General features: G+C 67.2%; 56 protein-coding genes (2 of these 56 running past the window's edge). 24 read left to right on the top strand and 32 right to left on the bottom strand.

Annotation, left to right across the window (positions count from 1 at the left end; translation table 11 throughout):
- The 4 genes from metF to DD559_RS20235 all read left to right on the top strand — a co-directional run.
- Positions 1-810: the 3' portion of a methylenetetrahydrofolate reductase gene (gene metF, locus DD559_RS01080; RefSeq protein WP_116467568.1), read on the top strand. The gene continues 90 nt to the left of window position 1, outside the view; the window shows 810 of its 900 coding nt (coding positions 91-900); its start codon lies beyond the left edge, outside the window; the stop codon is at positions 808-810.
- Between the two features lie 135 nt (positions 811-945).
- A complete protein-coding gene (locus DD559_RS01075) occupies positions 946-1,992 on the top strand; it encodes a homocysteine S-methyltransferase family protein (RefSeq protein ID WP_116467567.1) in 1,047 nt (348 codons plus the stop codon).
- A gap of 129 nt (positions 1,993-2,121) precedes the next feature.
- Positions 2,122-4,722 carry a methionine synthase gene (metH, locus tag DD559_RS01070; RefSeq protein ID WP_116467566.1) on the top strand — a complete coding sequence of 867 codons (2,601 nt, stop codon included), beginning with the start codon at positions 2,122-2,124 and terminating at the stop codon, positions 4,720-4,722.
- A 137-nt stretch (positions 4,723-4,859) separates the two neighbouring features.
- A complete protein-coding gene (locus DD559_RS20235) occupies positions 4,860-4,994 on the top strand; it encodes a hypothetical protein (protein ID WP_276308170.1) in 135 nt (44 codons plus the stop codon).
- A 169-nt stretch (positions 4,995-5,163) separates the two neighbouring features.
- Here DD559_RS20235 and DD559_RS01060 read toward each other — a convergent pair whose 3' ends face one another.
- The 5 genes from DD559_RS01060 to DD559_RS01040 all read right to left on the bottom strand — a co-directional run bounded on the left by DD559_RS01060 (position 5,164) and on the right by DD559_RS01040 (position 7,611).
- Complete coding sequence (locus tag DD559_RS01060) at positions 5,164-5,571, bottom strand: NUDIX hydrolase (RefSeq protein WP_116467564.1); 408 nt, start codon at positions 5,569-5,571, stop codon at positions 5,164-5,166.
- Positions 5,572-5,675: 104 nt separating this feature from the next.
- Entirely contained in the window at positions 5,676-6,728 is a 1,053-nt protein-coding gene (locus tag DD559_RS01055) for a ribonucleotide-diphosphate reductase subunit beta (RefSeq protein WP_116467563.1), read from the bottom strand.
- Positions 6,729-6,743: 15 nt separating this feature from the next.
- Complete coding sequence (locus DD559_RS01050; protein ID WP_116467562.1) at positions 6,744-7,061, bottom strand: hypothetical protein; 318 nt, start codon at positions 7,059-7,061, stop codon at positions 6,744-6,746.
- Positions 7,058-7,279, bottom strand: coding sequence for a hypothetical protein (locus DD559_RS01045; RefSeq protein WP_116467561.1), 222 nt, complete (start codon positions 7,277-7,279; stop codon positions 7,058-7,060). The genes DD559_RS01050 and DD559_RS01045 overlap by 4 nt, the downstream gene beginning before the upstream one ends.
- Complete coding sequence (locus DD559_RS01040) at positions 7,276-7,611, bottom strand: hypothetical protein (protein WP_116467560.1); 336 nt, start codon at positions 7,609-7,611, stop codon at positions 7,276-7,278. Before DD559_RS01040 ends, DD559_RS01045 begins: the two co-directional genes overlap by 4 nt.
- A 98-nt stretch (positions 7,612-7,709) precedes the next feature.
- Between DD559_RS01040 and DD559_RS01035 the strand changes: the two genes are divergently transcribed.
- Entirely contained in the window at positions 7,710-7,973 is a 264-nt protein-coding gene (locus DD559_RS01035) for a DUF2171 domain-containing protein (RefSeq protein ID WP_116467559.1), read from the top strand.
- A gap of 143 nt (positions 7,974-8,116) precedes the next feature.
- Here the strand turns inward: DD559_RS01035 and DD559_RS01030 are convergent, their stop codons facing one another.
- The 6 genes from DD559_RS01030 to DD559_RS01005 all read right to left on the bottom strand — a co-directional run bounded on the left by DD559_RS01030 (position 8,117) and on the right by DD559_RS01005 (position 13,853).
- Positions 8,117-8,530 (bottom strand): DUF559 domain-containing protein, encoded by a 414-nt coding sequence (locus DD559_RS01030; RefSeq protein ID WP_240610069.1) that lies wholly within the window; start codon positions 8,528-8,530, stop codon positions 8,117-8,119.
- A gap of 90 nt (positions 8,531-8,620) precedes the next feature.
- Complete coding sequence (locus tag DD559_RS01025) at positions 8,621-10,510, bottom strand: ribonucleoside-diphosphate reductase subunit alpha (protein ID WP_116467557.1); 1,890 nt, start codon at positions 10,508-10,510, stop codon at positions 8,621-8,623.
- A gap of 416 nt (positions 10,511-10,926) precedes the next feature.
- Positions 10,927-11,808 (bottom strand): AraC family transcriptional regulator, encoded by an 882-nt coding sequence (locus DD559_RS01020; protein ID WP_116467556.1) that lies wholly within the window; start codon positions 11,806-11,808, stop codon positions 10,927-10,929.
- A 126-nt stretch (positions 11,809-11,934) separates the two neighbouring features.
- A complete protein-coding gene (locus tag DD559_RS01015; protein ID WP_116467555.1) occupies positions 11,935-12,390 on the bottom strand; it encodes a DUF2721 domain-containing protein in 456 nt (151 codons plus the stop codon).
- Positions 12,391-12,399: 9 nt separating this feature from the next.
- Entirely contained in the window at positions 12,400-13,053 is a 654-nt protein-coding gene (locus tag DD559_RS01010) for an NUDIX domain-containing protein (protein ID WP_116467554.1), read from the bottom strand.
- A gap of 56 nt (positions 13,054-13,109) precedes the next feature.
- A complete protein-coding gene (locus DD559_RS01005; protein WP_116467553.1) occupies positions 13,110-13,853 on the bottom strand; it encodes a dienelactone hydrolase family protein in 744 nt (247 codons plus the stop codon).
- A 128-nt stretch (positions 13,854-13,981) separates the two neighbouring features.
- On the opposite strand from DD559_RS01005, the gene DD559_RS01000 reads away from it, so the two are divergent.
- The gene (locus tag DD559_RS01000) at positions 13,982-16,993 is read left to right on the top strand and encodes a sensor histidine kinase (protein WP_116467552.1); all 3,012 of its coding nucleotides are present in this window, start codon (positions 13,982-13,984) and stop codon (positions 16,991-16,993) included.
- A gap of 22 nt (positions 16,994-17,015) precedes the next feature.
- Entirely contained in the window at positions 17,016-17,957 is a 942-nt protein-coding gene (locus DD559_RS00995; protein WP_240610068.1) for an alpha/beta hydrolase, read from the top strand.
- On the opposite strand, the gene msrA is transcribed toward DD559_RS00995, so the two are convergent.
- The 3 genes from msrA to pabB are packed head-to-tail and all read right to left on the bottom strand — an operon-like array spanning position 17,954 to position 21,706.
- Positions 17,954-18,625 (bottom strand): peptide-methionine (S)-S-oxide reductase MsrA, encoded by a 672-nt coding sequence (gene msrA / locus DD559_RS00990; protein WP_116467550.1) that lies wholly within the window; start codon positions 18,623-18,625, stop codon positions 17,954-17,956. The two genes, DD559_RS00995 and msrA, sit on opposite strands and share 4 nt — an antisense overlap.
- 50 nt (positions 18,626-18,675) lie before the next feature.
- The gene (locus tag DD559_RS00985) at positions 18,676-19,875 is read right to left on the bottom strand and encodes a pyridoxal phosphate-dependent aminotransferase (protein ID WP_116467549.1); all 1,200 of its coding nucleotides are present in this window, start codon (positions 19,873-19,875) and stop codon (positions 18,676-18,678) included.
- A gap of 34 nt (positions 19,876-19,909) precedes the next feature.
- Positions 19,910-21,706, bottom strand: coding sequence for an aminodeoxychorismate synthase component I (pabB, locus tag DD559_RS00980; protein ID WP_116470629.1), 1,797 nt, complete (start codon positions 21,704-21,706; stop codon positions 19,910-19,912).
- An 80-nt stretch (positions 21,707-21,786) separates the two neighbouring features.
- Between pabB and DD559_RS00975 the strand changes: the two genes are divergently transcribed.
- A complete protein-coding gene (locus DD559_RS00975) occupies positions 21,787-22,470 on the top strand; it encodes an MBL fold metallo-hydrolase (protein WP_116467548.1) in 684 nt (227 codons plus the stop codon).
- A 9-nt stretch (positions 22,471-22,479) separates the two neighbouring features.
- On the opposite strand, the gene DD559_RS00970 is transcribed toward DD559_RS00975, so the two are convergent.
- Positions 22,480-22,881, bottom strand: coding sequence for an MAPEG family protein (locus tag DD559_RS00970; RefSeq protein ID WP_116467547.1), 402 nt, complete (start codon positions 22,879-22,881; stop codon positions 22,480-22,482).
- Between the two features lie 202 nt (positions 22,882-23,083).
- Here DD559_RS00970 and rpmF point away from each other — a divergent pair, with 202 nt between their 5' ends.
- From rpmF to DD559_RS00945, 5 genes are all read left to right on the top strand, one after another.
- Entirely contained in the window at positions 23,084-23,263 is a 180-nt protein-coding gene (gene rpmF, locus DD559_RS00965; protein ID WP_116467546.1) for a 50S ribosomal protein L32, read from the top strand.
- A gap of 29 nt (positions 23,264-23,292) precedes the next feature.
- Positions 23,293-24,324 (top strand): phosphate acyltransferase PlsX, encoded by a 1,032-nt coding sequence (plsX, locus tag DD559_RS00960; RefSeq protein WP_116467545.1) that lies wholly within the window; start codon positions 23,293-23,295, stop codon positions 24,322-24,324.
- A gap of 22 nt (positions 24,325-24,346) precedes the next feature.
- Complete coding sequence (locus DD559_RS00955) at positions 24,347-25,318, top strand: beta-ketoacyl-ACP synthase III (RefSeq protein WP_116467544.1); 972 nt, start codon at positions 24,347-24,349, stop codon at positions 25,316-25,318.
- Positions 25,319-25,455: 137 nt separating this feature from the next.
- Positions 25,456-25,755 carry an integration host factor subunit alpha gene (locus tag DD559_RS00950; protein WP_116467543.1) on the top strand — a complete coding sequence of 100 codons (300 nt, stop codon included), beginning with the start codon at positions 25,456-25,458 and terminating at the stop codon, positions 25,753-25,755.
- Between the two features lie 8 nt (positions 25,756-25,763).
- A complete protein-coding gene (locus DD559_RS00945) occupies positions 25,764-26,093 on the top strand; it encodes a MerR family transcriptional regulator (RefSeq protein ID WP_116467542.1) in 330 nt (109 codons plus the stop codon).
- 4 nt (positions 26,094-26,097) lie between these two features.
- Here the strand turns inward: DD559_RS00945 and DD559_RS00940 are convergent, their stop codons facing one another.
- The 3 genes from DD559_RS00940 to DD559_RS00930 form a co-directional block, all read right to left on the bottom strand.
- Complete coding sequence (locus DD559_RS00940; protein WP_116467541.1) at positions 26,098-26,631, bottom strand: SixA phosphatase family protein; 534 nt, start codon at positions 26,629-26,631, stop codon at positions 26,098-26,100.
- On the bottom strand, positions 26,628-29,354 hold the full coding sequence (locus tag DD559_RS00935) for an ATP-dependent DNA helicase (RefSeq protein ID WP_116467540.1): 2,727 nt from the start codon (positions 29,352-29,354) through the stop codon (positions 26,628-26,630). Before DD559_RS00935 ends, DD559_RS00940 begins: the two co-directional genes overlap by 4 nt.
- 63 nt (positions 29,355-29,417) lie before the next feature.
- Entirely contained in the window at positions 29,418-29,603 is a 186-nt protein-coding gene (locus DD559_RS00930) for a DUF4169 family protein (RefSeq protein WP_116467539.1), read from the bottom strand.
- Between the two features lie 60 nt (positions 29,604-29,663).
- Between DD559_RS00930 and ssb the strand changes: the two genes are divergently transcribed.
- Entirely contained in the window at positions 29,664-30,248 is a 585-nt protein-coding gene (gene ssb, locus DD559_RS00925) for a single-stranded DNA-binding protein (protein ID WP_116467538.1), read from the top strand.
- 181 nt (positions 30,249-30,429) lie between these two features.
- On the opposite strand, the gene DD559_RS00920 is transcribed toward ssb, so the two are convergent.
- Complete coding sequence (locus DD559_RS00920; RefSeq protein WP_116467537.1) at positions 30,430-31,356, bottom strand: phytanoyl-CoA dioxygenase family protein; 927 nt, start codon at positions 31,354-31,356, stop codon at positions 30,430-30,432.
- A gap of 53 nt (positions 31,357-31,409) precedes the next feature.
- Positions 31,410-32,204, bottom strand: a complete 795-nt coding sequence (locus DD559_RS00915; protein ID WP_116470628.1) for a DUF5672 family protein — start codon at positions 32,202-32,204, stop codon at positions 31,410-31,412.
- Positions 32,205-32,458: 254 nt separating this feature from the next.
- On the opposite strand from DD559_RS00915, the gene DD559_RS00910 reads away from it, so the two are divergent.
- Both DD559_RS00910 and DD559_RS00905 read left to right on the top strand, forming a co-directional pair.
- Positions 32,459-33,547 carry a Rieske 2Fe-2S domain-containing protein gene (locus DD559_RS00910; RefSeq protein WP_116467536.1) on the top strand — a complete coding sequence of 363 codons (1,089 nt, stop codon included), beginning with the start codon at positions 32,459-32,461 and terminating at the stop codon, positions 33,545-33,547.
- Positions 33,548-33,588: 41 nt separating this feature from the next.
- Positions 33,589-34,278, top strand: coding sequence for a GntR family transcriptional regulator (locus DD559_RS00905; protein WP_116467535.1), 690 nt, complete (start codon positions 33,589-33,591; stop codon positions 34,276-34,278).
- Between the two features lie 7 nt (positions 34,279-34,285).
- Here the strand turns inward: DD559_RS00905 and DD559_RS00900 are convergent, their stop codons facing one another.
- Complete coding sequence (locus tag DD559_RS00900) at positions 34,286-35,299, bottom strand: aldo/keto reductase (protein ID WP_116467534.1); 1,014 nt, start codon at positions 35,297-35,299, stop codon at positions 34,286-34,288.
- Positions 35,300-35,301: 2 nt separating this feature from the next.
- Positions 35,302-36,471 (bottom strand): 4-hydroxybenzoate 3-monooxygenase, encoded by a 1,170-nt coding sequence (gene pobA, locus DD559_RS00895; protein WP_116467533.1) that lies wholly within the window; start codon positions 36,469-36,471, stop codon positions 35,302-35,304.
- Positions 36,472-36,587: 116 nt separating this feature from the next.
- Between pobA and DD559_RS00890 the strand changes: the two genes are divergently transcribed.
- A complete protein-coding gene (locus DD559_RS00890) occupies positions 36,588-37,454 on the top strand; it encodes a helix-turn-helix domain-containing protein (protein WP_116467532.1) in 867 nt (288 codons plus the stop codon).
- Between the two features lie 147 nt (positions 37,455-37,601).
- Here the strand turns inward: DD559_RS00890 and DD559_RS00885 are convergent, their stop codons facing one another.
- From DD559_RS00885 to DD559_RS00860, 6 genes are all read right to left on the bottom strand, one after another.
- Positions 37,602-38,543 (bottom strand): Gfo/Idh/MocA family oxidoreductase, encoded by a 942-nt coding sequence (locus DD559_RS00885; protein WP_116467531.1) that lies wholly within the window; start codon positions 38,541-38,543, stop codon positions 37,602-37,604.
- A gap of 23 nt (positions 38,544-38,566) precedes the next feature.
- Positions 38,567-39,412, bottom strand: coding sequence for a class III extradiol dioxygenase subunit beta (locus DD559_RS00880; protein ID WP_116467530.1), 846 nt, complete (start codon positions 39,410-39,412; stop codon positions 38,567-38,569).
- Positions 39,412-39,816 (bottom strand): protocatechuate 4,5-dioxygenase subunit alpha, encoded by a 405-nt coding sequence (gene ligA / locus DD559_RS00875; protein ID WP_116467529.1) that lies wholly within the window; start codon positions 39,814-39,816, stop codon positions 39,412-39,414. The genes DD559_RS00880 and ligA overlap by 1 nt, the downstream gene beginning before the upstream one ends.
- Entirely contained in the window at positions 39,813-40,838 is a 1,026-nt protein-coding gene (locus DD559_RS00870; RefSeq protein ID WP_116467528.1) for an amidohydrolase family protein, read from the bottom strand. The genes ligA and DD559_RS00870 overlap by 4 nt, the downstream gene beginning before the upstream one ends.
- A complete protein-coding gene (locus DD559_RS00865; protein ID WP_116470627.1) occupies positions 40,835-41,704 on the bottom strand; it encodes a DUF1932 domain-containing protein in 870 nt (289 codons plus the stop codon). Before DD559_RS00865 ends, DD559_RS00870 begins: the two co-directional genes overlap by 4 nt.
- Positions 41,705-41,767: 63 nt before the next feature.
- A complete protein-coding gene (locus DD559_RS00860) occupies positions 41,768-42,925 on the bottom strand; it encodes a LysR family transcriptional regulator (protein ID WP_116467527.1) in 1,158 nt (385 codons plus the stop codon).
- 100 nt (positions 42,926-43,025) lie between these two features.
- On the opposite strand from DD559_RS00860, the gene ligK reads away from it, so the two are divergent.
- The 3 genes from ligK to DD559_RS00845 are packed head-to-tail and all read left to right on the top strand — an operon-like array spanning position 43,026 to position 45,626.
- Positions 43,026-43,700 carry a 4-carboxy-4-hydroxy-2-oxoadipate aldolase/oxaloacetate decarboxylase gene (gene ligK / locus DD559_RS00855; protein WP_116467526.1) on the top strand — a complete coding sequence of 225 codons (675 nt, stop codon included), beginning with the start codon at positions 43,026-43,028 and terminating at the stop codon, positions 43,698-43,700.
- The gene (locus DD559_RS00850) at positions 43,693-44,754 is read left to right on the top strand and encodes a 4-oxalomesaconate tautomerase (RefSeq protein ID WP_116467525.1); all 1,062 of its coding nucleotides are present in this window, start codon (positions 43,693-43,695) and stop codon (positions 44,752-44,754) included. Before ligK ends, DD559_RS00850 begins: the two co-directional genes overlap by 8 nt.
- Positions 44,751-45,626 carry an amidohydrolase family protein gene (locus tag DD559_RS00845; protein WP_116467524.1) on the top strand — a complete coding sequence of 292 codons (876 nt, stop codon included), beginning with the start codon at positions 44,751-44,753 and terminating at the stop codon, positions 45,624-45,626. Before DD559_RS00850 ends, DD559_RS00845 begins: the two co-directional genes overlap by 4 nt.
- Before the next feature lie 80 nt (positions 45,627-45,706).
- Here DD559_RS00845 and DD559_RS00840 read toward each other — a convergent pair whose 3' ends face one another.
- Both DD559_RS00840 and recQ read right to left on the bottom strand, forming a co-directional pair.
- On the bottom strand, positions 45,707-46,132 hold the full coding sequence (locus tag DD559_RS00840; protein ID WP_116467523.1) for a protein tyrosine phosphatase family protein: 426 nt from the start codon (positions 46,130-46,132) through the stop codon (positions 45,707-45,709).
- A 66-nt stretch (positions 46,133-46,198) separates the two neighbouring features.
- Entirely contained in the window at positions 46,199-47,968 is a 1,770-nt protein-coding gene (gene recQ / locus DD559_RS00835; RefSeq protein ID WP_116470626.1) for a DNA helicase RecQ, read from the bottom strand.
- Positions 47,969-48,081: 113 nt separating this feature from the next.
- On the opposite strand from recQ, the gene DD559_RS00830 reads away from it, so the two are divergent.
- Both DD559_RS00830 and DD559_RS00825 read left to right on the top strand, forming a co-directional pair.
- Complete coding sequence (locus DD559_RS00830) at positions 48,082-48,594, top strand: GAF domain-containing protein (protein ID WP_116467522.1); 513 nt, start codon at positions 48,082-48,084, stop codon at positions 48,592-48,594.
- Between the two features lie 65 nt (positions 48,595-48,659).
- Positions 48,660-50,111: a helicase HerA domain-containing protein gene (locus tag DD559_RS00825; RefSeq protein WP_116467521.1), complete on the top strand. Its 1,452-nt coding sequence runs from the start codon at positions 48,660-48,662 to the stop codon at positions 50,109-50,111.
- A 3-nt stretch (positions 50,112-50,114) separates the two neighbouring features.
- Here the strand turns inward: DD559_RS00825 and DD559_RS00820 are convergent, their stop codons facing one another.
- Complete coding sequence (locus DD559_RS00820) at positions 50,115-50,789, bottom strand: phosphatase PAP2 family protein (protein WP_240610067.1); 675 nt, start codon at positions 50,787-50,789, stop codon at positions 50,115-50,117.
- A gap of 304 nt (positions 50,790-51,093) precedes the next feature.
- On the opposite strand from DD559_RS00820, the gene DD559_RS00815 reads away from it, so the two are divergent.
- Positions 51,094-52,218, top strand: a complete 1,125-nt coding sequence (locus DD559_RS00815; protein ID WP_206364415.1) for a glycoside hydrolase family 43 protein — start codon at positions 51,094-51,096, stop codon at positions 52,216-52,218.
- A 320-nt stretch (positions 52,219-52,538) separates the two neighbouring features.
- Here the strand turns inward: DD559_RS00815 and DD559_RS00810 are convergent, their stop codons facing one another.
- Complete coding sequence (locus DD559_RS00810) at positions 52,539-53,252, bottom strand: superoxide dismutase (RefSeq protein ID WP_116470623.1); 714 nt, start codon at positions 53,250-53,252, stop codon at positions 52,539-52,541.
- Between the two features lie 367 nt (positions 53,253-53,619).
- Here DD559_RS00810 and DD559_RS00805 point away from each other — a divergent pair, with 367 nt between their 5' ends.
- Positions 53,620-54,671, top strand: the 5' portion of a protein-coding gene (locus DD559_RS00805) for a M3 family metallopeptidase (protein WP_116467520.1). The gene runs 1,036 nt beyond the window's last position; the window shows 1,052 of its 2,088 coding nt (coding positions 1-1,052); the start codon lies at positions 53,620-53,622; its stop codon lies off the right edge, out of view.

Here is a 54,671-nt window from a genome sequence, read left to right as displayed (position 1 = left end):
CTTTGGGCCTCGATCGAGACGCTGTCGCCGCTCGGGCCCCGGTTCGTGAGCGTCACCTATGGCGCCGGCGGCACGACGCGCGAGCGCACCCATGCCACGGTCTCGAAGATCGCGCGCGAGACGCCGCTGGCTGCTGCCGCGCACCTGACCTGCGTCGAGGCGACCCGCGAGGAGATCGACCAGATCGCCGAGGAATATTGGGCGGCGGGCGTGCGGCATATCGTGGCGCTGCGCGGCGATCCGCCGCGCGCCGGCGAGAAGTATCGCACCCATCCCGGCGGCTATGAGAATGCGGCCGATCTCGTCGCGGGTCTGCGCCGGCTCCACCCGTTCGAGATTTCGGTGAGCGCCTATCCCGAATGCCACCCGGATTCGCCGAGCCCCGAGGCCGATCTCGACAACCTGAAGCGCAAGATCGACGCCGGCGCCAACCGCGCGATCACCCAGTTCTTCTTCGAGGCCGAGACCTTCCTGCGCTTCCGCGACCGCGCAGCGGCGGCGGGGATCGATGCCGAGATCGTGCCGGGCATCATGCCGGTGATGAACTATGCCAGCGTGGTGAAGATGTCGGCGATGTGCGGGACGGACGTGCCGGCCTGGATGGAGAAGGCGTTCGAGGGGCTCGACGACCATCCGGCGGCGCGGCAGCTGGTTTCGGCGACGCTTGCGGCGGAACTGTGCCGCAAGCTCTATGCGGGCGGGGTGCGGCAGTTCCACTTCTACACGCTCAACCGCGCCGAGCTGAGCTACGCGATCTGCCACCTGCTGGGCCTGCGCCCGCGGCAGCAGGCGGCGGTAGCGGCGGCCTGATCTTTTGAACCCCCTCCCGCGAGCGGGAGGGGGCAGGGGGTGGGCCCACGCTCACCACCTGATGCATCGCTCGTGGATGGCGGGGGCCCACCCCCCAACCCCCTCCCGCACGCGGGAGGGGGAGAGGAATTTGACATGACTGCACGCGAGAAACTGCTGGGCGAAGCCGCCAAGCGCATCCTGATCACCGACGGCGCGTTCGGCACCGAGATCCAGAACTGGAAGCTCGACGAGGCCGCCTATGCCGGCACGCTGGGCCTTAGCCACGATCAGAAGGGCAACAACGACATCCTCGCGCTGACCAAGCCCGAGGTGCCCGGCTCGATCCACCGCGCCTATTTCGAGGCCGGCGCCGACATCGCCGAGACCAACACCTTCTCCGCCAACCGGATCAGCCAGGCCGATTACGGCGCCGAGCATCTGGTCCGCGAGATCAACATCGAGAGCGCGAAGCTCGCCCGCAGCATCGCCGACGAGTATGAGGCCAAGGACGGCCGTCCGCGCTTCGTTGCCGGCGCACTCGGGCCGACCAACAAGACGCTGTCGCTGAGCCCCGACGTCAACGATCCCGGCTATCGCGAGATCGACTTCGATTACCTCAAGGACGTCTACCGCGAGCAGATCGACGCGCTGGTCGAAGGCGGCATCGACTTCGTGCTGATCGAGACGGTGTTCGACACGCTCAACGCCAAGGCCGGCATCATGGCGGCGATCGAAGCGGGCGAGGCGCTGGGCCGCGACCTGCCGATCATGCTGTCGATGACGCTCACCGACCTGTCCGGCCGCAACCTCTCCGGCCATACGGTCGAGGCCTTCTGGCACGCGGTGCGCCATGCCAAGCCGGTGACGATCGGGCTCAACTGCTCGTTCGGCGCCGAGCAGCTCCGCCCGCATGTGAAGACGCTGTCGGCGCTCTGCGACACGCTGATCATGGTGTACCCGAACGCCGGCCTGCCCAACGAACTCGGCGCCTATGACGAGCTGCCGGCGACCACCGCCGGCCTCGTCAAGGAATGGGCCGATGCGGGGCAGGTCAACATCCTCGGCGGCTGCTGCGGCTCGACGCCCGCGCATATCGGCGCGATCGCCAAGGCGGTGCAGGGGCTCAGCCCGCGCAGCATCCCCACGCCGGAAGTGCGCACGCGGCTCGCCGGCCTCGAACCGTTCACCATGGCGGCGTGACTTCTCTCCCCTCCCGCGTGCGGGAGGGGTCGGGGGTGGGCGCCCGCTCGCCTCCAGCGATACGGCCCGTGGATAGCGGGCGCCCACCCCTAGCCCCTCCCGCAAGCGGGAGGGGGATGAGTTTTGATCATGACCACGCCTTCCTCCACCAACTTCGTCAATGTCGGCGAGCGCACCAACGTCACCGGATCGGCCCGCTTCAAGAAACTGGTGATGGCCGGCGACTATCCCGCCGCGGTCGAAGTCGCGCGCCAGCAGGTCGAGAACGGCGCGCAGGTGATCGACGTCAACATGGACGAGGGCCTGCTCGACGCCGTCGAGGCGATGACCACCTTCCTCAAGCTGATCGCCGCCGAGCCGGACATCGCCCGCGTGCCGGTGATGATCGACAGCTCCAAGTGGGACGTGATCGAGGCGGGGCTCAAGTGCGTCTCGGGCAAGCCGATCGTCAACTCGATCAGCATGAAGGAAGGCGAGGAGGCGTTCCTTGCGCACGCCCGCAAGTGCATGGCGTACGGCGCGGCCGTGGTCGTCATGGCCTTCGACGAGGTGGGGCAGGCGGACACGCAGCAGCGGAAGGTCGAGATCTGCGAGCGCGCCTACAAGCTGCTCACCGGCATCGGCTTCCCGCCCGAGGACATCATCTTCGATCCCAACGTCTTCGCGGTGGCGACGGGCATCGAGGAGCACAACAATTACGGCGTCGACTTCATCGAGGCGTGCCGCGAGATCAAGAAGCGCTGCCCGCACGTCCATATCTCGGGCGGCCTGTCGAACCTGTCGTTCAGCTTCCGCGGCAACGAGCCGGTGCGCCGGGCGATGCACAGCGTGTTCCTCTACCACGCGATCCCCGCGGGCATGGACATGGCGATCGTCAACGCCGGCCAGCTCGACGTCTATGACGCGATCGACCCCGAGCTGCGCGTGGCGTGCGAGGACGTGGTGCTCAACCGCGATCCCGATGCCGGCGAGCGGCTGGTGGCGCTGGCCGAAAAGTATCGCGGCACCGATGCGGTGGCCGAGAAGCAGGCGGCCGAGTGGCGCAGCTGGCCGGTCGCCAAGCGGCTCGAGCATGCGCTGGTCAAGGGCATCGATGCGCATGTCGTCGAGGATACCGAGGAATGCCGTCAGATCTTCGCGCGCCCGATCGAGGTGATCGAGGGCCCGCTGATGGACGGCATGAACGTCGTCGGCGACCTGTTCGGTTCGGGCAAGATGTTCCTGCCGCAGGTGGTGAAGTCCGCCCGCGTGATGAAGAAGGCCGTCGCCCACCTGCTCCCCTATATCGAGGCGGAGAAGGAAGAAGGCGCCAAGGGCAAGGGCAAGATCGTGCTCGCCACGGTGAAGGGCGACGTGCACGATATCGGCAAGAACATCGTCGGCGTCGTGCTCCAGTGCAACGGCTTCGACGTGGTGGACCTGGGCGTGATGGTGCCCTGGTCGACCATCCTCCAGGCGGCGATCGACAACGATGCCGACATGATCGGCCTGTCCGGCCTGATCACCCCCAGCCTCGACGAGATGGTGACCGTCGCCGAGGAAATGCAGCGCGCGAACATGACCATGCCGCTGCTGATCGGCGGGGCGACCACCAGCCGCGTCCACACCGCGCTGCGCATCGACCCGGCCTATACCGGCCCGGTGGTGCATGTGCTCGACGCCAGCCGCGCGGTCGGCGTGGCGACGGCGCTGGTCTCCGACACCCAGCGCGATCCGTACGTCGCCAAGGTGGCGGACGAGTATGAGCATGTCCGTGCAGCCCGCGCCGGCAAGGGCCAGAGCGAGCTGCTGCCGCTGGAAGACGCCCGCGCCAACGCGTTCGAGGCCGACATGAGCCTCAAGCCGGGCAAGCCGCGCATGCCGGGCGTCCACACGTTCGACGACTGGGACCTGAAGGACCTGCGCGACTATATCGACTGGACGCCCTTCTTCCGCGCCTGGGAACTGGCCGGCAACTATCCCGCGATCCTCACCGATGAAGTGGTCGGCGAAAGCGCGACCTCGCTGTTCGCCGACGCCCAGAAGATGCTCGACAAGATCATCGCCGAGCGCTGGCTCACCGCGCGCGGCGTCGCCGGGCTGTGGCCGTGCCGCCGCGAGGGCGACGACGTGATCGTGCATCTCGAGAACGAGAGCCATGTCCGCCTGCCGTTCCTGCGCCAGCAGATCGCCAAGCGCGAGGGCCGGGCGAACATGTGCCTGGCCGACTTCATCGATCATGATGGCGACTGGATCGGGGGCTTCGCGGTCTCGATTCATGGCATCGAGCCGCACCTCGCCCGCTTCAAGGCGGCGATCGACGACTATTCGGACATCCTGCTCAAGGCGCTGGCGGACCGTCTTGCCGAGGCGTTCGCGGAGCGGCTCCACCAGTTCGTCCGCACCGCGCTGTGGGGCTATGCCGAGGGTGAGCAGCTCGACAATGACGCGCTGGTCCGCGAGCAGTATCGCGGCATCCGCCCGGCGCCGGGCTATCCGGCCTGCCCCGAACACAGCCTCAAGCCGATCCTGTTCGACCTGCTGGGCGCCCACAAGCGCACCGGCATCAGCCTCACCGAGAGCTTCGCGATGCTGCCCACGGCGGCGGTCTCGGGCTTCTATTTCGGGCACCCCCAAGCCGAATATTTCGGCGTGGCGCGCGTCGGGCCGGACCAGCTCAAGGACTATGCCGTACGCCGCGGCATCAGCGAGGAACTGGCGGCGCGCTATCTGCGGCCCAATCTGGACTGAGCCGGCGGGGTGCCGGTCGCGCACTCCCCACGGCTGACCCAAGGGGTGGTTGCGGGTGGAGACGCGGTGCGGCAGCGTGTCCGGGCATGTTCTTCGATGAGAATCGCGTCTGGCCGCGGCCCGAGCCGCCGAGACCCATGCCCGCCCCGCCGGGCCGCCGCGAGCGATTCCTGACGCGGATGTTCCTGATCTATGCGCTGATCCTGCTGGTGCTGCCGGTCAGCGCCAGCGGCATCGCCGATCTGTTGCGGGCGATTCTGGCGCTGTTCTGAGCCGTGCGGCAGGTTGCCGAAGGTTGCGCGAAGTTGAGGAAGTTCAGGCGAATCGCATCTTTGCGTGCGCGGCACCGGAAGCACATGCCGTTCGACGGTTTCAAAGACTATCGAACATATTGGGAGCGACACAGCCTCTACAAGGCGTCCGAATGCCCCTGCGGGCTGGTCACAGCGTCGCGGAGAGGGGCAGGAGGTGATCGCAGGTGAGGGGGGCGAGGGGTAGCGCCGCCGCCGCGATCCGATCGACCCAGATGGCCTGTTCGATTTCGGCCTGGATGGCGGCTGTGCCCCGCATCCGCACATGGAAGGTTTCCGCCTCGACGATGTGGCCGGGCTCGTTGGCGGCCGGGGCGGTGAAGCGGCCGAGATAGCGGGCATCGTCTGCTTCCAGCACCAGGCCGATCTCTTCGTGAAGCTCGCGCTGCAACGCATTGAGCGGGGTTTCCCCGGCCTCGATCTTGCCGCCGGCTTGCATGAACCAGGCGGTGCCCGTCTTGCGGACCAGCAGCAGGCGGCCTGCATCGTCCAGGATCAGCGCGGCGGCGATGCGGATCGTGCGGGCTTGGGGAGGCATGGGGTGGGGCTTTTTCGGTTAGGTCTGGGCTCGGGCGCACGCCGCCCCTGCAAGCAGGGAGGGCGTGCGCAAACACCAATGCGACCGCCTTGGCGCGGGGATCGTTACTCCGCCGCGATGCCGGCCTTGGCGAACATGTCGCCTTCGATCGCATCCTCGTTGGCGATGGTGCTGGTCTTGGCCTGGCGGCGCTTGTCGAAGCTGTCCCACACCTCGTTCCAGTTGCCGCGCGTCGCTGCCTTCGAATATTCGGTCGCCCGCGTCTCGAAGAAATTGGCGTGCTCCACGCCGTTGAGCAGCGGGGCGAGCCAGGGCAGGGGGTGCTCGTCGATCATGTAGATCGGCTTCAGGCCCAGCTGGCCAAGGCGCCAGTCGGCGATGAAACGGACGTACTTCTTGATGTCCTTCGGCGTCATGCCGTTCACCGGGCCCATCTCGAACACCAGGTCGATGAACGCGTCCTCGATGCGGACGGTCTTCTGGCACATGTCCAGAATGTCGTCGCGCACGCTCGGCGTCATGCAGTTCCGCTCCTTGCAGAAGGTGTGGAACAGCTTGATGATGCCTTCGCAGTGCAGGCTCTCGTCGCGGATCGACCAGGTGACGATCTGGCCCATGCCCTTCATCTTGTTGAAGCGCGGGAAGTTCATCAGCATCGCGAAGCTGGCGAACAGCTGCAGCCCCTCGGTGAAGCCGCCGAACATCGCCAGCGTCTTGGCGATATCCTCGTCGGTGTCGACGCCGAAGGTGGCGAGATAGTCGTGCTTGTCCTTCATCTCCTTGTACTGGAGGAAGGCGCTGTATTCGGTCTCGGGCATGCCGATCGTGTCGAGCAGGTGGCTGTACGCCGCGATGTGCACCGTCTCCATGTTGGAGAAGGCGGTGAGCATCATCTTCACCTCGGTCGGCTTGAACACGCGGCCGTATTTCTCGTGGTAGCAATCCTGCACTTCCACATCGGCCTGGGTGAAGAAGCGGAAGATCTGCGTCAGCAGGTTGCGCTCGTGATCCGACAGCTTCTGCGCCCAGTCGCGGCAATCCTCGCCCAGCGGCACTTCCTCCGGCAGCCAGTGCACCTGCTGCTGGCGCTTCCAATATTCATAGGCCCAGGGATATTCGAAGGGCTTGTAGGTCTTGCGGGCTTCGAGAAGCGACATCTGGGGTACTCCGGATCAGAACAATTTTTGAATGGCGAAGAATAGGATCGCTGCCCAGGCAACCAGCAGCAATGCTCCTTGAACGCGAATGGTACGAGGTGACTGGCCTTCCTCAGCCGCCTCATGGCTGCGGTGGGGCGTGAGAAGAAGTCGAAGGGCCTCGAAAATCCCGTGGGATGCGACGGCGACATATCCCCAGTGCATGATGTTGTCTTTGACGGGCAGCATGCTGAGCAGCCCCAAAATGCCGAGGCCTATAATCAGCTTCAGGGCAAACCAGTGTTTACCGGTTGCTTGATAGCCGCCGCGCTCGAGTTGGACGGTATCCCTCACGCCACCCCTCCCGCGCTCGCAAAGGCCAGCGCGAAGCCGGTGAGGAACAGGCCGAGCGCGACCAGCATCATGCCGGCGATGCGCAGCGCATAGGTCGCCGGCTCGCTGGCCTCCATGCGCAGCAGCCCGCGCGCCGCCGCGGGGCGGAGGAGGACGATCAGTCCCGCCGTGCCCGAAGCGATGCCCAGGCCAGCCTGGATGGCGAGCGTGCGTGTCATTGGTCGATCACCCGTCCGCGGACGGTCTTCATCCCATCGCGCACAATGACGCGCTCGCGATAGACGACCTTGCGGCCACCCTGCGCGCCTACCCCTAAGAACACCACGCCGATGAAGAAGCCGAAATCATACCAGCCGCCATTGTTCGGCACCGCATAGACCGCGACGTCCGGAAAAATCAGCGATAGCCCCCAGGCGGCGGGGAAGATGAAGCCGTGCCACAGCCCGGCGAGGAAGCCCGGCGCCTGCGGCTGCACCGCGCTCGGCACCTGGTGCGCGCAGGCGGCGAGCAGGGTGAGGGCGGCGACGGCGAGGAGGGTGCGGGGCTTCATGCGGCTATCCCTTGGTATGGCTGACGACGCGCGACGCGGCGTGCATCGATTGCCGTGCGCGAGCGTTTGATGCGCGAACCCCCAGCAGGAGAAGACTCATGGCAGATCTGAGCGCGATCCAGGAGCATATGGAAGTCATCGGCGCCGACGGCGTCCATGTCGGCACCGTCGACAAGGTCGAAGGCGACCGCATCAAGCTGACCAAGAAGGACTCCGGTGCCCAGATCGACGGCGCCGAGGGCAGCCATGAAGGGCATCATCACTATATCTCTGGTGGCCTGGTCGCCGAAGTGGAGGGCGACAAGGTGCGCCTTTCCGCCAACGCCGATGTCGCGGTGGAGATTTTCGAAGAAGAGGCTTGAGCGGTTGGGGTGGGGGAGGACCGTATCCCCCTCACCCTTCCCTCTCCTACAAGGGGAGAGGGAAAAACGACGACCTGCTCCCTCTCCCCTTGTGGGAGAGGGAGGGAGCCGCGAAGCGGCGGAAGGGTGAGGGGGGCGCGGGTTCACGCCTGGCCCCCCGCATCCACATGCCGCGCAATTTCCGCGAGCACGCCATCGAGGTTGGTCATCACCTCGTTGTTCCAGAAGCGCAGCACGCGATAGCCTTCGCCGTTCAGGAACCGCGTGCGCACCGCATCGCGATCCCTACGCACGGCATGCGTCGCGTCGTCGACTTCGACGATCAGCTTCGCGCCATGCGAACAGAAATCGGCGTGATAGACACCCATCGGCACTTGTCTGCGAAACCTTGCGTGCGGCAGCGCGCGGCGCAGCGCTGCCCATAATGTCCGTTCGACGGGACCCGCATCGCGGCGATGCGCGCGCGAGCGGGTAGCGGTAGTGGACGGAAGAAGCTGGCGCTTGGTGAGGCCGGCGGCATTGCCGCGGGGCTTTTGGTCGCCCCGTGTCCCCCTCACCCTCCCACGCTGCTGCGCAGCGCGGGCCCCTCCCTCTCCCACAGGGGGAGAGGGGTTTTCAGAGGCGCCGCGTTCCTCCATCCCGTTTCCTCACTGGCAGGCCAGGCATTCGTCGTAATCCGTCGATTCACCCAGATCGAACTTGGGCTTCTCGATCGTGTTGTCGGCCTCGACCCCGCCCGCGAAGCCGGCGCGCTGCACCGATTTGGAGCGGAGATAGTAGAGCGACTTGATGCCCAGCTCCCAGGCGCGGAAGTGGAGCATCAGCAGGTCCCACTTTTCCACGTCGGCCGGGATGAACAGGTTGAGCGACTGCGCCTGGTCGATGAACGGCGCGCGATCGCCCGCCAGTTCGAGGATCCAGCGCTGGTCGATCTCGAAGCTGGTCTTGTACGTGTCCTTCTCTTCCGGCGTCAGGAAGTCGAGGTGCTGGACCGAGCCGCCCTGCTCCAGGATCGAATTCCACACCGCGTCGGAATTCTTCGACTTCTCCTTGAGCAGCTTCTCCAGATACGGATTGCGCACCGAGAAGGAGCCGCTGAGCGTCTTGTGGGTGTAGATATTGGCCGGGATCGGCTCGATGCAGGCACTGGTGCCGCCGCAGATGATCGAGATCGACGCGGTCGGCGCGATCGCCATCTTGCAGCTGAACCGCTCCATCACGCCCATGTCGGCGGCGTCCGGGCAGGGGCCGCGCTCGACGGCGAGCGCCATCGAGGCTTCGTTCACCTGCGCGCTGACATGCTTGAAGATGCGGAGATTCCAGCTCTTCGCCATCGCGCCTTCGAACGGGATGCCGCGCGCCTGGAGGAAGCTGTGGAAGCCCATCACGCCGAGGCCGACCGAGCGCTCGCGCGCCGCCGAATAGCGGGCGCGGGCCATCTCGTCGGGCGCGCGCTCGATATAGTCGGTCAGCACATTGTCGAGGAAGCGCATCACGTCCTCGATGAAGCGCTTGTCCTTGTTCCACTCGTCCCAGGTCTCGAGGTTGAGCGAGGACAGGCAGCACACCGCGGTGCGATCATTGCCGAGATGGTCGCGGCCCGTCGGCAGCGTGATTTCCGAGCACAGGTTCGAGGTCGAGACCTTGAGGCCCAGATCGCGATGGTGCTTCGGCATGGTCGAGTTCACGTGGTCCGAGAACACGATGTACGGCTCGCCGGTGGCGAGGCGGGTCTCGACCAGCTTCTGGAACAGCGCGCGCGCATCGACCGTGGCCCGAACCGAGCCGTCTTTCGGGCTCTTCAGCTGCCATTCGCGGCCGTCGCGCACCGCTTCCATGAAGGCGTCGGGGATCAGCACGCCGTGGTGCAGGTTCAGCGCCTTGCGGTTGAAGTCGCCCGAGGGCTTGCGGATCTCGAGGAACTCCTCGATCTCCGGGTGGCTGATGTCGAGATAGCAGGCGGCCGAGCCGCGGCGCAGCGAGCCTTGCGAGATCGCGAGCGTCAGCGAATCCATCACGCGGACGAAGGGGATGATGCCGCTGGTCTTGCCGTTGAGGCCCACCGGCTCGCCGATGCCGCGCACGCTGCCCCAATAGGTGCCGATGCCGCCGCCGCGCGAGGCGAGCCAGACATTCTCGTTCCAGGTCTGGACGATGCCGTCCAGGCTGTCCGGCACCGAGTTGAGATAGCAGCTGATCGGCAGGCCGCGGCCCGTGCCGCCGTTCGACAGCACCGGGGTGGCCGGCATGAACCACAGCTTGGAGATATAGTCGTACAGGCGCTGAGCATGCGCCTGATCATCGGCATAGGCCGAGGCGACGCGGACGAACAGGTCCTGATAGCTTTCGCCGGGGAGCAGATAGCGGTCCTTCAGCGTCTCCTTGCCGAAATCGGTGAGCAGTGCGTCGCGCGCATGATCGACCTCGACCGGATAGGGCTGCGGCGCGATCGCCTTGCTGTCGAGGGCCGTGCTGGCGGCGGCGGCTTCGATGGTGGCGGTCTCGTTCACGCTGTTCTCACTGTCCCTGAATTCCATGACTCGGACCCCTGTTTTCCTGCTTCACGCAACAACCGACTCGGGGCACCGTAGCGATCGTAGCACCAGCCGGGTTTGCGCGAGAACAAAAAGTGTCCATCGGCCCGGCGCCCGGCGCGAGTCTACCCGTGCCGCATGTGGGGGTGCGGACAACAGGTTACCAGTGCTTGGGCTTGCCCCTTGGTACGACCACAACAGATTGTGCCAATCGGCGTTCCGACACAAGAGCCCAAATCGGGCGGGATTGCAACGCCTCGTCGCCGAAATGACTCGCTTCATGGCGCCGGAGGGTGGGCGAAAACGGCGCGACGCGCGGTCTTCCCTTGCCTTCCGAAAAGGCAAGGGAACGAACGTAGAACTGCAAATAAATTTTGGGGGATGAATCGGTGGCCGGGTCACCGACGGTTACCGCAGATTTAACGAAGCGGCAGGTGGAGCTCGGTCACGGCTTCGTGGTCGGGCACGTCGGGGAAGAAGGCGACGCGTCGGGCGAAAAGCGGGAAATCGCCAGGCTCCTCGCCGCTTGCCGGCAGCCATTCGCGATACAGGAAGAGCGCCGCGGGTTCGAGGTCGTCGGCCTGGCCCACCACTCGCAGCATCGCGCAGCGGCCGGCCGGGATCAGGCCGGGTTCGATCCCGTGCGCCGGCTCCGCCACCGGACGGGCGGTGCCCGCGCAGAGATCGAGGCGATAGTCTTCGGGCGGCGTGGTGCGCGGATCGGTGTGGAAGATGGTGTAGGTGGCGCTGGCCGGCGGGCGGTGGCCGCTGGATTTGCGCCAGGCGATGAAGCGGCGGATCGTATCGCCGAGCCGGGCGGGATCGCCCCGGTGGGTTAGGAATGCCACCGGGGTGGCGGGGAAATCGAGCGTGGTCACGTCGTCGAGGGTGAATCGGGTCTGCATCGTCTGTCTCCGGGCTACGGTGAGCGGCGCGAGGGCCGCGTGCCAGGGATGCCAGTCCGGCGCCGCGCGGAACTGCGAGGGCGCCTGGCCGAAGCGCTGGCGGAAGGCTCGGGCGAACGCCTCGGGCGCGTCATAGCCGGCGTCGAGCGCGATGCCGGTGATCGCTTCGCCCGGCCGATAGGCGAGGCGGTACGACGCCCGCTTCATCCGCACGAGCTGGACATAACGATGCACCGACAGGCCGAACAGCGCGCTGAACTGGCGGTGGAAATGATGCTTCGAAAACGCCGCGACGCCCGCCAGTGTCTCCAGGTCGAGATCGTCCTCGGCATGCGTGTCGACATGGTCGAGCACGCGCTGCATCCGGGCATGGTAGCGGGCGAGGGGCGTCTGCATCGGTTCCTCCGTGGCGACGCCTTGCTAGGCGGACGTTCGCGGCGCTGCCCGACCGATCTTGCGGAACCGCTCCGCCTCTGTTCGGAAAGCCGCGACATGCGTCACGGCGCATTTCCAAACAGACCCTCAGCGATCGAGTTCGAGCAGTTCCTCGCGAACATGGATCGCGCGCAGCGACATGCGGACTTCGATCAGGAAATAGATCAGGCCCGAAATCAGCAGCAGCATCGAGATGATGAAGGCCACCGCCACCCAGATGCCGACATGCAGGTTGGCGAGGCGGGAAACGAACATCAGCGCGACGACGAGGCAGATCGCCAGCGCGCTGGCAGTGCACAGGAAGATCGCGTTGTTGATCACCGAGATGCGGCGATCGATGATGCGCAGCTCCCACACATGGCGTTCATGCTCGGGGCCGCTGGAACGGGGATGGAGTTCCTCGATCGAGCGGGCCCGATCGACGATACGGGCAAGCCGCCCGACCATCGTGTTGAGGAAGGCGCCGATACCGGCGAGCAGAAACACCGGCGCGATCGCGGCCTGAATCGTTTCCGATACGGTGGAGAGATAGGGGCCTTCCATGCACGGCCCTTATGCAGGTGGGGTGGCGGGCGGTGCAAGCGCCAAGCCGCCCGATCCGGCGGCGGGCGGCCAGGCGCCTGCGGCAAGGCGTTCGCGAAGCGCAAGGACCAGCAGCGCCGTCTTCATATCGGCCAGCGCCGCCATGCCCCTTGCCCACAAGGTAGCGAGCGGCAGCTCGACCACCTCGATATCCTCGTGATCGGCGGCGATTCCGCCGCCGGCGGCAATGCGGTCCACCGCCGCATAGGGTGCCAGATACAGCGTCAGCATCTCCGTCGACACCGCCGGCATCGCATGGAAATCGCCGACCGGTGCCAATACGGTCAGGCGCAGTCCGGCTTCCTCCATCGCCTCGCGGCGTGCGGTCTCCGTGGGCAGCTCGCCGGGATCGACGCGGCCGGCGATCGCTTCGAACAGCGGTTCGGTGCGGCCGCGCAGCAGCAGGGGCGGCCGCGATTGGCGAACGAGCATCACCGTGCCCCTATCGGCATCATAGGGGAGCACCGCGACGGCATCGCCATGATCCTCGATCTGGCGCGTGATGTGACTGCCATCGGGCGTGACCAGCGTGGCGAGCAGCATCCGGCCCCAGCCTTGATAGACGGTTTCGACCGTCTCGATCCGATGCCCGGCTTCGGGTGCGGCGGGAATGTCGGACGTCATGGTGCGGGGGATTCCTTTTCCTGCTGGCGGATCGGGTTCAGCCTGGTCCGGGATCGTCAGGCCAGCGTGCGCCGATAAAAAGCGAGGGTGAGCGCCATGGTTTCGAGGAAAAGCGCGGGATCGTAGCGCGGACCTTCGTCGCGGAGAAAGGCATGCTGCGCGTTCACCTCGTGCCACGCATAGGAGGCGCCCACGGCTTCAAGGCGCGCGCGAATCGCTTCGCGTCCGGCAAAGGGGATGTGCGGATCCTGCCGGCCCCAGACGAACAGGATCTGCGCCCGCAGCTCCGCCATCCGGGCGAGGCTGTCGTCGGCGCGCCCTTCGCCGAGCGTGCCCGAATGGATATCGGTCGGGTAGAAGCACGCCGCCGCCGAAACGCGGGGATCGAGAGCCGCGCGATAGGCGAGATGGCCGCCGAGGCAGACCCCGAACGTGCCGAGCCGGCCGGTGCAGGCCGGGTGGGCGGCGAGCGCCGTCAGCGCGGCACCGGCGTCCGCGTCGAAGGCGGCGACCGGCTTGGTGATCTTGAGCGCATTGCCCCGATCGGTGCCGGCGGGATCATAAGCGAGCACGGTGCCGGCCGGTTCGAATTCGTGATAGACCTCCGGCACGGCGACGACATGGCCGTTGCCTGCCAGCATTGCCGCCAGCCGCCGGATCGGCGCCGTCACCTGATAGATTTCCGAGAACAGGAGCAGGCCGGGAAAGCGCCCTTCCACCGCGGGGCGGAACAGATGCATCCGCATCGTGCCGCTGCCGGGCACATCGATATCCTGGACTTCGTGGCTGTGAATGATCATCGTCGATCCGTGTTTCGGGGGAGGCGAAGGATCGGGTGGCGCGGAAGCGGTGCATACGCAACCGCCTTTCTTCTGCGGCCGCCCTTTGCGTAGCTGCATCGGGCGCGCAGTGGCTTTAGGATGTCGGCATGACCCCTTTCCGCTTCCCCTTGCTGGCGGCTGCCGCATGCCTGTGGATCGCGTGCTCCGCCCTGGCCGGTCCCGTCGCGGTGCCGGCCGCGGCGCCCCCGGGCCGGGGGCTGGCGGAACTGCGGCACACGCGCTGGACGTTGGGCGACGGCGCGCCGTCCAGCATCCGCGCGATCGCGCAGGGGCGGGACGGTTTCCTCTGGCTGGGCACCTCCACCGGGCTCTATCGGTTCGACGGCATCCGCTTCGAACGCATCGACCCGCCCGAGGATGGGCAACGCCGATCCCTGCAGGTCACGGCGCTGCTGGCGGCCCGCAACGGCGATCTCTGGGTCGGCTATGACTATGGCGGCATCGCCGTGCTGCGGAACGGGGTGCTGCGCGATGCCAATCCGTGGAAGCCGAGCGGCGGCGTCGACACGATCGTCGAGACCCGCGACGGATCGATCTGGTTCAGCGCGGACAGCCGCGGGGAACTGCATCTCGGCCGGCTGCAGGCCGGCCGTTGGACCCCGATCGGCGCGGCGCAAGGCTATACGCTGGGCAGGATGGGGCCGATCCTCGCCGCTGCGGACGGCAGCGTCTATATCGCGCCGCCGCCGCTGCTGCTGCGGCTGCGGCGGGGCGCCACGCGGTTCGAGGCACTGCCCGTCCGCAGCGCAACCAACGGCGCGCTCGCGCAGGATCCGCGCGGCGCGATCTGGCTGGGCGACGATGCCGGGCTGCGCCGGATCGATGGCCGGGGCGCCCGCTTTGCACTGACCGGTGCGAACACGCCCTATGTGCGCCGGGGGATGCGGTTCGATCGCGCCGGCAATCTGTGGATGATCGCGCAGGACGATGGGCTCACCCGGTTCCGCGCCGCAGCCGGATCCTTGCTGCCGCCCGAGCGGATGGGGGCGGCGCAGGGACTGACGTCGTCGCTGAGCGTCGCGATGGCGGAAGATCGCGAAGCCAATATCTGGATCGGCACCGAATCGGGCCTGGATCGCCTTTCCGCGACGAACATCGTCCGGGCCGAGCCCAATGATGGGCTGGTTACCGGTTTCGTGCGGGCGGCGGACGGCCGGGCGCTGTTCATCGCCGGGCTTGCCGGAATCTATCGCATCGATGCCGGCAGCACGGCGCCCACGCGGATCTTCGACAAGGCCTCGATCGGCGTGCTGTGCGGCGATGCGCGGCGGCTGCTGACGTTCAGCCTGGCGGGCAATTTCCTGCTCGATCTGGAGGAGGGGCGGGTCCGCAAGGTCACCGAAATCGGCGAGCCGCTGTCGATCGCCTGCGCACTGGACGCGCAGGGCACCTTCTGGAGCGGCATGGACCGGCTGTATCGGCTGGATGGCGCGCGCCTGGTGCCGTCCGCGGGACCGGGGGGATTGCGCACCGGCACGGTGGGCAAGATCGAGCCGTTCGGCCAGGGGCTGATTATCGGCCGGGCGAGCAAGGGGCTGCGCTTCTTTCGCGATGGCCGCGAATCGCCTTTATGGCGCCGCGAAGACCAGACGATCGGCAGCACGACCAGCTTTCGCACCATCGGGCCATATCTGCTCGTCGGTGCCGAGGCCGGACTGGGGCGTTGGGACGGCAAGCGGCTGGCACAGCTGACGGCGCGTGCCTATCCCGCGCTCACCGGGATCATGGGCATCCTGCCGACGGACGACGGTACGGTCTGGCTGGTCGGCAGCAACGGCATCCTGCGGACGACGCGGGCTGCGTTGGAGGCGGCGTTCGATCGTCCGGGCACGCCGCTGCCCTTCCGGCGCTTCGGCTATTATGAAGGCTTCACCGCGCGTTCGAATCTGAACGTGGGCGAAGGCAACGACATTGCGCAGGACGCCACCGGCCGCCTTTGGTTCGCAACCAACAAGGGTCTCGCCACGATCGATCCTGCAAGCCTGACGGGCAATCGGCTGGTGCCGCCCGTGGTGATCCGGGCGCTTTCGGCGGGCGGGCGGCGATGGGAGGCGGGCGGATCGCCGATCGAACTGCCGGCCGGCACCGATCGGCTGGAGATCGACTATACCGCGCTCAGCCTCACCGATGCCCATGCCAACCGCTTTCGCTATATGCTGGAAGGGGTGGAGCCGGGCTGGACCGACGCGCAGGATCGACGGCAGGCGCTGTACACCAATCTGGCGCCGGGCGCGTATCGCTTTCGGGTGATCGCGGCGAACAATGACGGCGTCTGGAACGAACAAGGTGCGGTGCTTGCCTTCCGCATCGCGCCGCGCTTCTACCAGACGCGCTGGTTCCTGGCGCTGTGCGTGGCGGCAGGCGCGACCTTGTTGTGGCTGCTCTACCGCCGGCGCCTCGCGGTCGTTGCCGAGCGGGCGCGTGCCGGGATCCGCGCCCAGCTGGACGAACGCGAGCGCATCGCCCGCGAACTGCACGACACGCTGTTGCAGGGTTTCCAGGGGCTGATGCTGCGCTTCCAGTCGGCGGTCGAGCAGTTGCCGCGGGGCGCGCCGGCGCGCGACACCCTGGAAGGCGCGCTGGAACGGGCGGATGACGTGCTGATGGAAGGCCGCGAACGCGTGCGGGCACTACGCGAAACGATGGGGCCTGTGTGGCTGCGCGCGCGGCTGGAACCGCTGCTGGCGCAACTGGTGCCGGCGGCGATCTCCTGGACATTGGAGGAACAGGGCGCGGCGCGGATGCTCTGCGCTCCGGCGGCGGAGGAGCTGGTGGCGATCATGGTGGAGGCGGTATCCAACGCGCTCCGCCATGCCGGCGGCTCGCAGCTCCGGATCCGGCTCGACTATGGGCGGCGACACCTGGTCATGGCGATCGGCGACGACGGCCGCGGCATCGCCCCGGAAGTGCTGGCGGCGGGTGGCCGCGATGGCCATTACGGCTTCACCGGGATGCGCGAGCGGGCGGCACGACTGGGGGGCAGCCTGTCGATCGTCCGGCGTTCGCCGCAGGGTACTGTGATCCGTGTTGTAGTGCCGGCGCGGACCGGCCTTTATGCGCCGGACAAGCGCATGGATCCGCCGGCGAGCGGTGGGTGAGATGGGGAAGGGGGCTCTGGCGATGCGAACGATCCTGATGGGCGTTCTCCTGGCGACGATGGCACCCCTATTGTCGCAGGCGGGGGCGCCCTCCCCCGTGCCGGCGGTTGCCGATGCCGTTGCCCGGAGCCGGCTCGAAGGGCCGTTCGAGCTGCATTCCCGCGTCTATCCCGGCACCGTCCGCCGCTACTGGGTCTATGTCCCGGCGGGCTATGATCCTGCGCGTGCGCCGAACCTGTTGCTGTTTCACGACGGGCAGCGGGCGATCAATCCCACAGGATCGCTGCGGATCCCCGCAGTGCTCGATACGCTGATCGGACGAGGGGAAATCCCGCAGACGCTGGGCGTCTTCGTCACGCCGGGCAACCGTTCCGAGCATTATCCGGAGGATCTGGGGATGCAGAACCCCGATCACCGGGTCGAGGAATATGACGCGCTATCCGACGATTATAGCCGCATGACGTTGCACGAGCTGCTCCCCGCGGTCGCGCAGCGCTGGCGCTTTTCCAACGATCCGAAACGACGTGCGATCGGCGGCACTTCCAGCGGCGCGATCGCCGCCTGGACCGTCGCGTGGCGGCACCCGGATGCGTTTGGCGGGGTGATCAGCTTCATCGGCAGCTATACCTCGATCGGCCTCCAGCTGGGCCCCGACGGCCAGCCGCGCGCCTATGGCGGCGATCTCTATCCCGCCCTGATCCGCAAGAGCCCGATCCGCCCGCTGCGCATCTTCCTGCAGGATGGGATCGACGATCTCGACAACGAACATGGCAACTGGTTCCTCGCCAATCAGCAGATGCTGAAGAGCCTGCAATGGGCCAATGCCCATGCCGATGCGCAGAAGCTGCCCGGCCCCCGCTATGACGTGGCCTATCGCTGGACGGAGGGCGGCCATTCCGATGCAGATGGCGGTGCGGCGTTGCCCGATGTGCTTCGCTGGATCTGGTGGGAACAGCGCAACTAGTTGGCGAGCTGCGGGAAGGCGCTGCGGAACGCGGCCACCTTCGGCTTGTCCCAGCGCACGATATAGGGGTGCGTCGGGTGTCGCCAGAAGAAGTCCTGGTGATAGGCCTCGGCCGGATAGAAGTGGCCGGATTCGAGGCGGGTCACGATCGGGCGCGGGAAGGTTTTCGTTCGGCCCAGCAGGGCGATATAGGCTTCGGCCACCCGGCGCTGCGCGCCATTCTGGGGGAAGATCGCCGAGCGATAGCTGGGCCCGCGATCGGGGCCCTGGCGGTTGAGCTGGGTCGGATCATGCGCGACCGCGAAATAGATGCGCAGCAGCGTGCCATAGCTGACCCGCGTCGGATCATAGACGATCTTCACCGCTTCGGCATGGCCGGTCTTTTCGGTGGAGACCTGCGCATAGGTGGCGGTGCCGGCGCTGCCGCCGGCATAGCCGCTGGTGACGGACTGCACGCCCTTCACCGATTGAAACACTGCTTCCATGCCCCAGAAGCAGCCGCCGGCGAGCACGGCCACCTGCGGGCCCCTGGCCTTGGGCACGTCGATCGACGGCAGGGGCACCGGCACGGCCGTTTCGATCGAGGGCCCGCCCGCGGCGAGCAACAATAGCGCACCGCCGCCAAGGAGGACGACAGCGAGCGGGAGCCGGAACGAGCGTCGGGTCATGATGGCCCTTTCTAAGGTCGCTTCGGCCCCCGCGGAAGTGCGGCGTCGGTTCAGCGCAGATCGGCGCAAGCCGCCTGGATGCGCGTGCACGCCTCGCGGAGCAGGGCCTCGGACGTCGCATAGCTGATCCGCATCGCCGGCGACAGGCCGAAGGCGGCACCATGCACCGCCGCGACGCGGGCGTCGTCGAGGAAATAGCCGATCATGTCCTCGTCGGTGGCGATCACCTTGCCCTTGGGCGTGGTCTTGCCGATCAGGCCGCTGAATTCCGGATAGACGTAGAAGGCGCCTTCCGGCGTCGGACAGGTCATCCCGTCGATGTCGTTCAGCATGCCGACGACGAGGTCGCGGCGCGTCTGGAAGGCGGCGGCGCGGTCCTTGAGGAAGCCCTGGTCGCCGGTCAGCGCCGCGACGGCCGCCGCCTGGGCGATCGAGCAGGGATTCGAGGTCGACTGCGACTGGAGCTTGGCGATCGCCTTGATCAGCGGCGCCGGGCCGCCGGCGAAGCCGATCCGCCAGCCAGTCATCGCATAGGCCTTGGAGCAGCCGTTGACGGTGAGCGTGCGCTCGTAGAGCGACGGGCAGACCTGCGCGATCGTGGCGAATTCGAAGCCGTCGTACAGGATGTGCTCGTACATGTCGTCGGCGAACACCCAGACATGCGGGTGACGCTCGATCACCTCGCCCAGCGCCTTGAGCTCGGCGGCCGAATAGGCGGCGCCGGTGGGGTTGGACGGCGAGTTGAGGATCACCCACTTGGTCTTGGGGGTGATCGCCGCCTCGAGCCGGGCGGGCGTGATCTTGTAGTTCTGCTCGGCGCCGGCGGCGATGAACACCGGCGTGCCGCCCGCGAACTGAATTACGTCAGGATAGCTGACCCAATAGGGCGCGGGGACGATCACCTCGTCGCCGGCTTCCACCGTCGCGACGATCGCGTTGAACAGCGTGTGCTTGCCGCCCACGTTGATGGTGATCTGCGGGGCCGTGTAGTCCAGGCCGTTGTCGCGCTTGAACTTGGCGATCACCGCCTCCTTCAGCTCGGGCGTGCCGTCGACATTGGTGTACTTGGTCTTGCCGCTGCGGATCGCCTCGATCGCGGCTTCCTTGACGAAGTCGGGCGTGTCGAAATCGGGCTCGCCGGCGCCCAGGCCGATCACGTCGACGCCGGCACGCTTCAGCTCGAACACGCGGCTGGTCATGGCGAGCGTGGCGGAGGGCTGGATGCGCTGGAGCGCGGCGGAAGTCTGCATGGGTCTAGGCGCCTTTTCCGGGAAAGATGCGCGCCTATAGGTCCGCTTCGGCGCTTTCTGCAACTGTAACGGCTGCAACCAACCCACGCAGCGCGTTGCCGACGAAGAATCCGTCGCGCAGATCCTCCGGCCGCAGATCGCCTTCGATGGCGCGGCCCGTCGCCAGCAGCTCGGCGCGCAGCACGCCGGGGAGCAGACCGCGCGCACGGGGCGGGGTGACGAGCACCCCATCGCGCGGGACGAACAGCGAGGTGAAGCTGCCCTCTGTCAGATAACCCGCGGCATCGGTGAACAGGATCTCCCAGCTTCCAGCGGCGCGGCGCGGAATATCGTAAAGCGATCGGCGCGTCGTCTTGTGTGCCAGGCGGAAATCCTCCGCCGGTACGCGGTGCGGCACGATGCGCACCCGGACGGGGCCGTGCACCGGATCGGGCAGCGGGGCGATGCCGATCGCGAGCGCACCGCTGCGCCCGAGCGCCAGGCGTACGCGCGCGGGCGTGCGCAAGCGAAAGGTTGCTGCCTGGAGCTCATTGCGGACGACATGGCGATTGAAGGCGAATCCGAACTGTTCGGCGCTCGCGCGAATGCGCTCGAGATGCCGGTCGAGCAGCAGGATGCCCTCCTCTGGATCGAACCGCATGGTCTCCAGGAGATCAAAGCCCGGCTCCCCCTGGGTCACGAACGCGCCCTTGGCGAGGCATTCCGCCCATTCGTCGTCCACCGTCGAATCGGCGACCACGCCCGAGCCGATGCCGAGTATCGCAGGGCCCTGTGCGTCGATCCGCACCGCGCTGTTCGGCGCGTCGATCCGCAGGGTGCGGATGGCAACATTGAATGCAGCAGCCCCATCGGCGTCGATCCTCCCGATAGATCCTGTATAGGATTGTCGCGTATCGGGTTCGACTTCGGCAATAACCTGCATTGCACGGATCTTCGGGGCACCGGTTACCGATCCGCAGGGGAACAGCGCCGCCAGCGCATCTACCGGGCCCAGCCCATCGGCCAGGCGTGCGGTCACGGTGGACGTCATCTGATGCACGGTGGGATAGGATTCGATCGCGAACAGCTTCGGCACCGCGACGCTCCCCGGCCGCGCGACGCGCGCGAGATCGTTCCGCATCAGATCGACGATCATCAGGTTCTCGGCGCGCTGCTTGGGATCGCGCTGCAGCGCCTCGGCGCGGGCGGCATCGATCGTGGGATCGGCATCCCGCCGCGCCGTTCCCTTCATCGGGCGTGCGGTGAGCAGCCCGGCATCCAGCGTGAAGAACAATTCGGGCGAGACGCTGAGCAGCCACTGCGCGCCGGTGAAGACCAGCGCGCCCAGCCCGCCGCCGCCCCGCGCACGGAGCAGGGCGTACAGCGCCGCCGGATGCCCGGCAAAGGGCACCTCCGCTCGGAAGGTAAGGTTGGCCTGATAGATGTCGCCAGCGGCGATGTAATCGAGCACATGGGCGCAGGCGCGGGCATAGGCGGCGCGGTCCACCTTTGGCCGGGGCATGCCCGCCCAGGCACCGGCCGGATCGGGGAGCAACGCCGCCACCGCGCTGCTTGCGATCGAGCGATAGCCGCGGAACAGGCCGAACCACAGCAGCGGCCCGGCGCCGGTGCGCTGCGGCGCCGAAGGTTCGAACGCCGCGCCGGCTTCATAGGCGATGACGCCGGCGGCATCGAGCCCTTCGCCCGCCGCGGCGCGCAGCCGCGCCAGCGCGGGTGCCACCTCTTCCAGGCGGTGCGCCGCCACGATCGCGACCGGATCGGTATAGAGGCGCGCGGGTTCCCCCTCCGATCGGGCATCATCAAGCAGGACGAAGGGTGCGCGCAATTCCATCGGCCGGCCGGAATGCAGGCCCGAAGGCCGCAGGGCAAGCATTGGTTGCCCCGCGCGGCCAAGCCGACTAGCGAAGCGGGATGGCGAACGCCCAAGACTCCGCAGCCCAGCCGCCGCTTCGCGCGGCAATCGTTCCGGTCACGCCGTTACAGCAGAATTGCACGCTGCTGTGGTGCACGCGCACGATGCGCGGCGCCTTTGTCGATCCAGGCGGCGATCTCGACAAGCTGCGCGCGGCGGCCGCCCAGCACGGGGTGACGATCGAAAAGCTGCTGATCACCCACGGCCATATCGATCATTGCGGATCCGCCGGCATCTTCGCCCGGGAGTTGGGCGTGCCGATCGAGGGACCGCACGAGGAGGATCGCTTCTGGATCGCGCGGCTCGGCGATGACGGCCGCAGCTATGGCGTGCCCGGCGCGCCGTTCGAGCCGGATCGCTGGCTGGTGCAGGGCGACCAGGTGACGGTGGGCGCGCTGGTGCTCGACGTCTATCACTGCCCCGGCCACACGCCGGGCCATGTGGTGTTCCACCATCCCGAATCGCGGCTCGCGATCGTCGGCGACGTGCTGTTCCAGGGATCGATCGGGCGGACCGACTTCCCCCTGGGCAACCATCAGGACCTGATCGACGCGATCACCACCCGGCTATGGCCGCTGGGGGATGAAACGGTGTTCGTCCCCGGCCATGGCCAGCCGAGCAATTTCGGCCATGAGCGGCGCACCAACCCCTTCGTCGCCGATTCGGTTCTGGCGCGCGCGTAATCCGGAGGCTCAGTGGAGCGGGTTGGTGCCGGTATAGCCCAGCCACGCCGCATAGAGGCCCAGGCCCGCCAGCGTCAGGAAGGTGAGCACGGTGCCGATCTGACGGCCGAGCAGCCAGCCGTCCATGCCGAAGGCGTGCAGCACCCGACCGATGAGATAGGCGGTGGCGACCACCCACAGATAGAAGCGTGCGCCCTGGGCCAGTTCGATCAGGCCGATCAGAATCAGGATGATCGGCGTATATTCGACGAAGTTCATCTGCGCGCGCATCCGCGCGAGCAGGCGGGGGCTGCCGCCGTCGCCGATCAATACCTTTTCGGCGAATCGCAGTCGGATGACGCGAATCGCCAGCCACAGGTTCAGCAGCGCCGCGGCGCCCGCGCTCGTCAGTGTAACCGGCAGAAAAAACATCGCGTCCCCCTTAGAAGCAAGGCTGGAACTCCTGCCACGCGCCGCTTCTGCTTGCAACGCGGACAAGAATCGCTATACGCGCGGGCTCGCTTCGTGACCTGCCTGCTGGTCCGGCAAGCGGCCGGCCTAGCCGTCGCTTGCCCGAACAACCCTGTGGGCGTATCGCGACTTATTGATTCATTAGCTTGTTGAAGGTGCCGAAATGGCCGTTCCTAAGAGAAAGACCTCGCCGTCGAAGCGCGGCATGCGTCGCTCGCACGATGCGCTGACCGTCGAGTCGTTCCAAGAGTGCCCGAACTGCGGCGAACTCAAGCGCCCGCACAATCTGTGCCCCGCCTGCGGCCATTATAACGGCCGCGAGATCGTTTCGGTCGAGGGCTGAACCACGGTCCGCAACGGGGGGTACCCGGTATGACCATTCCCTCGCGAATCGCCGTCGATGCAATGGGCGGCGACGAGGGGATTGCCGTCATGCTGGCGGGAGCTGCGCGCGCACGTCGCCGTTTCGACGGGATGGAATTCATCCTTGTCGGCGATGAAGCGCGCATTCGTGACGGCCTGAAGGCGCATCCCAATCTGGCAGCTGCGTGCGAGATCGTGCACGCGGCCGAGGTCGTTGCGGCCGATGCCAAGCCGAGCCAGGCGATTCGCCGCGCCAAGACCACTTCGATGGGCATTGCCATCGATCTGGTGAAGCAGGGGCGTGCGGGTGCCGCGGTCTCTTCGGGCAATACCGGCGCCTTGATGGCGATGGCCAAGCTGTCGCTCCGCACCATGGCGGGGATCGACCGGCCGGCGCTCGCCGCGCTGCTGCCCTCGCTCGGCGCCAACGACACGGTGATGCTCGACCTCGGCGCCAATACCGAGGTGGACGAGCGCAACCTCGTCCAGTTCGCGGTGATGGGCGCGGCGTACGCGCGCACCGCGCTTGATCTCGCGCGTCCGCGCGTTGCGCTGCTCAACATCGGTACGGAAGAGATGAAGGGCACCGACAGCATCCGCGATGCTGCCGCCCAGCTGCGTGCCGCCAAGCATCTGCCGCTCGAATTCACCGGCTTCATCGAAGGCAACCGGCTGTCGCGCGGCGATGTCGACGTGATCGTCTGCGACGGATTCTCGGGCAATATCGCGCTCAAGACTGCCGAGGGCACTGCCCGATTCGTCGCGGATCTGCTGCGTCGCGCGTTCAGTTCCTCGCTGCGCTCGAAGCTCGGCTTCCTGATCTCGAAGCCGGCGACCGAGCTCCTGCGCCACCATCTCGACCCGAACAACCATAATGGTGCCGTTTTCCTCGGGCTCAACGGCATCGTCGTGAAGAGCCATGGCGGCGCGAACGAAGTCGGCGTCGATACCGCGATCGGCTTTGCCGCCAAGATGGTGCGCGACGAACTTACCCGGCGTATTGCCGAGGATCTGGGGAACTTCGAGGCCAAGGCCGCGTAAGAGACGGGATAGAAGGGGTCGCATGACCGTATTTTCGGTGATTCTCGGCACGGGTTCCGCCCTGCCGGCGCAGCGTGTTTCCAACGCGGAGCTGGCGGAGCGCGTCGATACCAGCGACGAATGGATCGTCGAGCGGACCGGCATCCGTTTCCGCCACATCGCCGGGCCGGAGGAGACCACCGGCACGCTGGCCGCCGATGCTGCACGGGCGGCGCTGGCGTCGGCAGGCGTCGAGGCGGCCTCGATCGACCTGATCGTGCTCGCCACGGCGACTCCGGACCAGACCTTCCCTGCCACCGCGACGCGCGTGCAGAACGCGCTCGGTATCCTCGACTGCGTCGCCTTCGACGTGGCGGCGGTGTGCTCGGGATTCCTCTATGCGGTGCAGGTCGCCGATTCGATGCTGCGGGCGGGCGTCCATCGCCGCGCGCTGGTGATCGGTGCCGAGACGTTCAGCCGCATCCTCGACTGGGAAGACCGCACCACCTGCGTGCTGTTCGGCGACGGCGCCGGCGCGATCGTGCTCGAGGCGCGGGAGGCGGAGGGCGATGCGCCGCAGGGCATCCTCGCTACCAAGCTCCACGCCGATGGCCGCTATAACGACCTGCTCTATGTCGATGGCGGCGTGTCCACCACCGGTACCGTCGGCAAGCTGCGGATGAAGGGGCGCGAGGTGTTCCGCCACGCCGTGACCAACCTTGCATCGGTGATGCAGGAATCGCTCGCCGCCGCCGGGCTCCAGCCGGGCGATGTCGATTGGGTGGTGCCGCACCAGGCCAATGCCCGCATCCTCGACGCCACCGCCCGCAAGCTCGACCTTGCGCCGGAAAAGGTGATCGTCACCGTCGATCGCCACGCCAATACCTCGGCGGCGTCGGTGCCGCTCGCATTGGATACGGCGGTGCGCGATGGCCGAATCCAGCGCGGCGACCTGTTGGTGCTGGAAGCGATGGGCGGCGGCTTCACCTGGGGCGCCGCTGTTATCCGATTTTGAACCAGATTGAACTAAGTTTAGGCGCTTACGTGTTTTTCCAGAGTATGTCTGGCGAGTTTCTAAGGCTTCAACATCGATCTTGATAGCGCGTAGCAATCTGGTACGGGTACCCGATCAAAATGAAAGGAATTGCCGAGATGAGTGCCGCGGGAACGCTCACCAGAGCAGATCTGGCAGAATCACTGCATCGGGAAGTGGGCTTGTCCCGCGCTGACGCGTCGCGCCTGGTCGAGCAGATCCTGAAGCACATGTGCGAGGCGCTAGCGCGCGGCGAGAACGTCAAGATCTCCGGCTTCGGCAGCTTCGTGCTTCGCGACAAGGGCGAACGGATCGGTCGCAATCCGAAGACCGGCGTGGAAGTGCCGATCGCGCCGCGCCGCGTACTCACCTTCCGGGCCAGCCAGATGATGCGTGACCGCATCGTCTCGGCCCGCTGAGACACGACATGCCGGCGACCGAAAAGGCCGCTGGTGCGTTGCTGACCATCGGTGAGCTAGCCGCGGAAATCGGCCGGCCCCAGCATATCTTGCGCTATTGGGAAACGCGTTTTCCCCAGCTGAAGCCGCTCACCCGTGCGGGCAACCGCCGCTATTATCGCCCCGATGATGTCGCGCTGGTGCGCCGCATCCATCACCTGCTGAGCCAGGAAGGCTATTCCATTCGTGGCGTGCAGCGCCTGCTGGCTGATGAAAAGGCCGCGCGTGGCAAGGGGCGGGCCGAGGAACTGCGGGCGATCCGCGAAGCGCTGGCCGAAGCGCTGGACGCCGACGGCTGATCCCTTAGCCGTCGGGCCCAAGGCTGGGATCCAGGTCCCGCGGGCGGACGAAACGTATCAGCTCGGCGCCCCTGGCGGGGGCATCGGCCCAGTGATCGACGGGAAAGCGCAGTTCCGCCAATGCCGCCGTCGGGAATTTCCGTTCGACTTCGCCGCGAAGCGCACCGCTTTCCGCGGTGCAATCCAGCACCAACTCCTCCAGGCCCGGATTGTGGCCGGCGAGCAGCACCGTCGCCGCCGTATCGGGAAATGCTTCGATCGCGTCGAGCAGCGAGCCGACGGACGCCAGATAGAGTTTTTGATCCCAGGCGGGTGCGATCGTCGCCCCATAGCCGATCGCCACCTGTGCCAGCGTTTCCTGCACGCGCACGGCCGGCGATGCGGCGACATGATCGAAATGCAGCCGCTGGTCGCGGAGATAGCGCCCCATCGTGACCGCTGCCCGCTGGCCCTTCGGGTTCAACGGACGATCGAAGTCACGGGCGACGGGATCGTCCCAACCCGACTTCGCATGGCGCAGGACCAGGAGTGTCTTCATGCATCCCCGACGTTGGTGCTGGCGGTTTCCGGGGCCTCATGCCGCAACCCGGCGCCCAAGGAAAGCCGAACCCGCTCCACCGCGGAATCGAGCGTGGTGCGGGTGATGCGGGTGCCCGGCGGGAATGCATCGAGCAGCCGCGAGGGCGTGGCGGCGGAAAGCAGAACGAAGGCGCCGCGATCATCCGCCCGGCGAATCAGCCGGCCGAACGCCTGGGCGAGCCGGGCGCGTACGATGCGATCGTCATAGGCCGAGCCGCCGCCCGCCAGCCGCCGTGCGGCGTGCAGCACGCTCGGCTTGGGCCAGGGCACGCCTTCCATCACCACCAGCCGCAACGAATCGCCCGGTACGTCGACGCCGTCCCGCAGGGCATCGGTGCCGATCAGCGAGGCACGCGGATCGTCGCGGAAGATATCGACCAGGGTGCCGGTGTCGATCGGATCGACATGTTGGGCGAGCAGGGGGAGGCCATCGCGCGCCAGCCGATCGGCGATGCGGGCGTGGACCGCGCGCAAGCGGCGGATCGCCGTGAAAAGGCCGAGCGTGCCGCCGCCTGCTGCCGCGATCAGCCGGGCATAGGCATTGGCCAGCGCGGGCAGGTCGCCGCGCTTCACGTCGGTGACGATCAGCACTTCTGCCTGGTTGGGATAGTCGAACGGGCTCTTCGCCTCGAAGCGCTGGGCCGGCCGCGGCAGATGGGTCGCGCCCGAGCGCGCTTCGGCCACGTCCCAGTCGCCACCGGCGCGCAAGGTGGCGGAGGTGACGAGCACGCCGTGCGCGGGTTCGAGCACCGTCTTGGCCAGCGGCCGGGCAGGATCGAGCCAGTGGCGGTGCAGGCCGATATCATATTCGCGTCCATCGACGCGATCGATCGCCAGCCAGTCGACGAATTCGGGATCGGCGGGGCCGCCGATCCTGGCGATCAGCGCCAGCCACGCCCCCACCGTGTCCACCCGCCAGGCGAGCGAGGCGATCGCGCCTTCGATGCGGGCGCGTGCCGGGCCGTCCATCCAGTCGGGCGCCTCGGCGAGCACCGCCTCCAGCCGGCGGCCGAGCACCACCATTGGGCGGAGCAGCGCATCGAGCGCGGCGGTGGCGGCGCCGGCGGCTTCGACCAGCGCGGCATCGGGTTCGGAGAGCTCGGTTTCGAGGCCGTAGCCTGCCTCGGCGGCGCCATCGACGTCGCGGGCATAGACCAGCCCCCGCACGGCGGCGAGCAGCGCTTCCACGGGGCCGAACGGTTCGCCTTCGTTCAGCCGCTGGAGCCAGCCGTCGCTCGGCAGGGCGCGGGCGGCGTCGACTGCCTCGGCGATCGCGCGGCCGCCGGCGTCGTCATAGCTGGCGACGTCCGACAGGCGCGCGGCCAGACCCCGGCGGCGTCCGCGCGAGCCGGATTCGGGGCCGGTCAGCCAGCGGCGCAGCTCGATCGATTCCTGCCCGGTAAGCGCGACCGAGAACATCGCATCGGCGGCATCGAACAGGTGATGGCCTTCGTCGAACACATAGCGCGTCGGCCGTGTCTGGTTCTCCCGGCCGCGTGCGGCGTTCACCATCACCAGCGCATGGTTCGCGATGACGATATCGGCATCGGCGCTGGCGCGGACGGCACGCTCGATGAAGCATTTCCGATAGTGCGGGCAGCCGGCATAGATGCATTCGCCGCGGCGATCGGTGAGCGCGGTGGAGCCGTTGCGGCGGAACAGCGTCGGCAGCCAGCCGGGCAGGTCGCCACCGATCATGTCGCCATCGGCGGTATAGGCCGCCCAGCGCGCCACCAGCTGGGCGAGAATGGCGGCGCGCCCAGCGAATCCGCCTTGCAGTGCATCTTCCAGGTTGAGCAGGCAGACATAGTTTTCCCGCCCCTTGCGCGTGACGATGCGCGCGCGGCGCATCGTGGGATCGGGAAACAGCCGTTCGCCCTCCTTGCCAAGCTGGCGTTGCAGGGCCTTGGTAAATGTCGAAACCCATACCGGCCCCCCCGAACGCTCCGCCCAGAGCGAGGCCGGGGCGAGGTAGCCGAGCGTCTTGCCGATGCCGGTGCCGGCTTCGGCCAGCACCATGTTCGGGGTGTCGGCCATGCTGCGCGGCGCAAAGGCCTGTGCCACGGCTTCGGCATAGTCGCGCTGGCCCTGGCGCGGTTCGGCGTCCGAGCCGGTAAGACGGGCGAGGCGTTCCGCCACGTCTGCCGCGTCGAGGGTGATCGTGCGCGGGGCGGGGCGGGGCGCGCTTTCCTCCCATTCGGGCAGCTTGGAGAACAGCCAGCGCTCGGCGCGTTCGGGCTTGGCCAGGCGCTGGCCGAGCGCTGCCGCCCAGGGCCAGCGGAGCCGGCCCAACGACTGTAGTCCGTGCCACGCCCCCTCGCGTTCGGGCCAGGCGCCTTCGGCCAGCGAGAGCAGGGCGGCGGCGGCGTCGCGAAGAAGCGGGGCGACCTGCGCATCCTCGGCCGGAGGCTGCAGGCCGCAGGCGCGGGCGAGCCCCTTCGGCGTCGGCACCATGAACTGCGCCGGCCGGAGGAATGCGAACAGTTCGAGCAGATCGAGGCCGCTGAGTTCGGGATGGCCGAGCCGCTGGCCGACGAGCGGGGCATTGAGCAGCAGCACGGGCGTATCCGCGGCGATGCGGATCGCCTCGCCCCGGCTCAACCCCCGCGTGCCCTCGGCCGTGGTGATCCACACGCCGGAATGGCTGGCGTGAAGCGCAGGATAGGGTAGCGGCGGCTGCATCGGACGGCGTTCGTTGTACACGATGCGTTCTGCTTTGCCAGCACGACGCGACGAAGCGCGGCGTTAGTCCTCCGGCCGCTCGCGTTTCGCCTGGTCGAGCGCGCGGGCCTTTCGTTCGGCCTCCGCCGCGTCGCGCGCTTTCTCCGCCTTGGTCCGGCCATGGCGTGTGCGGTTGGCATCGGCTTCCGTACGTGCGATCGCTTTGGCTCTCGCTTTTCGCGCTTTGTTCAGGTTAATGATCTCGGCCATACAGGCGTGTTTTAGCGTCCCCTCGCGCGGGCGCATCATCGAAATCGGAGTTTTTGAAGCATGGCGGGCAGCGTCAACAAGGTGATCCTGGTCGGCAATCTGGGGCGCGACCCCGAGAGCCGGGCGTTTCAGAACGGCGGCAAGGTGGTCGAGCTGCGCATCGCCACCTCGGAAAGCTGGAAGGACCGCAACAGCGGCGAGAAGCGCGAGAAGACCGAATGGCACACGGTGAAGATCTTTTCCGAAGGCCTGGCCAACGTCGCCGAACGCTATCTGCGCAAGGGCAGCAAGGTCTATCTCGAAGGCCAGCTTCAGACCCGCAAGTGGCAGGACCAGAGCGGCGCCGACCGCTATTCGACCGAGATCGTGCTGCAGGGTTTCAACGCGCAGATGGTGCTGCTCGACGGTCCCGGCGGCGGCCAGGGCGGCGGCATGGGCGGCGGCCGTAGCAGCGGTGGCGGCGACGATTGGGGCGCGGACGAATCGTTCGGCGGCGGCGGCAGTGGCGGCGGCTTCGGCGGCGGTGCCCCGGCCGGTCGGGGCGGCAACACCTTCAACGGTGGCGGCCAGCGCAGCGGCGGTGCTGCCAGCGGCGGCTTCGGGGGCGGTTTCCCGGACGATCTGGACGACGACGTGCCGTTCTGAGCGGTCCTGGGGTCGGTCCGCTGACGCTCCGACCGGTTGCTACGCCTGACAGCGCCGGGCGACCGAGCGTGGCAGCCGGGCCGATCCTGGCGCATTTTCAAGTTGAGCGTTTACGGTCAACGGCTCGGAAAATGCGGCAATCACCAACGTAGAGCGTCTTCGCCCAAGGTGAAAACGCTCTCTAGCGGGAAAAGAGCCGCCGGAGCCCGCGCCGCTTGCGTTGCGGTTTCGGCAGCGGCTCGCCCTGATAGCTGTTCGGTCGCGTCGTTCCGTCATGGATCGCGACAGGCTCCCGCAACTGCAGCTTGCCGAGATGCTCGTCGGAAAATGCCGGCGTGTAGTAGATGCAGTCGTCGAAATAATAATGGGTCACTTGCGACCAGCGGGTCCTGCGCGGATCGGTCTGCGGCATTCCGCCATGCAGCAGATTCGCAGACCAGATCAGCGCCTGTCCGCGCCGTGCGATAAACGGCTCCGGCTGGAGGCCATATGCCTGCTGCAAGGCATCCCAGGCGGCGCCATAGGGATGCTGCGCCGATTCCAGCGGCACGCCATGTCCCTTTCGGCCGATCAGTGCATTCGTCATGATCGGCCATCGGTGCGAGCCGGGCAGATAGAAGAGCGGGCCGGCATCCGGCCCCACATCTTCCATCGCCAGCCAGACCCCGCACATGAAGCGTTCGGGCAGGCTGGAAAAATGCACCGAATCCGAATGCGCCTCCTGCTGGGTGCCGACCGGGAAGTTCAGCGTCTGGAACGGGAAGGCGCGGCGGCCGTACAGGCGGCCAAGCAGATCCAGAACGGCGGCGTTGCCCGCGATCGCGCGGACATCGTCGTCGAAGGTCCAGGCATCCTGGATGCGGCGCTCTCCCAACGTCTTGTCGCTATCCGGGCTTTCGAAATCGATCCCGTAGCGCGGCGCGAGATTGGCCTTGATCCGATCTATACGGGCATCGAGATCGGCATCGGGAAAGTCGAACACCGCATAGCCCCGTTCATGCAGGCTGGTGGCGATACGCGCTTCTTCGGGAGTCGTCGCGATCGTCGACTTGAGGGATTCGAACAGCGGCGATTCGATCAGCGGCAAGCCCGGCAGCGGATTGTTCACAGAACCATTCCCATCGCAGCCGCCTACACCATCCACCGATGCCGCATAAAGCCCTATCTGGCGGAGCGGATGCGATCCCGGGCCAGCCGCAGGCCGCGGGAAATCCCGCCCCTGCCCGGAAGCACCCCCAGCAGGATGCGCCAGAAATCGTACCAGACCGAACCATGGGCATCGAGCGTGCGGTAGATGTCCCAGAATCGCTGCGCGCCCAGTGCCTTCGGCATGTTGAACGCGCCGTGATAGCCGAAGCTGTGATCGAGCGTGCCGGCGCGCTCGGTCGAGAAAGCATCAGCCAGCGCCCCGGGGGCGAAGCGAATCCCCTGCGCCTCGAGCCAGGCGCGGTTGGTGCGGCAGATCGCCACGTCCTCGGGGTGATGGCCGTCGAATTCGGATGCGGCGCAAAGCTGCAGCAACCTGCGGCTGCGCAAGGAGAAGCCGCCATTGCCGACATCGCTGCCATCGCCGAATTGCGGCCAGCGCGCGCCGATATAATCGAATTCGAGGAACGCTTCTTGCCATCGCGCCGCATCGAGGACGTGGCCGTCCCATTGCACGACGAGGCAGTGGGAGGTTGCGATATGCGGCAGCAGATGGCGGAGAAGGAAGGTGGAATAGGCGGCGGTGGAAACAAGGCGGGGGATCGAACGCACCTCGATCGCCGGGTGATCGATGCGCACTGCGCTGTCGGTAAGCAGGATCGCGGCACCGAAATCGATCTTGGCGGTGCACGCCTCCATGGCGGCGATCGTTGCCGCCACATTGGCCGAGGTGACCGCGCACAACGTCACATCCGGCAATGCCAGCCGGGGAGGGGTCCTGCCTTCCCGCACGTCCTGATCCTTACGCATGGGCGCCTTCAACGCGGCCCGCAGAGAGACGGTTTCGCGTGGATCGACGGATGCGGCGCCGTGCGCGCGATCGGGCAGGCGCCCGCCGGGATGGATCGCGTGGCATGGTGGCATCGGAATAGCTTCCAGACCCGGCAAAACAAGGCCCAACGTACGGGTGCTGGCGCGTGATTGCGCCACCGACCTGCTTGACAAGCATCGCAATCTCGCCTGTATTGGATCCAATAAAGCGGCGATAGGCCATGGAGAGGCAGATGATTCCGTCGAAGCAGTCCCCCGATCGCTCCGCCACCACCTGGCCCCTGCACGCCTGGTATGTCGCCGCGGCGTCCAGCGAGCTTGCCGATCGTCCGCTGGGCCGGACGATCTGCGCCGCGCCCATGGTGTTCTTTCGCAATGCCGAAGGGCAGGTGACGGCCCTCGAGGACTTCTGCCCCCATCGCGGCGCGCCGCTCTCGCTCGGCTTCGTCCGCGATGGCGAACTGGTCTGTGGCTATCATGGGCTGGTGATGGGCTGTGCCGGCCGCGCGACCTCGATGCCCGGGCAGCGGGTGGAGAAGTTCGCCGGCGTCCGCCGCTTTGCCGTGATCGAGCGCTATGGCTTTATCTGGGTGTGGCCCGGCGATTTCGAAACCGCGGACCCGGGCAAGCTCCACCATCTCGAATGGGCGGAAAGCCCCGAATGGGCCTATGGCGGCGGCTATTACCATATCAACTGCGACTATCGGCTGATGGTCGACAATCTGATGGACCTGACCCACGAAACCTACGTCCACAGCACCAGCATCGGCCAGAAGGAAATCGACGAGGCGCCGGTCGAAACGCTGATCGAGGGTGAACAGGTCGTCACGCGCCGGTTCATGGACGGAATCGAGGCGCCGCCCTTCTGGAAGATGGCGCTGCGCGGCGCCGGCCTGCCCGACGACCAGCCGGTCGATCGCTGGCAGATCTGTCGTTTCACCTTGCCCAGCCATGTGCTGATCGAAGTGGGCGTCGCGCTGCAGGGAAAGGGCGGCTATCACGCCGAGGATCGCTGGAAGGCATCGAGTACCGTCGTCGACTTCATCACCCCCGAGACCGAGACCTCGCACCATTATTTCTGGGGCATGGCGCGGCGCTTTGCCGTGGCCGATACCGCGCTGACCGATACGATCCGCACCGGCCAGGGCACGATCTTCGGCGAGGATCTGGAGATGCTGGAACGGCAACAGGCCAATCTGCTGCGCTATCCGGAGCGCAAGCTGATGAAGCTCAACATCGATGCCGGCGGCGTGCGCTCGCGGTTGTTGATCGATCGCGCCATCGCCGCCGAACGCGCGCCCGAGGTGGAACCGGCTGCCTGACCCCTTGGCCCGCGGGCCCGGCGGTGCTTTAAGCGGGCACGATGGAAAAGCCTGCAAAGCCGGGCCAGCAGGTGCTGGTCGCGCTCCGCCGGATGATCGCCGACGGGACGATCCAGCCGGGTGACCGCATTGCCGAGATTCCCACCGCGGAGGCGCTCGGTGTATCGCGCATGCCGGTGCGCACCGCGTTGCGCGCGCTGGAGCATGAAGGGCTGGTGGTGAAGCTGGGCGCGCGGGGCTATACGCCCAGCGCCGTCGATGCCGCGGCGATCACCGGCGCGATCGAAGTCCGCGGCGTGCTGGAAGGGCTGGCGGCGCGCCGGGTCACCGAGCGCGGCCTGACCGCCGACGAGGCGACGCGCTTCGGCGCCATCCTTGCCGAAGGCGATGCGCTGTTCGCCAAGGGACATCTTGTCGATGGCGATCTGGACGGATTCTATCGCTACAACCTCGCGTTTCACGATCTGCTTATCGCGGCCAGCGGCAACCCTTCCATCGCACTGGCACTGGCGCGCAACAACCATCTGCCCTTTGCTTCGGCGGCGGCGCTGGCACTCGACTGGGAGGATCTGGAAGGCGAATATGTCCACCTCTCGGCCGCGCACCGCGAGCATCACGCGGTGTTCGACGCCATGCGCTCCGGCGATGCCGACAAGGCCGAGCGGCTGATGCGTGGCCATGCCGGTGCCGCCGTTGCCAATCGCAAGGCGTTTCGGATGCTGGCGGGGTAACGCGCCGTTACGACGCCAGCGGTTCGTCGTCCCACACTTCGGTGTCGACCTGCGCCTGCGCGTCGGCGGCATAGCGTGCCCCAGCGGCCGCGTTGGGGGGATAAAGCGCGTCGACCTGCGCCAGCAACTCCGCGGAAACCGGGTGCGCGAAGGTGCCGAGCAGATCGTCGAGGTGATCGATCCGCGTCGTCCCCGGGATCGGCACCACGAAATCGCGGCGCGAGAGCACCCAGGCCATGCACAGCTGGGCCATGGTGCACCCGGCCGCCTCGGCGATCGCCCGGAAGCGCGCCGCCAGCTCGAGGTTGCGGGCCAGGTTCTCGCCCTGGAAGCGCGGCATGCCGCCGCGAAGATCGCCCTGTGGCACGCCCGCAGCACCCACGCCGCCGGCGAGCAGCCCCCGCGCCACCGGCGAGAAGGCGACGAACCCTGTCCCCAGCTCTGCACAGGCATCGAGCACTGCGATTTCGGGGTTGCGCGTCCAGGGCGAATATTCGGTCTGCATCGCCGCGATCGGATGCACGGCGTGCGCCCGTCGCAGCGTCGCCGCCGACATTTCGGACAGGCCGATCGCGCGGATCTTGCCCGCCTCCACCGCGCGCGCCAGCGCGCCGACCGACTCCTCGATCGGCACGTTCGGGTCTAGCCGGTGCATGTAATAGAGATCGATATGATCGGTGCGTAGCCGGCGGAGCGAATCCTCCAGCACCCGCGTGATCGCGGCCGGTGAGCCGTCCAGCCCGCGCTTGCCATCGATTTCGCCGAGCACGCATTTGCTGGCCAGCACGAACGCGTCGCGCCGGTGCATCACGCTGCGCCCCAGCAGTTCCTCGTTCGCGCCGAAGCCGTAGAGCGCGGCGGTATCCAGGAACGTGATCCCCGCATCCAGCGCATGCAGCAGCAGCCGCTCCGCCTCGGCCGCATCGGGGCGCGGCAGATAGGCGTGGCTGAGGTTCATGCAACCGAGCCCGATCGCCGAGACGGTGAAGGGGCCGATGGTGCGGGTGGGTAGCGTCGGCATGGTCAGAGCGGCAATCCTACATAGTTTTCGGCGATCGTCGTCTGGGCCGCGCGCGACGTGGCGATATAGTCCAGGTCGGCCAGCTGCATCCGGCGATCGAACGCATCGTTATCCGGGAAACGATGCATCAGCTTGGTCAGTTGCCACGAGAAGCGCTCCGATTTCCAGACCCGGGCGAGCGCCTTTTGCGAATATCCGCCGATCGCGTCCTGATCGCCCGCCTTGAAGTGGCGGACCAGCGCTTCGGACAGATAGTGCACGTCCGACGCGGCGAGATTGAGCCCCTTGGCGCCGGTGGGCGGCACGATATGCGCGCTGTCGCCGGCGAGCAGCAACCGGCCATGGCGCATCGGCTCGAACACGAACGAGCGCAGCGGCGCGATCGACTTTTCCAGCGCCGGCCCGCGGGTGAGGTTCGCCGCCGCCTCCGGCCCCAGCCGCACCGCCAGTTCGTCCCACAGCCGATCGTCGGGCCAGTCCTCCAGCTTCTCGTCGAGCGACACCTGGATATAGTAGCGGCTACGCGTCGCCGAGCGCATCGAGGCGAGCGCGAAGCCGCGGTCGTGATTGGCGTAGATCAGCTCATGGTCGCACGGTGGCACATCGGCGAGAATGCCGAGCCAGCCGAACGGATAGACTTTCTCGAACGCCGTGCCGACGCTGGCCGGGATCGCCTTGCGCGAGGGGCCGTGAAACCCGTCGCACCCGCAGATAAAGGCGGCGTCGATCCGTTCCGCCAGGCCGTCCTTGGTGTAGGTGACATACGGCGCGTCGCCCTCGACATCGTGCAGCGCGACATCGGCCGCCTCGTAGATCACCTGCAGGCCGCGTTCGGGGGCGGTGTCCATCAGGTCGCGGGTCAGCTCGGTCTGGCCATAGACCAGCACATGATGGCCGGTGAGCTCGGTCACCGGGATGCGGATCAGCCGGTCGCCGTCCGCCAGCGCGAAGCCGTCATGCGGCAGGCCCTCGCGGCGCATCCGCTCGGCGATGCCGATCCGCTCCATGAGCGTGGTGGCGGTGCGCTCCAGCACGCCGGCGCGAATGCGGCCGAGAATATAGTCGGGGGTGGCGCGCTCGACCACGACGACCTCGATCCCCTCCGCCCGCAACAAATGGCCGAGCAGCAGCCCCGCGGGGCCCGCACCGATGATCGCAACCTGGGTACGCATATGCGCCTCTCCATCCTTGTTCGTTGGACGCGATGGTGCCGCGGTCGCCCGGGAACCGTGAGGGAGAGGTCAACCTTTTACTTGGACGATTCGACCGTCCATGCGACAGTCCGACAATGCGTGAGCGTAGCCCGATCCCGGCCTTTTATCTCTATGGCGAGCCCCAGCGCAGTGTCGCCGAAGGCTTTGTGCATGTCGAAAGCCTCGACGACCGTTCGCGGCCCAGCGAATGGACGATCCGCCCGCACCTTCATCGCGACCTCCACCATGTCATCCTCATCGCCGAGGGCGGCGGATCGATGACCGCGGAGGCGGAGACGGTCGCGTTCGATGCGCCCGCGCTGCTACTGGTGCCGGCGGGGATCGTCCATGGCTTCACCTGGCATTCGGAGTCGCGCGGCTGGGTGTGCACCATCGCCGACGCGTATCTCGCGCAGCTCGCCACCCGCGACAATGCGCTCGAGACGCTGTTCCGCGAACCGCAGGCGCTGGCCCTCGACACGGCCGGGGGCGAGGCGGTCGCGGCAGCGCTCGGCGAGGTGCAGCAGGAACTCAACTGGTCCGCGCCCGGCCAGCGCGCCGCGGTGGAAGCGGCGCTGCTCTCCATCCTGGTGCGCAGTCTGCGCCAGGCGCGGCCGGCGGGCGGCACCGGATCGGGCAGCCGGCGGGAGGCGGAGATCGTCGCGCGTCTGCGGGCGCGCATCGAAGCGCGTTTCCGCCTGCGCGAGCCGGTGGCGGTGCATGCCCGCGTGCTGGGGGTGAGCGTCACCGCGCTGCGGCTGGCCTGTTCGCGCGTGGCGGGGAGCAGCCCGGCGGCGATGCTCGACGCGCGGGCACTGCTCGAAGCGCGGCGGCTGCTGCTCTATTCGCAGCTCTCGGTGAGCGAGATCGCCGACGCGGTCGGCTTCGAGGACCCGGCCTATTTCTCGCGCTTCTTCGCGCGGCATGTCGGGATGTCGCCACGCGGGTTCCGGGCGGGATAGTGCTTCCCTGTATCCTCCCCCGCCAGGGGGAGGTGGCGCCGAAGGCGACGGAGGGGGCGGATGCCTGAACCATGGCCGGCGTACGTCCTCCCCCTCCGACCTGCTGACGCGGGCCACCTCCCCCTGGCGGGGGAGGATAGCACGCCCTCACCCCGCCAGCTGCGTCTCCAGCTCGCCGAGCACGCGGTAGCAATCGAACACCTTGCCCACCGAGCTGTTGGGCTCGCGCCCCTCGCGGATCGCCGCGACGAATTCGCGGTCCTGCAGTTCGATGCCGTTCATCGACACATCGACCTTGCTGACGTCGATCGGCGCTTCCTTGCCGTCCACCAGATCGTCGTAGCGGGCGATATAGGTGCCGTTGTCGCAGATATAGCGGAAGAAGGTGCCGAGCGGCCCGTCATTGTTGAAGCTGAGCGACAGGGTGCAGATCGCCCCGCTTTCGCTCTTCAGCTGGATCGACATGTCCATCGCGATGCCCAGCTCGGGATGGATCGGCCCCTGCACCGCATGCGCCTGGACGATCTTGCCGGCCTGATAGGTGAACAGGTCCACCGTGTGCGCCGCGTGGTGCCACAGCAGATGGTCGGTCCAGCTGCGCGGCTGGCCCTTGGCGTTGATGTTCTTGCGGCGGAAGAAATAGGTCTGCACGTCCATCTGCTGGACCGCCAGCTCGCCTGCGGTGATGCGGTTGTGGACCCATTGATGGCTGGGATTGAAGCGGCGGGTATGGCCGACCATGCAGACCAGCCCGGTTTCCTGCTGCTTGGCCAGCACCGCCTGCGAATCCGCCCAGCTGTCGGCGAGCGGGATCTCGACCTGGACGTGCTTGCCCGCGTTCATGCAGGCGATCGCCTGTTCGGCGTGCATCTGGGTGGGGGTGCAGAGGATCACTGCGTCGACGTCGTCGCGGGCCAGCGCATCGGCCAGCTCGGTGGAGTGATGCCTGGCGCCATATTTCTCGGCGACGGCGGCGGCCTGCTCGGCAGTGCGGCTGATGATCGAGGTGATCTCCACCCCGTCGATCAGCTTGAGGCCGTCGAGATGCTTTTCGCCGAACGCGCCGGCGCCGGCCAGGGCAATACGCATGGGTTTCTCCTGTAAGGTCTGGATCAGCGGACGGGTTCGAGCACGAGATGCCCGACCGCGGTGTTGGAAGCGGGTACGTGATAATGGCGGTGCAGCGCCCGTACATCGCGCCCCAGCGCGCCGCGCATGATCAGCCACATCACCATCTCGATGCCCTCGGACCCCGTCTCACGCAGATATTCGATATGCGGGATCGCGCGCAGTTCGTCGCCATACGGGCCGCTCATCAGATCGAGGAAGCGATTGTCCCATTCGGCGTTGATCAGCCCGGCGCGCGGCCCCTGGAGCTGGTGGCTCATGCCCCCGGTGCCCCAGACCTGCACGTTGAGGTCTTCGGGATAGCTTTCCACCGCCCGCGCGATCGCCTCGCCGAGCAGCCAGCAGCGATTGCCCGAAGGCGGCGGATAGGTGACGACGTTCACCGCCAGCGGCACCACCTTGACCGGCCAGGCCTCGGGCTGGCCGAACAGCAGGCTCAGCGGCACGGTAAGGCCGTGATCGACCTGCATCTCGTTGACGATCGTCAGGTCGAACTCGTCGAGGATACAGCTCTGCGCGATATGCCAGGCGAGATCGGGATGGCCGATCACCTCCGGTACCGGACGCGGCCCCCAGCCCTCATCGCAAATGCCGTAGCGCTCGGCACAGCCGATCGCGAAGGTAGGGATGATCCGCATGTCGAACGCAGAGGCGTGGTCGTTGTAGACCAGGATCACGACATCGGGCTTCTCTTGCCCGATCCACTGCTTGGACCAGTCATAGCCGGCGAACACCGGCTGCCAATAGGGCTCGGCGGTCTTGCCGAGATCGATCGCCGCGCCCACGGCGGGGACGTGGCTGGTCGCGACGCCCGCGGTAATCCGTGCCATCAACGCTTCTCCCGGATCGAGCGGACGCCCTGCGGGCTACGGCCGCCGGCGACCATCATCGCCTGATATTCCTCCGGGCGCATGCCCGTCATCGTGCCCACCGCCTGCAGGAAGCTGAGCCCGTCGGTGGAGAAGAGCTTGGCGAGGAAATAGATGTTGCCGCCCAGATCGAGGCAGCGATTATAGTCGCGGTCCAGCAGCGCCTGCTTCTGGTCCTCGCTCAGCGGCCAGGCGTCGAGATAGGCGCGCTCGTCGGCCTTGAAGCGTTCGCGGTTCTCGGCCTGCATCAGGCTCATCGCGAACTGGTTCATCCAATAGCCCTGCCGCGCCCGCGCCGCGGTGTAGACGCGGGTGCCCGGGATATCCTCCAGATCGGCCAGATAGGCGTGGATGTCGGTGGTCATAGCCCCCTCGCTTTCAGCTTGGCGTCGAGCCGCGGGAAGACGCGGCGGGCATTGCCCTCGAAGATCGCGTGGCGTTCGGCATCGCTGATATCCAGCGCGTCGACATAGCGCTTGGTATCGTCGAAATAATGCCCGGTGGTGGGATCGATGCCGCGCACCGCGCCGACCATTTCGGAGCCGAACAGGATGTTCTTGTTGTCGATCACATCGGCCAGCAGATCGATGCCCGGCTGGTGATAGACGCAGGTATCGAAGAAGATGTTGTGCATCAGATGCGTGTCGAGCGACGGTTTTTTCAGCATGTCCGCCAGCCCGCGATAGCGCCCCCAATGATAGGGCACCGCGCCGCCGCCATGCGGGATGATGAAGCGCAGCGTCGGGAAATCCTTGAACAGATCGCCTTCGAGCAACTGCATGAACGCCACCGTGTCGGCGGCGATGTAATAGCCGCCGGTCGCGTGCATCGCCGGGTTGCAGCTGCCCGAGACGTGAATCATCGCCGGCACGTCCAGCTCGACCATCTTCTCGTAGAAGGGGTACCAGTAGCGGTCGGTGAGCGGCGGATGGGTGAAATGGCCGCCCCCCGGATCGGGATTGAGGTTGCAGCCGATAAAGCCCAGCTCGGTGACGCAGCGTTCCAGCTCCTCGACCGAACCCTGCATATCGGCCTTGGGGCTTTGCGGCAGCATGCACACGCCGACAAAGGTTTCGGGATAGAGGCCGACGACGCGGGCGATCAGGTCGTTGCAGCGGCGCGCCCATTCCTTCGCGACGGTCTCGTCGCCGACATGCGGCGCCATCGCCGAGGCGCGGGGCGAGAAGATCGTCAGGTCTGCACCGCGCTCCTTGATCAGGCGCAGCTGGTTGGCCTCGATCGTCTCGCGGATCTCGTCGTCGCTGATGTGCGGGTAAGGCGGCGGCGTCTCGCCGGCCTTGAAGGCGGCCTTCTGCGCCTCGCGCCACGCATCATGCCCCTTGGGGAGCACGGTATAGTGGCCGTGACAGTCGATGATCATCGTCATGCGGGTTTCGTCCTCTCCTCGATCGCGGCGAGCTTGGGGGCCAGCCCCTCGGGTGGTGTGCCGAGCCCGAGCGCGCCGATCGCGCGCTGGCGGCGCACGGTGCCGCGGGTCATCTCGGCGCCGGTGCCCAGCGCCTCCAGCGTCTTGACCACTTCCTCCATCTCGGCGGCGCGGCGCAGCCCGTGGATCATCATGCGGTCGAGATTATAGTCGGCGCGCGCCTCCCAGGGGCGGGGGCGCTCGCTGGCGTCGAGCGAGGCCAGCACCTCGTCGCGTACGCCTGCCGCTTCGGCGGCGAGCACGCATTCGGCGGTCAGCGCCTCGATGCCCTTCACCATCACCGATCGGATCATCTTGATCGACGAGGCGCGGCCGACCGCGTCGCCGGCGATGCGGAGGTTCTGGAAGCCGAGCGCGGCCAGCGCTTCCGCCGCCGTCGATGCCCGTCCGCCGCTCAGCAGCAGCGGCACGGCGAGCCGGGCGGGATCGACGGGCGCGAGGATGGCAAGGTCGACATAATGCGCCCCCGCCGCCTCCACCGCACGCGCGGCGGCCTGCTTGGTCTGCGGTGCGACGCTGTTGCCGTCGCAATAGAGCGCACCGGCTGCCAGGTGCGGGGCGGCGGCTTCGGCGGCAGCGAGCGCCTGGTCGGCCGTGACGAGCGACAGGACCAGCGGGCGCCTGGCCAGCGCCTCGGCCAGCGTCGCGGCGCCGGTCACGCCCGCCTCGTCATAGCGCGCCTGCATCGCCTTGGCCTCGGGGGTCCCGGTCTTGCGATCGAACACGCACGCCGCGTCCCATCCGCCGGCACGGGCGAAGGTGGAACCAGCCTCTCCAAAGCCGATCAGGGCGATCGTGTCTTGCATGGGGGCGGCATGGCCGAGGCCGGCGGGCGCGGCCAATCGAATCCGCCCGGCCGCTATAAGTTTTTACGTATAGAGCTGCGCTGCCGAGGCCTGAAGCAGCGCCAGGAACCCCGCTTGCGCGCGGGTGGGCCGCCAGTCGTTGCGGTGCGTCACCCCGATCGTGCGGGTGACGCTGCCGGGCGCCGGGCCGAGATCGACCAGCATCCCGCTCGCCAGCTCGACCGAAAGCTGGTCCACCGACAGCAGCGTCAGTTCGTCCCCCGCCTGGAGCAGTTCGCGGATCGTCATCACCGATCCGCATTCGATCGGCACGGGCGGCAGCGTGTCGCCGATCGCATCGAACAGGTTGCGCCACAGCGTGCGCAGCGGCGTTCCCTCGGGCGGGACGATCCAGCCATAGCGATGCAGCGCCGCCAGCCGGTCCGCTTCCGCTGCCAACGGATGCCCGGCGCGGCCGATGATCGTCGGCCGATCGTCGAACAGCCGGGCCTGCACCAGATCCGGCCCCAGCGTCTCGGGATCGCGTAGTGCGCCGATCATCAGGTCGATCTCGCCGTCGCGCAAGGGGCCGACCAGCTCGCCATGCGCGCCTTCATGAACCAGAATGTCGATGCCCGGATGCGCGCGGCGGAAGGCATTGATCGTATGGGGCAATAGCCGCGCCCGGCACAGCGGCATCGCGCCCACCGAGATGCGCCCCGCGCTGCGGCCGAGCAGCTCGCCCAGATCCTCCACTCCGGCGCGCAATTCCGCCAGCGCCAGCCGCAGCCGACGCGCCACCTGCGCGCCGTGATGGGTCAGCACCAGCCCGCGCCCGCGTCGATCGACCAGCCTTTGCCCCAGCGCCAGCGCCAGGTCGCCTACCGCGCGGTGCAACGAGGAGACGGTCACCCCCGCCGCCCGTGCCGCCGCCGGATAGCTTCCCTGCTGCGCCAGCGCGACAAAGGCGCGGAGCTGCGCCGCGGTCACCCGATTGCTGCCGATCAGCCGCAGCGCCGCCTCGACGCGCGGCACCAGCCGCCGCGCCGCCTCGGTGGGTTCCATGCCGGTCGCCCGGCGCTCGAACAGCGCAAGGCCGAGCAGCGCTTCCAGCTTGGCGATGCCCTGCGTCGCGGCGGGCTGGGTGAGGTGCACCGCCTCCGCCGCGCGGCTGACGCTGCCCAGACGCACCGCGGCGGCCATCGCGGCAAGATGACGGATATTGAGCTGATCGACTTGCACGGACCAGGATTAGCAAAATCTAATGTCCATGCCATCCTTCCGATTGGATGCAGATGCGCCATGCGCGCACCTCCACCGACAAAATATATGAGGAGCTGCCATGTCGGGCATCGTCGTCCAGAACATCGAACGCGCCGATCCTGCGGTGATCGACGGCCTCGCCCAGGCGGGCGTCGCAACCGTGCACGAGGCGCAGGGCCGCACCGGCCTGCTCGCACCGCATATGCGGCCCATTTATGCCGGCGCCCGCATCGCCGGCAGCGCCGTGACGATCTCCGCCCCGCCGGGCGACAATTGGATGGTGCATGTCGCGATCGAGCAGCTGCGTGAGGGCGACATCCTCGTGCTGGCGCCGACCAGCCCCTGCACCGACGGCTATTTCGGCGATCTGCTCGCCACCTCGGCGCAGGCGCGCGGCTGCCGTGGGCTGATCATCGACGCCGGCGTGCGCGACGTGCGCGACCTGACCGCGATGGGCTTTCCGGTCTGGTCCAAGGCGGTCCATGCGCAGGGCACGATCAAGGGCACGCTCGGCTCGGTCAACGTGCCGATCGTGTGCGCCAACGCGCTGGTGAACGCCGGCGACGTGATCGTCGCGGATGACGACGGCGTGTGCGTCGTCCCGCGCGCCGAGGCCGCGGCCGTGCTCGAAAAGGCGGAGGCCCGCGAGGCGGCGGAAGAGGCGAAGCGCAAGCGGCTGGCCGCCGGCGAACTCGGGCTCGACATCTACAATATGCGCCCGCGCCTTGCAGAGATGGGCCTCAAATATGTCTAAGCCTCGCTCCGCCCGGGTGATGTGGATGCGCGGCGGCACGTCGAAGGGCGCGTTCTTCCTTGCCGAGGATCTGCCCGCCGACCCCGCCGCGCGCGACGCCTTCCTGCTGCGCATCATGGGCTCGCCCGATCCGCGCCAGATCGACGGCATGGGCGGCGCCGATCCGCTGACCAGCAAGGTCGCGGTGGTCAGCAAATCCACCCGCGACGGCGCCGATGTCGACTATCTGTTTCTCCAGGTATTCGTCGACCAGGCGATCGTCTCGGACGCGCAGAATTGCGGCAACATCCTCGCCGGCATCGGCCCGTTCGCGATCGAACGCGGGCTGGTCGCACCCCAGGACGGCGAGACCCGCGTCCGCGTCTATCTGGTCAATACCGGCCAGCGCGCCGATATCCTGGTCCAGACCCCGGGCGGTCGCGTGACCTATGCCGGCGACGCCCGGATCGACGGCGTGCCCGGCACCGCCGCAGCCATCCCGCTCGAGTTCCGCGATACCGCCGGCTCCTCCTGCGGCGCGCTGCTGCCCAGCGGCAATGCGGTGGACGTGGTGGAGGGCGTGCCGGTCACGCTGATCGACAACGGCATGCCCTGCGTGGTGATGAAGGCCGAAGATGTCGGCGTCACCGGTTATGAGGATCGCGACACGCTGGATGCCGACAGCGCGCTCAAGGCCCGCATCGAGGCGATCCGGCTGGCGGTGGGCGAACGGATGCACCTGGGCGATGTGCGCGAGAAATCGGTGCCGAAGATGATGCTTGTCGCCCCGCCGCAGCATGGCGGCGCGGTAACGGTGCGCAGCTTCATCCCCCACCGCGCCCATGCTTCGATCGGCGTACTCGGCGCCGTCAGCGTCGCCACCGCCTGCCTGATCCCCGGATCGCCCGCGGCCGACGTGGCGGTGATCCCGGAGGGTAGCCACAAGACGCTGTCGGTCGAACACCCGACCGGCGAGACGACCTGCGTGATGGAACTGGACGAAAGCGGCGCGGTGGTCACCTCGGCCATGCTGCGCACCGCGCGCAAGCTGATGGACGGAGAGGTTTTCGCATGAGCCGCATCACCAGCTGGCATGCCGATCCCAGCGTGCCCCGCTTCACCCCGCCGCCGGGCGCGGTCGACGCGCATTGCCATGTGTTCGGGCCGATGGCGGAGTTCCCGTTCAGCGCCAAGGCCAAATATCTGCCCGAGGATGCCGGCCCCGACATGCTGTTCGCACTTCGCGACCGGCTCGGCTTCGCGCGCAACGTCATCGTCCAGGCGAGCTGTCACGGCACCGACAACGCTGCGACGCTGAACGGAATCGCTAAGTCGAACGGCAAGGCCCGCGGTGTGGTGGTGGTCGATCCCGCGATCAGCGACGCCGAGCTGGAACGACTGCACGAAGGCGGCATCCGCGGCGTCCGCTTCAACTTCCTCAAGCGCCTCGTGGACGATGCGCCCAAGGACAAGTTCCTGGAAATTGCCCGCCGTATCCAGCCGCTCGGCTGGCATGTCGTGGTCTATTTCGAGGCCGACATCCTGGCCGAACTGCGCCCCTTCCTGGATGCGATCCCGACGCTGCTGGTGATCGACCATATGGGCCGGCCGGACGTGGCGCAGGGGCCCCACGGCCCCGACATGCAGGCGTTCCGTGCGCTGCTCGACAGCCGAGACGACATCTGGACCAAGGTCACCTGCCCCGACCGGCTCGACGCCAAGGGGCCGCCCTGGGACGATTTCGCCGCCGCCGTGGCGCCGCTGGTCGCCGACTATCCGGATCGCGTGCTGTGGGGCACCGACTGGCCGCACCCGAACATGCAGGACGCGATCCCCGACGATGGCGCGCTGGTCGACATGATCCCGCGCATCGCACCGACGGCGGAGCTGCAACACAAGCTGCTCGTCGCCAATCCGATGCGGCTCTACTGGCCGGAGGAGTGCTGACGCAAGCGATCGCGTGCTGCGCGCGGCTATGAGGCCACGCTGCCCGCCGTCGAGCTATCCGGCCGCTGCCGATACCGAGCTTATCGCCCTGCGAGTTGTTCCAGCGCAGGGCGGATACCGGACAGGTCGTAGCCGGCCCCGGCGCCCTTCGCGATGAGCTCTGCCGGGTCGCCGCCCTTATGCGCGGCGGCGAGCGCCCAGAGATTGCAGGAGCGCGTGCCCGAACGGCAATAGGCGAGCACCGGCCCATCGACCGAGCCGAGCGCTTCGGCCATCGCTTCGACCTGCGCCATCGAGAAGCCGCCGGGCGTCACCGGGATCTCGGTATAACCAAGGCCCGCCGCCTCGGCCGCCTCGGCAATTTCCATTCCGGTCGGCTGGCCGAACTCCTCACCCTCGGGGCGATTGTTGATGATGTGGACGAAGCCAGACGCGGCGAGTGCCGGAACGTCTTCGGGCCGGATCTGCGGCGCCACCGAGATGCGGTCGTCGATCTTGTTGGGCATGGCAGCAGGTTCTCCGTCTGAATTGCGGGTGTGCTGTAGCGCGGGGCGAGGTGTCGTGGAAGCCGATCAGAACTGACGGATCACGTCCAGAAAGTCCTGTCCATAGGCATCGAGCTTGCGGGCGCCGACGCCGGACAACTGGCCCAGCGCCGCCAGCGAGGCGGGCCGCACCATCGCCATGTCGCGCAGCACCGAATCGTGGAAGATGACATAGGGTGGAAGGCCAGTCTCCTGCGCGATCTCGCGGCGCTTTGCCCGCAGCGCCTCGAACAGCGGGTTGCCAACCGGGTTGGGCACCGATCCTTTGGCGCCGCGGCGACGCCGCTCGCGCTTGGGGGGCAGGACCAGTTCCAGCTTTGCCTCGCCCTTCAGGATCGGTCGCGCCTCGGGGCCGAATTCCAGCCCGCCATGTTCGTTGGTGCGCAGGGCATCGCGCAGCAGCAGCGCGCGCGACACGGGCTTGAGCATCGCCACCTCGTCGCCGTCGACGATGCCGAACACCGATAGCTTCTCATGCCCGTTCATCAGGCTGCGCTCGCTGGAGACGCCGGTAAGAATGCCTTCGATATAGCCGACACCATAGAGCATGCCGGTGCGGAACACCGCCGAGAGAAATTTCTGCGCGGTGACGCTCGCGTCGATCGCCGCCGGGGGATTGAGGCAATTGTCGCAATTGCCGCAGGTCTCGGGCGCATCCTCGCCGAAATGTTTGAGCAGGATGCGGCGCCGACACCCCGCCGTCTCGACCAGCGCGCCGAGCGCGGTAAGCCGCGCCCGCTCGCCCGGCTGGCGGGCGGGCTCGACCTCGCCGATCCGCTGGCGGGCGCGGGCGAAATCATCGGCGCCCCAGAAGAGATGCGCGACCGACGGATCGCCGTCGCGGCCGGCGCGGCCGGTTTCCTGGTAGTACGCCTCGATCGACTTGGGCAGGCCGGCATGGGCGACGAAGCGCACGTCGGGCTTGTCGATACCCATGCCGAACGCGACCGTGGCCACGACGACCATGTCTTCGCTCGCCACGAACCGCGCCTGGTTGCGCCGCCGCACCTCCGGATCGAGGCCGGCATGATAGGGGAGGACGGGGCGGCCGGTTTCCGCCGCCAGTTTTTCGGCAAGCTGTTCCACGCCCTTGCGGGTCTGGGCATAGACGATGCCGGGGCCCGGATTTTCCGCCACCACGTCGATGATCTGCCGCGTCGTGTTCTCGCGCGGGGCGATATGGTAGCGGATGTTCGGCCGGTCGAAACCGGCGACGATCAGCCCGTCTTCCGGAATGCCGAGCTGTTCGAGGATGTCGGCACGGGTATGCGCGTCGGCCGTGGCGGTGAGCGCGAGACGCGGCACCTCCGGAAAGCGATCGAGCAGCGGGCGCAGCAGCCGATAATCGGGGCGGAAATCATGCCCCCATTCGGAAACGCAATGCGCCTCGTCGATCGCGAACAGGCTGAGCGGCGCCTGGGTGAGCAGGTTGCGGAAGCCTTCGCCTGAGGCGCGCTCCGGCGCGATGTAGAGCAGATCGAGCGCGCCGGCGCGGAAGCGTTCGATCGTCTCGGCACGATTGTCATCGACCGATGTGAGGGTGGCCGCGCGGATGCCCACCGCCTCGGCGGCGCGCAACTGATCGTGCATCAGCGCGATCAGCGGGCTGACGACGATGCAGGTTCCGTCCAGCATCACCGAGGGCAGCTGATAGGTGAGCGACTTGCCCGCGCCGGTGGGCATCACCGCCAGCGTGCGCTGCCCGGCCAGCACGCGATCCACCACCGAGGATTGCACCCCGCGAAACGCGTCATAGCCGAAAAACCGGCGGAGATGTTCAATGGAATCGGCGCGCATCACTGCCATCTGGGATGCCCGCCGCACGGCTGCGTCGTCGAGCAATTGTTAACTTGGGCCAAGCTATTAGCCCGATTGTGCCGGGGGGTGCAAACGTAAGGAACTACCGGACGATGGCGCTCGAACCCGCCGATGAACCCGCTCGCATCGCCGAGCTCAAGGGCTATGGCGTGCTGGACACCCCGAATGAAGCCGAATTCGACGCAATCGTTCGTGAGGCTGCGGCCGCGCTGGGCGTGCCGATCGCGCTCATCTCGTTGATCGACGAGAACCGCCAATGGTTCAAGGCGCGGGTCGGCCTGGAACCGCGGGAGACGCCGCGTTCGATTTCCTTTTGTACCCATGCGATTCGGGGGCCGGACGTGTTCGTGGTGAACGATGCGAAGTCGGATCCGCGGTTTTCGGAGAATCCGCTCGTCACCGGCGATCCCAATATCCGCTTCTATGCCGGGGCGCCGCTGCGTACGCCCAGCGGCCGGCGGATCGGCACGCTGTGCGTGATCGACAGCACGGCACGGCCGCAGCTGACCGAACGGGATACCGCCCGGCTGGCGCTGCTTGCGGAAAAGACAATGGAAGCGCTGGAACGGCGGCGCCAGCGGCTGGCATCGTCGAATCCGGCGTAACCGCCCACAGTTTTCGTGGGGTACACCCTTGCCGCTGCCCCCCCTGATCCGGCAAAGCGGCCGCGATGACCGTCAGCGTGGACATGGGCGTCGACGGCACGGGCAGCCCCGTGCCGGTCGATCTGGAGGAGTTGCTTGCGACCCGGTTGCTCGTCCAGGGCAATTCGGGCTCCGGCAAGTCGCACCTGCTGCGCCGGCTGCTCGAACAATCCGCCGGCCATGTCCAGCAGGTGGTGATCGATCCCGAGGGCGATTTCGTCACGCTGTCGGATCGCTACGGCCATCTCGCGATCGAGGCGGTCGATCATAGCGAGCGCGACGTCGCCCGCTTCGCCGCGCGTATCCGCGAACATCGCGCGTCGGTGGTGCTCAGCCTTGAGGGGTTGGAGGCGGAAGGCCAGATGCGCTGCGCCGCGACCTTCCTCAACGGCCTGTTCGATGCGCCGCGCGACCATTGGTATCCGGCGTTGGTGGTGGTCGACGAGGCCCAGCTGTTCGCGCCCGCCGGTGGCGGCGAAGTGGCGGAAGAGGTCCGCCGCGCCTCGCTCTCGGCGATGACCAACCTGATGTGCCGCGGCCGCAAGCGCGGCCTGGCCGGGGTGATCGCGACGCAGCGCCTCGCCAAGCTCGCCAAGAATGTCGCGGCGGAAGCCTCGAACTTCCTGATGGGCCGCACCTTTCTCGATATCGACATGCAGCGCGCCGCCGACCTGCTCGGGATGGAACGCCGCCAGGCCGAAGCGATCCGCGACCTTGCGCGCGGGCATTTCCTGGGACTGGGCCCGGCGATCACCCGGCGGCCGGTGGCGATCCGCATCGGATCGGTGGAGACCAGCGCGCGTAGCTCCAGCCCCAAGCTGACGCCGCTCCCGCAGGCGCCCACGGAAGACATCAAGGACCTGCTGCTCGCCCCCGCCGAGCCGGAATGGGTGCCGCCGGCCCCGCCGCCCGCGCATGCCTATGCCCAGCCGGAAACCGTGCTCGAGCAGCTTGCACGCTCCGCGCCCGCGCCGATGGAAGTCGAGCCAGATCGCGATCCGGAGGAAGTCGCCGGCCTCGTCGCCGATGTGCTGCGCGCGATCGTCGAGGACGAGCAGTCGACGCTGCGCTCGCCGGCAGTGCTGTACCAGGATTTCCAGGTGCGCTGCCGGATGGTGGGGCTCAACCGCCCACCGCTCGACCTGTCGGGCTTCGTCCGCCGGCTATCGGCGGCACGGGCGGGCATCCATGGCGATCCCGACGACGATTGGGCGCAGGCGCTGGAAGCGGCGCGCGCGCTGCCCGACGACATGCTGGGGCCGTTCCTTCTCGTCGCCAAGGCGGCGCGCGAGGGGCTGCCCTGTCCCAGCGATACCGATATCGCGACCAGCTACGGCACCAGCTCGCTCGGGCGGGTGCGGCGGCTGATGCAGTATATCGAGAGCAAGGGACTGTTCGTCACCCGCGTCGACCTGTCGGGCAAGCGCTCGATCACCATTCCCCGGCTCGGCTGGACGACCCAGGCGTCGGACGGCTGATCTTCAGCGGCGGTGCAGCCGCGCGTTGATCGCGAACATCGCGAGCGCCCAGAGCGTCCCGAAGCACCAGCCGGCCAACACGTCCGAAGGCCAATGCACGCCCAGATAGACGCGGCTGCACCCGATCAGCAGCACGATCAGCACGGCGAAGGCGAGCAAATAGGCGCGCGCCCAGCGGCTGCTCTCGGTCTGCGCAAGCATCACCGCGAGGGTGAGATAGACGGCGGCAGAGGTCATCGCATGGCCGCTGGGAAAGCTTGCGTTCGAAACCTCTGCCAGATGCGGTACCAGTTCCGGGCGCGGGCGTTGCCAGATCAGCTTGAGCAACGCGTTGAACGTCGATGCCCCCAGCATCGAGCCTGCAAGCAGCAACGCTTCCGCGCGCCGGCCAAAGGCGAAGAGGAACAGAACGGTGGCGCTGCCGAACAGGCAGAGCACCGTGAAGCCGCCGATCGCGCTGATGTCGATGGCCGATTGCAGCAACCAACTGGGCCCGATCGGGGTAGCTAGCGCACCGGGTTCACGCAGCGCCAGCAGGATGCGGCTGTCGAGCGCGAAACCCGTCGCGAATCCAAGGGCAAGATGGATCGCGATGCCGGCCAGCGACAGGGCAAGAAGCGCCAGGGCAGGCCAGAGCCATTGGCCGCTGCGACGCGGAAAAGGGCGGGGGCTGATCATGGTTCTCCGTTTGCGGGGATGGGCTGTCGATGGCTGCGCGATACCGCACGACAGGGCGATAGCAGCGTACTTTCAACATTTTGCTACGGCCCTGCAAGAGCGGGCATGTTTCCAACGTCGGCGAAAAGATGCTGTAGGACCGTCACCGGCCTTGCCGGGTTCCCACACGCGGCTCGGTGCTGCGCGCTTGCCCGGGCGTCGTAAACCGCGATCGCTCGCTACGCCCTTGCCCCGACCGCAAAAGCAATGGTAGCGCTATCGCCAGGCAGCAGAAGCTGCGGAAGAAAGATGAGAGGATCGGCCGTTGCGTCTATCGCTGAAACTTTGCTCGACCACGGCCGCGCTGGCGTTCCTTGCCGGCTGCTCCAGCGGCGGCGTGCCGAACGACACGATCGCAAATGCGTCCGGCGGTACCGATTCGCCGGCCGCTGCGCGCAGCCCCGATGGCAAGCAGTATCTGGCGCAGCCGCTGGTGAAGGATTTGTTCTTCGCGGACCCTTCGGCGCACGTCTTTGACGGCAAGATCTATATCTACCCCAGCCACGACGTCGATGCCGGCATTCCCGACGACGACCTCGGGAGCCAATATGCGATGCACGACTATCAGGTGTTGAGCATGGATCGGCCGGGCGGCGCAGTGACGGTGCATCCGGTCGCGCTCGATCTGAAGCAGGTCCCCTGGGCATCCGAAAAGGCCTGGGCCCCGGATGCCGCGTATAAGAACGGCACCTATTATCTTTATTTCCCCGCCAAGGATAAGCAGGGCGTTTTCCGTATCGGAGTCGCCACTTCCGCCTCGCCGGTGGGGCCGTTCAAGGCCGAGCCGCAGCCGATCCAGGGTGCCTATTCGATGGATCCGGCCGTGTTCACCGACGAGGATGGCCAGAGCTATCTGTATCTTGGAGGGATCTGGGGCGGTCAGCTGCAACGCTGGGCGACGGGAAAATATGATCCCAATGCCGGCGATACCGATCTGAAGAAGGACGATCAGCCGGCGCTATCGGGCAAGGTCGCGCGGCTAAGCCCGGACATGAAGCAACTCGCCGAGCCGCTGCGCGATGCCGTGATCCTCGATGAAAAGGGCAAGCCCGTCCTGGGTGGCGACCATGATCGCCGCTTCTTCGAGGGATCGTGGATGTTCAAGCGCGGCGGCAAATATTACTACATGTATTCGACCGGCGACACGCATTTCCTGGCCTACGCCATTGGCGACAACCCCTATGGGCCGTTCAAATATACCGGGCGCATTCTGGAGCCGGTCCAGGGCTGGACCAGCCATGGCTCCGTCTTCGCGTTCAAGGGCAAATGGTATCTCGCCTACCACGATACGCAGCTGTCCAATAAGAACCATCTGCGCTCCGCCAAGATGACCGAGCTGACGTTCAATCCCGACGGTACGATCCAGACGATAAAGCCGTTCAAGGACTGACGGTGCGCGCGGGGCGGGCTGCCGATCGGCGGGCCAACATCCTGTCATCCCGCTCTAAACCTCTGCCGCACGCCCAGCGCACCAATGTCGGCCCCGATCCAAAAGCGCCGATCCCAAGGCCGCGACGGAGACACCAGAAGCAGGGACCAGCGGCATGAGGATCGCGGCGTCGCAGCCCCATTGAGGCGCGGAAGAACCTCCGATCGTCCGCACGGAAGCAATGCCTTTCGGAAGGGGCCGCGGATCGATCTCGCGGCCCCTTCTTTCTCCTTGTGCCCTCGTCGTGCCGGCCCGTGCGCGCAGCTGCGCTATCGGACGGATCAGCGCCCTGCGGTCGCTTGCGCGTACCGCCGCGAGACCTCTGCCCAGTTCACCACCTGCCACCAGCCGTCGAGATAGTCGGCGCGGCGATTTTGGTATTTCAGATAATAAGCGTGTTCCCACACATCGTTGCCGAGGATCGGCGTGCCCTTGGTTTCGGCCACGTCCATCAGCGGATTATCCTGATTGGGGGTGGAGGTGATGGCGAGCTTGCCGTCGGCACCCACGATCAGCCAAACCCAGCCGGAGCCGAAACGCTTGGTTCCGGCATCCTTGAACGCGGCCTTGAACTTGTCGAGCGAACCGAAGCTGGCGGTGATCGCGCCGGCGAGCGCGGGGGAGGGCGCGCCAACCTGCGCAGGGGGCGCCATCGTTTTCCAGAAGAAGCTATGGTTCCAATGCCCCCCGGCATTGTTGCGGACCACTGCCGGCAGCGTACCCGCCTTGGCGACGAGCTGTTCAAGCGACTGGCCTGCCAGCGCCGTATCGGCGGCGACCGCCTTGTTCAGCGCATCGACATAGGCCTGATGATGCTTGTCGTGGTGGATGGTCATCGTCTGCGCGTCGATCGCGGGCTCCAGCGCGCCGGCGGAATAGGGCAAGGCCGGGAGCGTGAAGGCAGCGGCGGCAGGGGCGGAGTTTGCCTGTGCCAAGGCGAGCGATGGAGCAGCGACGAGGCCGGCAAAGGCCAGCGATAGGGCAATGCGCTTCATGGGATTCCTCCTGGTGATGGCTGCGGCGTACTGGGTTCCGATACAGCCGAAACGCACGTCGCGCTCGTTTGGCAGCATCGGCATGATCAGCGCGCGATCCTCCCGCGTACCCGCGTACCCGTAACTGCCGGGCCGCGGTGAATCCATATCGATGCTTTCTGTGCGTCTCGGCATTGCGCCGGCGCGGCGCATCGATTTCCGGCTCGCCCGCGGCAGCATAGAAAGCCATGGTCGCTGCGCCGAATGTGCCACCCTGCTTCCATAGCCGACGCAACGCCGCGGACCTGACGCCAACGGTTATATCCAGGAAGCAGAGTGGAAAATAAACGTGCGAACGTTGTTGCTTGCCTATACTGTTTTGGTCACCATGCTGGCTTCCTCGCTTCCCGATCCCGCCGCCGTGCAAGCGCCTCGCGCGGATTCAAACCAGACCGCCAATCCATTGCTCGCGCGTTGGACCACGCCAGACGGCGTGCCGCCCTATGATCGGATACGCCCGGAACATTATGCGCCGGCGTTCGACGCTGCGCTCACCGAGGCCAGCGTCGATTATCGCCGCATCGCCGACAATCCCGCAGCGCCCAGCTTTGCCAACACGATCGAGGCGATGGAGGGGGCCGCCCGGCCGCTCGGCCGGATCGCCGGCACCTTTTTCAACGTCGCCTCGGCCGACGCGAGCGATGCGATCCAGCGTATCGAGGAGCAGGTGACGCCCAAGCTGACGCGGCTGACCAACGAAACGATGCTGGACCCGGCGCTGTTCGGGCGTGTCGATGCGCTGTGGAAAGGGCGCGCGCTTTTGCAGCTATCGCCGGAACAGGCCCGGTTGTTGGAGGAAACCCATCGCCGGTTCGTCCGCGCCGGCGCGGCACTCGATCCGGCGCAGCGCGCCCGTGTCGCCGCGATCAACGAGGAACTCGCCACACTCGGCGTCGATTTCGGGCAGAAGCTGCTCGCCGATCAGAAGGCCGGCAGCGTGTTGCTGCACGCCGACGAGGTTGCGGGTCTGCCCGAGGATCAGCGCAGCGCTGCGGCCACCGCCGCGCAAGGCGCCGGCCATGCGGGCAGCTATCTGTTCCCCGCGACCCGCTCCGCTGCCGAGCCGTTCCTCACCGCCGCGCCGAACCGCGCGGCGCGCGAAAAGATCTGGCGCGCATTCGTGATGCGTGGTGACAACGGCAATGCCAATGATACCAATGCGATCATCGCCCGGATGGTCGCGCTTCGCATCGAACGGGCCAGGCTGTTGGGTGCCGAAAGCCATGCCGCCTTCGTGCTGCGGGACCAGATGGCCAAGACGCCCGCCGCCGCGACCGAATTGCTGATGCGGGTCTATCGTCCAGCGCTGGCCCGCGCGAAGGAAGAACTGCGCGACATTGCCGCACACGCCGCCAGAGACGGCATTGCCAAGGTGGAGCC

This window comes from Sphingomonas pokkalii, assembly GCF_003096275.1.
Taxonomy (GTDB): Bacteria; Pseudomonadota; Alphaproteobacteria; order Sphingomonadales; family Sphingomonadaceae; genus Sphingomonas; species Sphingomonas pokkalii.
The sequence above is the reverse complement of the archived record's forward strand: the minus strand, read 5'-3'. Positions and strand labels throughout refer to the sequence as shown.

Coding starts and splice junctions, on each gene's coding strand:
- DD559_RS01075 (WP_116467567.1), top strand. CDS start 946: ATGACTGCACGCGAGAAACTGCTGGGCGAAGCCGCCAAGCGCATCCTG.
- metH (WP_116467566.1), top strand. CDS start 2,122: ATGACCACGCCTTCCTCCACCAACTTCGTCAATGTCGGCGAGCGCACC.
- DD559_RS20235 (WP_276308170.1), top strand. CDS start 4,860: ATGCCCGCCCCGCCGGGCCGCCGCGAGCGATTCCTGACGCGGATGTTC.
- DD559_RS01060 (WP_116467564.1), bottom strand. CDS start 5,571: ATGCCTCCCCAAGCCCGCACGATCCGCATCGCCGCCGCGCTGATCCTG.
- DD559_RS01055 (WP_116467563.1), bottom strand. CDS start 6,728: ATGTCGCTTCTCGAAGCCCGCAAGACCTACAAGCCCTTCGAATATCCC.
- DD559_RS01045 (WP_116467561.1), bottom strand. CDS start 7,279: ATGACACGCACGCTCGCCATCCAGGCTGGCCTGGGCATCGCTTCGGGC.
- DD559_RS01040 (WP_116467560.1), bottom strand. CDS start 7,611: ATGAAGCCCCGCACCCTCCTCGCCGTCGCCGCCCTCACCCTGCTCGCC.
- DD559_RS01035 (WP_116467559.1), top strand. CDS start 7,710: ATGGCAGATCTGAGCGCGATCCAGGAGCATATGGAAGTCATCGGCGCC.
- DD559_RS01025 (WP_116467557.1), bottom strand. CDS start 10,510: ATGGAATTCAGGGACAGTGAGAACAGCGTGAACGAGACCGCCACCATC.
- DD559_RS01020 (WP_116467556.1), bottom strand. CDS start 11,808: ATGCAGACGCCCCTCGCCCGCTACCATGCCCGGATGCAGCGCGTGCTC.
- DD559_RS01015 (WP_116467555.1), bottom strand. CDS start 12,390: ATGGAAGGCCCCTATCTCTCCACCGTATCGGAAACGATTCAGGCCGCG.
- DD559_RS01010 (WP_116467554.1), bottom strand. CDS start 13,053: ATGACGTCCGACATTCCCGCCGCACCCGAAGCCGGGCATCGGATCGAG.
- DD559_RS01005 (WP_116467553.1), bottom strand. CDS start 13,853: ATGATCATTCACAGCCACGAAGTCCAGGATATCGATGTGCCCGGCAGC.
- DD559_RS01000 (WP_116467552.1), top strand. CDS start 13,982: ATGACCCCTTTCCGCTTCCCCTTGCTGGCGGCTGCCGCATGCCTGTGG.
- DD559_RS00995 (WP_240610068.1), top strand. CDS start 17,016: ATGCGAACGATCCTGATGGGCGTTCTCCTGGCGACGATGGCACCCCTA.
- msrA (WP_116467550.1), bottom strand. CDS start 18,625: ATGACCCGACGCTCGTTCCGGCTCCCGCTCGCTGTCGTCCTCCTTGGC.
- DD559_RS00985 (WP_116467549.1), bottom strand. CDS start 19,875: ATGCAGACTTCCGCCGCGCTCCAGCGCATCCAGCCCTCCGCCACGCTC.
- pabB (WP_116470629.1), bottom strand. CDS start 21,706: ATGGAATTGCGCGCACCCTTCGTCCTGCTTGATGATGCCCGATCGGAG.
- DD559_RS00975 (WP_116467548.1), top strand. CDS start 21,787: ATGGCGAACGCCCAAGACTCCGCAGCCCAGCCGCCGCTTCGCGCGGCA.
- DD559_RS00970 (WP_116467547.1), bottom strand. CDS start 22,881: ATGTTTTTTCTGCCGGTTACACTGACGAGCGCGGGCGCCGCGGCGCTG.
- rpmF (WP_116467546.1), top strand. CDS start 23,084: ATGGCCGTTCCTAAGAGAAAGACCTCGCCGTCGAAGCGCGGCATGCGT.
- plsX (WP_116467545.1), top strand. CDS start 23,293: ATGACCATTCCCTCGCGAATCGCCGTCGATGCAATGGGCGGCGACGAG.
- DD559_RS00955 (WP_116467544.1), top strand. CDS start 24,347: ATGACCGTATTTTCGGTGATTCTCGGCACGGGTTCCGCCCTGCCGGCG.
- DD559_RS00950 (WP_116467543.1), top strand. CDS start 25,456: ATGAGTGCCGCGGGAACGCTCACCAGAGCAGATCTGGCAGAATCACTG.
- DD559_RS00945 (WP_116467542.1), top strand. CDS start 25,764: ATGCCGGCGACCGAAAAGGCCGCTGGTGCGTTGCTGACCATCGGTGAG.
- DD559_RS00940 (WP_116467541.1), bottom strand. CDS start 26,631: ATGAAGACACTCCTGGTCCTGCGCCATGCGAAGTCGGGTTGGGACGAT.
- DD559_RS00935 (WP_116467540.1), bottom strand. CDS start 29,354: ATGCAGCCGCCGCTACCCTATCCTGCGCTTCACGCCAGCCATTCCGGC.
- DD559_RS00930 (WP_116467539.1), bottom strand. CDS start 29,603: ATGGCCGAGATCATTAACCTGAACAAAGCGCGAAAAGCGAGAGCCAAA.
- ssb (WP_116467538.1), top strand. CDS start 29,664: ATGGCGGGCAGCGTCAACAAGGTGATCCTGGTCGGCAATCTGGGGCGC.
- DD559_RS00915 (WP_116470628.1), bottom strand. CDS start 32,204: ATGCGTAAGGATCAGGACGTGCGGGAAGGCAGGACCCCTCCCCGGCTG.
- DD559_RS00910 (WP_116467536.1), top strand. CDS start 32,459: ATGATTCCGTCGAAGCAGTCCCCCGATCGCTCCGCCACCACCTGGCCC.
- DD559_RS00905 (WP_116467535.1), top strand. CDS start 33,589: ATGGAAAAGCCTGCAAAGCCGGGCCAGCAGGTGCTGGTCGCGCTCCGC.
- DD559_RS00900 (WP_116467534.1), bottom strand. CDS start 35,299: ATGCCGACGCTACCCACCCGCACCATCGGCCCCTTCACCGTCTCGGCG.
- pobA (WP_116467533.1), bottom strand. CDS start 36,471: ATGCGTACCCAGGTTGCGATCATCGGTGCGGGCCCCGCGGGGCTGCTG.
- DD559_RS00890 (WP_116467532.1), top strand. CDS start 36,588: ATGCGTGAGCGTAGCCCGATCCCGGCCTTTTATCTCTATGGCGAGCCC.
- DD559_RS00885 (WP_116467531.1), bottom strand. CDS start 38,543: ATGCGTATTGCCCTGGCCGGCGCCGGCGCGTTCGGCGAAAAGCATCTC.
- DD559_RS00880 (WP_116467530.1), bottom strand. CDS start 39,412: ATGGCACGGATTACCGCGGGCGTCGCGACCAGCCACGTCCCCGCCGTG.
- ligA (WP_116467529.1), bottom strand. CDS start 39,816: ATGACCACCGACATCCACGCCTATCTGGCCGATCTGGAGGATATCCCG.
- DD559_RS00870 (WP_116467528.1), bottom strand. CDS start 40,838: ATGACGATGATCATCGACTGTCACGGCCACTATACCGTGCTCCCCAAG.
- DD559_RS00865 (WP_116470627.1), bottom strand. CDS start 41,704: ATGCAAGACACGATCGCCCTGATCGGCTTTGGAGAGGCTGGTTCCACC.
- ligK (WP_116467526.1), top strand. CDS start 43,026: ATGTCGGGCATCGTCGTCCAGAACATCGAACGCGCCGATCCTGCGGTG.
- DD559_RS00850 (WP_116467525.1), top strand. CDS start 43,693: ATGTCTAAGCCTCGCTCCGCCCGGGTGATGTGGATGCGCGGCGGCACG.
- DD559_RS00845 (WP_116467524.1), top strand. CDS start 44,751: ATGAGCCGCATCACCAGCTGGCATGCCGATCCCAGCGTGCCCCGCTTC.
- DD559_RS00840 (WP_116467523.1), bottom strand. CDS start 46,132: ATGCCCAACAAGATCGACGACCGCATCTCGGTGGCGCCGCAGATCCGG.
- recQ (WP_116470626.1), bottom strand. CDS start 47,968: ATGCGCGCCGATTCCATTGAACATCTCCGCCGGTTTTTCGGCTATGAC.
- DD559_RS00830 (WP_116467522.1), top strand. CDS start 48,082: ATGGCGCTCGAACCCGCCGATGAACCCGCTCGCATCGCCGAGCTCAAG.
- DD559_RS00825 (WP_116467521.1), top strand. CDS start 48,660: ATGACCGTCAGCGTGGACATGGGCGTCGACGGCACGGGCAGCCCCGTG.
- DD559_RS00820 (WP_240610067.1), bottom strand. CDS start 50,789: ATGATCAGCCCCCGCCCTTTTCCGCGTCGCAGCGGCCAATGGCTCTGG.
- DD559_RS00810 (WP_116470623.1), bottom strand. CDS start 53,252: ATGAAGCGCATTGCCCTATCGCTGGCCTTTGCCGGCCTCGTCGCTGCT.